Genomic DNA, 45,476 nt, shown 5'->3' on the forward strand with positions numbered 1-45,476 from the left:
ACTGTCGCGCCAGGTTCATGAACTGAACCATTTCTTCAACAGCATTCACATTACTGGCTTCCAGGTGTCCGGGCTTGACCTGCACCCCTGCGTCCTGATCGGCTTCCTCACCATCAATGCGCCGAAACAGGCCATCCGGCCCCTTGATGATCTCCCGGGGATCCGGGTTCACCAACTTAATCTGCCCCACAGCAACCGGCTGTACGGTAATGCCGCCTACCGGCACAATATTGATGGTGCCATCCCCACCTATTTCGATATGGCGGTATTGCGGTATTTCAATCGCCCCCCCAAGACTGGCGACAGGACGACCAGTGCCCGTTACCAATTGCCCCTCGTCATCGAGCCGCAAATGTCCCGCACGGGTATACGCTTCCTCGCCATTATCGTCGATCACCGAGATCCAGCCTTCACCAGAGATCGCTATATCCAGGTTACGACCAGTATGGATAGCGGGCCCTACCCCCATGGCACTGCTGGTACCCGTTGCCTTGGTCATGGCCCGGCTTGGATGGCCATCTCCCTGCAGCGGTACGGCCATGGAATGCACAAAATCCTTGCGGAACCCGCGAGTATTCAGGTTAGCCAGGTTATTGGCGTGCACCTGCTGTGCCCGCATAACACGGTTCACACCGGATACTGCGATAAAAAGGGACTTATCCATATCCTCCTAATCCTCCCTCCCCCAGCGCTATCATCAGATGATATTCATCAGTGTCTGGGTCAGGCTGTTGGATGTCTCAATGGTTTTGGCATTGGCCTGGTAATTTCGCTGCGCTTCAATAAGTCGTACCAACTCTATCGATAGATCAACATTGGAGAGTTCGAGTGCTCCAGCTTCAAGGGATCCCAGCGTACCGGTACCTGCCAAGCCATAAGCTGGATCGCCTGATTCATAACCAGCCCGCCACAGGCTGTCCCCAACCGGTTGCAGTCCTTGCTCATTGGTAAAGCCTGCCAGGATGATCTGTCCCTGATTCAACGTCTGACCATTGGAGTAAAGAGCCTGAAGCTGACCGGTCTCACTGACCTGAATGCCGGATAACTTACCCGGTGGAAAGCCGTTCTGAATGGCACCATTCACCGATGAAGCGATCCCCAGCTGGGTCATATCGGTCAGGTCAATGCTGAGGTTAAGGGCATCGGCACCATTGCCCAGTGTGGCCGCAGGAATCGTCTGCGTGTATGTGCCACTACCCGTGGCCACCTGACCGCTAGTGTCAAAGTTCAGGGGATCAGCTGTACCGACATCCACTCCATCCAACTGGTAATGAATACTCCACTGGTTGGCAATGGTCTGGTCTTTGGCAAAATAAAGGCCCAGCGTGTGCGGGTTACCCAAACTGTCATACACGTTGAAAGCCATTGTGGTGTTATAGCTGTTCGGATCAGACGAATTGAACGTCGCCACACTAGGAATAGCGCTACGGGAATCCAGGTTGATCAAGCCAATCAGTTCCGATGTCGCCTGGGCTGACATATCCGATGAATCAACTTGAAGATCGGTAATACTCCCTGACAGGATGTTACCTGCAGCATCGGAGGCAAACCCCTGCAAACGATGCCCCAGGTTATTCACCACATAGTTTTCCCGATCCAGGTCAAAATAACCGGCCCGGCTATAAAGGTATGAACCATTATCATTGACAACAAAAAAGCCGTTGCCCGTGATCGCCATATCAAGCACACCGTTGGTATAACTGAAGTTACCCTGTTGGAAACTCTGGGTAACGGACGCCACTTTGACCCCTGCGCCCGCGACAACCCTGGCATTACTGCCATCCAATGTTGAGGCATACACATCAGCGAATTCTGCCCGTGATGACTTGAACCCCACGGTATTGGAGTTGGCAATGTTATTACTGACCACTTCCAGATCCCGCTTTGCGGCCTTCATACCGCTCAAACCAATGCCGAATGACATGGCGTACCTCCTCTGTACTGACGTTACCGATAATTACTGCAACTGCAGTGTGACTAATCCGTTACTGTCCGATCCGGCTGACCTGTGAAACCGGCATGGCGCCAATGCCAGCCAGATTCAATTCAATTTCCTTGCCGCCCCCAGGAATCACGACACTGTCCACCTTAGTGCTCAGCGCTACCGGCACGGTTTCATTGTCTACGCCGTAGGTGGCGACCGCGGAGATGGAATAAATCCCTTTCGCCAAATCATCCGTAGTAAACGGCACTGTGCCGGAATACTGGGGTCCAAAATCCATGCTGGAGACGACCTGGCCGTTGGCGTCCTGAACAAACACCTGAAGCCTGTCAGTATTCACCGGTACCTGCACTTCACCGCTCATGGTACCGGTGTTGTCCAGTTCCATGATGTTCATGGGCACCGTCACCGTCTTGCCCACGAGATCAGTCGCCTGCATGGCCTGAGAATACTGCAGGGAACTAACCAGCCCGGTGATCTGGCTGTTGAGACTGTTCAGGTTCTCAACACTGGTGATCTGGGCCAGTTGCCCCACAAACTCACTGCTGCTTTGGGGGTTCAGCGGATCCTGGTTGTTGATCTCTGCCAGCAGCATCTCCAGGAACTCTTCCTGGCCCATCTGATTCGTACCAGTGACAGCGCCAGCACCGGTTGCGCCTGAGGTGGACGAGCTGCCTGACAGCCCGGGAATATTCAATGCCATGACAACCTCCTTATTGTCCCAGCGTCAGCAGACGTTGCTGCATTTTCTTGGCAGTCGCCATCAATTCGATACTGCTCTGGTAACTGCGCGAGGCAGACATCATGTCAGCCATTTCGCCAATCACATTGACCTTCGGAAAATAAACATAACCTTCCGCATCAGCTCCTGGATGATCGGGCATATAACGACGGTCTTCATCCGTGGCCTCGACTTCCAGAATTTCATTAACGGCGACCATCATCACCTGATGGTCTGGGCTATCCATGGACCGCCCCTGATCAACCAGCACCTGGGAAAAAACAGGTTTACGCACCTTGTACGCTTCTTCGGGTGTTGCCCCGGCGCTTTCAACGTTGGCCATGTTACTGGCTATGGTGTTTAACCGTATGGTCTGCGCTGTGGCAGCCGATCCGGCTATGGTGAATACATCACTCAGCGACATATCTGACCTCCCTGTCAGCGCCCGTTAATCGCCCTGTCAAGCCCTTTGAATTTCATATTGAGAAAGGTAAAGCTGGTCTGGAAATCCAGCGTATTACGGGCAAAAGCTGCCTGCTCAATCCCGAGTTCGACCGTATTGTCATCCGTTGTCTGCTGGTAGGGGATGCGATACATCATCCTGCCCTCTGCCGACTGAGAGGATAGCCCCATATGACGGGTATCCGGTGAAGACAGCGCAACCGCGTTTTCCAGCGTATGGTCAAAGGCAAAAACCACATCCCTGGCCTTGAACCCTGGCGTATCCACATTCGCCAGGTTACTTGCCAGAACCGTGCTGCGCTGGGCTCTGAATTGCAAAGCACTGGGATGAATACCAAGCCCTTTTTCAAAACTGATTCCCATGAAGACGTGTCCTGTCTTTTATTGTTATGGCATCAAGTATTTAATGGTTTGCCAGAAGCGTGCCAACTCGGCAACCAAGCGTAGAATTAACGTTGCCAACATTCACAACGCCCCACCAAGTCCGAGATAAGGCCTTCCCGTTCTTTCAGGAACGAACTTGCAGATACCACGCTGTCAGATATCTTGAAAAGATGGGCCGGATTTTCCGGAATGTATTTTCCGCCTGATCCGGTAAAGCGGAATCGCCTTTCCGGTCAGTGCCGGCACGAGGGACAGTGTATGAGAACATCGGTTAAGGCTTTGCCATTCATGACCGCCCTTATCCTGATGGCTCCCTTCGTACTCCACGCAGAAGAGGATGGCTCTGACACAGATGCGGCCTCGCAGATCGTTGATGCTGCAACAACCGCCCTCATGGAGAAAACAGCCGCCTACATTCGTGACCCCGTCACCAGTCTCCAGCAGGTCACCGTCACGCCGCCTAACGTGGAAACGCTGGGTACCTGCCTGCATACTCCTGACATTATTATTCCCGGCCAGAATCGCCTGCTGGTTGGCAATATCACGGTCAAAGCCGTATGTCGGGAACCCCGCTGGTCCATCCATGCCAAGGCCAATATCCGCATAGAACTGCCGGTGGTGAAAAGCGCCCGTACCATTGACCGCGACCAGACCATTCGGGCTGATGACCTGACCATTCAGCCAGTCAGTCTCAACCAGATACGCGGCCGCTATTTTGCCCAGAAACAGGAACTCACCGGGCAGATGGCCAGCCGGCGCATCACACCGGCACAGATCGTGAGGCCTGATATGGTAGAACCGCCCAGGGTCATCCGGAAAAATGATGATGTCGTAATAGAAGCCCGTATCAACGGTGTGACCGTTTCCATGAAGGGCATGGCCCTTGAAGGCGGTGCAATCGATGAAACCATTCAGGTGAGAAACAGCTCTTCCGGCAAGGTGATCAACGCAAGAGTCATCGCTTCAGGGAAAGTCAACACGGTCATTCCCTGATTATTCTTCTGCGGTTTCCTCAGTGACAGGGGGAGGCTGCAGTTCTGGAGGCAAACTGTTCGCATCAATCCCATCCTTGACCTGCTCCATCGCCTCTTCTGATATGGGTGATTCTTTTTCCTCGCCATCCTTGTCAATCGGCGAGAACAGCCTGCCCAGTTTTTTTTCCGTCTCAGGGTTCAGCAACAGCAGCTCAATTCGACGGTTGGCTCCAGACTCGGGGTTACCGGGGTGGATTGGCCTGTGATCCGACATGGCCGACACCATCATGAACCGCTCATCAGGAATACCGCCATAGGCCAGTGTTCGCTGAGCCACCTGCGCCCGGGCGCCAGACAGTTTCCAGTTACTGTGGAAATGGTTTTCGGAAAAAGACGCGGCATCCGTATGGCCACTCACCAGAATCTTGTTCTCCGTCTTGCCTAATACCTGCGCCATCATCAGCAGGAGGTCTTCATAGTACGGTGTCAGCCGACTGCTACCCCGACGAAACATATGCTTATCATCAAAATCGAGGATAACCAGCCGTAATCCTTCCGGCAGCACTTCCATATAGACAGGATCATCCTGCTGATACTGGGTTTTTTCACTGCCGAGCAGCATCCGGAGATCACCCATGATGTCATCAAAACTCAGTTTTTCTCCCTTGGGGGTTGGCTGGCTGTCACCAATCACATCGGGACCGGCTCTACCCTGCATACTGGGTCCCTTGCTGGAAATTTCCTTCACCGTGCTGGGAGAACCTGTGAGTTTGATCGGATGTGGGGACCCTGAATGCCGAAATGCACCGGGATCTTTGAAATAAGCAGTGATATTCTCAAGCTGTTCCTCGTCGGTCACACTAAGCAACCAGAGCACCATGAACAGGGCCATCATCGCCAGAGCCAGGTCTGCCATCGCCACCTTCCAGGAACCACCATGACCGCCACCACCACCATTGATGACCTTCTTGACGATGACAACCTTTCCCTTGGACGATGACACGGCAGCAGTTCCCTTTTAATCAGCCTTCGTTAACCACTTTTTCCATCTCAAAGAACGTGGGCTTGATATCATGGAACAATGTGCCTCGACCGGCATCCACTGCAAGTACCGGCGGCATACCATTGCGGTAACTGCTCAGGCAGACCTTGATACATTCAAGTGCCTTGATTTCATAGCTGACGGAATACCCAATTGCCTTTGAGATCGGGCCAACAAACCCATAACCGAACAGTACCCCCATGAAGGTTCCCACCAGTGCCGCCGCGATGTGGTTACCGATTTCCTGAGCCGGACCATCCAGTGAACCCATGGTGATAACGATCCCCAGTACCGCCGCCACAATGCCGAAACCCGGCAGGGCTTCAGCCACTTCGTGCAAGGCATGCCCGGGGTGCTCGGCTTCCTCGGCAAAGGTTTTGACCCCCTCATCCATCAGGGCATCAAAATCATGGGGCTCCAGGTTATCAGCGAGCGAAAGACGCACATAGTCACAGATAAAATGAACGAGGACATGCTTGCTCTGAATGGTCGGAAACTTGGCAAACAGGGCACTCTTTTCCGGATCTTCGATATGTTCTTCCAGAGCCTTTTTTCCACCCGGCTTACGGGCGGTTTTAAAGAGATCATGCATGAGGTGGAGCAGGTTCATGAACAGTTCAGCGTTATACCCTGAGCCGGTGAACACGTACTTGGAATGACGGCCGGTGTCCTTGACCACATGCATGGGGTTAGCAAGCACAAAAGCGCCGAATGCCGCCCCTCCGATGATCAGCACCTCAAACGGTTGAAACAGTGCCATCAATTTACCGTGGGACAGCACATAACCGACCCCGACCGACAAGATAACCGTCAAAATCCCTATAATCTTGGACATAATTTCAGGTACTCCGCCACGATTCCATATAACTTCGGAGCTTCAGCACTCCTTGACGATGCAACTGACAGACCCTGGATTCCGTGATGCCCAGAATCAGGGCTATCTCTTTCATATTCATTTCGTGTACGTAATAGAGGTTCAGCAATTGCTGTTCACGCTCCGGCATCTGCCCGATGGCATCCGCCAGTGCCTTGCCGCAGCTGGCTTTTAGGAAGTCCACATCGACAGGCGTATCCTCACGGCCAGGCTCACTGCTTTCCTCCAGGGACTCCAGACTCAGCAGACGGGCACCATGGGTGTTCATCAGCATGTGCTGATAGTCCTGTAATTCCATCTCGAGCTCTTCGGCAATATCCCTGTCTGTGGCAGGGCGCCCCAGTCTTGCTTCTACTGCGGCAATAGCCCGGGTGATCTTCTGGCTTTCCTCCCGGATCCTACGGGGTCGCCAGTCGCCCTCCCGAACCAGATCCACCATCGCACCCCGTATTCTTGGACGGGCAAAGTACTCAAACGCGACATTGGTGCTCTGGTCATATCGCCCTGCCGCCTCAAGAAGCCCAACCACGCCGGACTGGATCAAATCCTCCACCGGCGTACTGTGTCCCAAAGAGCCTGCCAGGTGATAAGCAATTTTCCTGACCAGCCCCATATGCTTGCGCACCAGCGCATTGACACCGGATTCCTGGATATTCCGGTATTTATTGACGGCCTCGGACTGATCCTCTGCTTTCATCGGCGGTTCACCGTCATCCCTGCTCACCGTGGCGTCCTTTCCCCCGTTACTGGATCACCAGGTTGGTTATGAGAATATCGTCAACGCCCGGGTCTTCGACGCCCTGTTCCTCGAACAGCTGGTTCAGACTGTTAAGCGCATGCTCTCCGATCTTGTCCGGTGCTTCGGGCTGAATCACATCGGTGTAGGGCAATCCGCTGAGCACCTCAATCAACCGGTGACGAATCATCGGGCTGTAATCCACCAGAATTTCGCGGGTTTTCTCGTCACGGATCTTGATCGACAGCTCAATCTGCATATACCGTGCGCGACGGTCGCCGGTCAGCGAGAGAACAAACGGGCTCAGGGGATAAAAAATCGGTTTGGGCGGGGGTTGTTTTTCTGCCACCGCAGGATCTCCTGACGCCGAGGCATTCTTCTGCATCATGAAAAACGCTGCCGCGCCACCGCCAATGCCCACCAGCATCAGCACAATCAGGATGATCAGTAACAGATTGGTCGACTTGCCAGAGGAGCCTTCCTGTTCCTTGCCGGCTTCTTCTTCACTCATGGATTGTCCCCTAACCCACTTATTTGCTTAGCGAAAATTCCGGCTCTCAGGCAAATACATCCAGGAGTCCGGCGGAGTACTGTTGCACGGTGACAGGCAATACCCCCTCATCACCGGAAACATCGGCGGAAAACAAGGGAACTGAAGCGGAAGACCCATACTCATGGGCAGGATGGCGGGGGTCTCGCCCCTGATCAGTGGAGACATCCACACTGACCAGGTTCAACTGCTGACTTTCCAGATGCTGACGCAGCCGGTCAGTCTGCTGAATGATCAACTCTCGCAGCCCGGGCTGACTGGCGGTGAACTGCACGGATACCTGATCGCCATCCACCGCCAATGCGATTTTCAGATGACCCAGTTCCGGGGGATCCATGCGAATCTGGGCCTGCTGCAAATCACGGTTGATCATCACCATGATGCGGTCACCCAGCTGCCCAGGGCCAGCAGGTTCCAGCTGGGCCTTGGCAGTAACGGGTTTCTCAACCACTGTCGGTGAAGCGGGTGCCTCAGCGGCAGACACGGCTCGCTCTGTGACCGAGCCCGCAGCGGTAACAGCTGTTTCTACAGGCCGCGCCTGTAGGGTTGTCTCTGCCAACGGTGCCGATGTTGCCCGCCCCACCCCCTGTTCAAGCTCTACCGTTCCTTCAGGTACCTGAACAGACGTCACCACCCGTGAAGGCTCCGGCATCAAGGGTAATGCCTCAGCATCTGCTGTTCCTTGAGGCCCAGTCGTAACCGGTTGTTCACCTTGCAAAAGAGGCTTCTGTAATTTCGTCGCGGTTATTGCATTGGAACCTGGCAGCATCACATCATCAGCCAAATCAGTACCCGCCAGAGAAGGTTCTTTCTGGGCCTGTGACTTGTTGGCCATCGTCTGTTGTTGGGAAAGAATTTCAGATATCAACGCCGGGAGACGTTCTGATACCTCAGCATGCTCTGCGACAGGCGTCTGAGCAGACTCTCCCGGGTTCGCTGTTGCAGCAACATCGGGTAATGCCTGTGCCAGCGGCGTCAGTCCACCCTCAGACTGCAGTAATGCCGGAAGCGTTGACAACTCACCTGGCGCAGCCTGCAGCTGTGTCAGAACTGGCGACGTCTCAGGCAAAACTGTTGCCGGTGTCGCTATATCTGTAGCCAGCTGGAGCTCACCGGATGCCAGACTGGCTTCAGTGGACATCATCCGGCTGAACAGGTCTGCAAACGTCAGCGTTTGTGTAGAGGATTCAGTGCCATTCACTGCCACCGGTGGCTGCTGCAGCGGCACCGGCATACTGATCGGCAGAAGGCTACTGTCCGTTACTGTCGAACCTTCCATAACGACTTAAAGCCCGATTTTCCCTAATTCATGGCCCGGGTATTCTGGTAAGACGAAATGGCCGCCTTTTTATCCCGGACATTACACAACTCTTCCCTGATCCGCGCTTTTCCTGCATCACTCTCAGAGAGAATCCTGCGGTATAACGCTTCCAGCGCCGTGAGCGCTCCCAGCACCGCCTCGGTTGGCTGCCCGCCAGACACGCCCTGTTCAGCAAGCGCCCTGGCCCGGGGTTCAATCGCCTTCAGCGCAATCCAGTCCGATGCCTGCCAGGCGGCCATCATTTCATCCCTGACGGCATCCAGCGCCTGTACCAGCTTGGTATCACTGAGCGGCTGCGGCATCACTGTCACCGGTTTTACCTTCGATGGAGTCCCAGGCCACCTTGATCTCCAGCATAAGACGCTGGACTTCCTCCAGCTTCTCCATGGAGCATTCCTGATTCGCGGCAATCAATTGCCGGATACAGTAGTTGTAAAGTGCACGGAGGTTAGCAGCCAGTTCGCCGCCCTTTTCTTCATCAATGGCCTCATCCAGCGCCAGCAGAATCTCAATGGCATGGGTAATGGATTTACCCTTTTCACTCATCTGCTTTCTTTCCAGAAAGCCCTTGGCCTTCTGCAGCGACATCATCAGGTTGGCAAACAACAGCTGAATCAAGCGATGGGGATCAGCAGTCAACGCCTGAGCCTGATTCTGTGCGGCGCGGTATGCATTGAGTCCTGCCGTATCGTTCGGCATGAAGGCCTCCTCCTTGTGGCAATCAATCTACTGCATTATTAATTGTTCTGGTTGTTATTGGTCGCATTGTTCAGGCTATTCAGCGCCTGTGTCAGATAACTGAGCGAGCTGTTGACCTGCCCCATGGTCTCTTCCATGGCCAGGAACTGGGCCTCCCAATAACTGCGAACCTGATCCATCTGGTCATCCAGGCTGAGGAAATCCGCATCAATATCACGAATATCATCCTCAAGACGATCCATCCGCTGCTTGATCAACCCTGTTGAACTGTCATATTTGTCGAGCGTTTCGGACAGGGTTGCCAGCAGGCCGTTGTCCCCGGCGAAAAAACTCTCCAGTTCATTGAAATTGTCGCCGACCGCTTCGACAAACTTGCTTTCGTTAATTTCAAGCGTGCCGTCTTTTGCCGTGATAATCCCCAGCTCAGCCAGGCTCAGCGTGCCCGAACCCGTGCTGTAAGACTCACCGATAGCGCTGCGCAATATGCCCGAGAGAATGCGAACCTGGGAGTCCCCCTGAAGCGCTGCCGCGCCAGCATCCTCCGAGTAACTGGTCACACTGTTTCGCGTGACAGCCAGATCGTTGTAAGCCGCCACAAAGCGTCGAATGGCATTGGATGCTGCCGACTCATTCTCAACAATACTGACGGTAACCGGTGATGCACTGACCGCTTTCAATTCCAGGGTCACACCATCAATCAGGTCTTCAATGGTGTTGTCACCATGGGTGACCTGGATGCTATCCGGGTTAGAGGGATCACCAATCGTCACCTCGGCATCAGCGGCCGTTTGAAGGTCACTTAAGCCAGTGGTGATGGTCTGGTCGCCGCCACCGATCGTGAGCCCGGAGATATCCAGCGTAATGGTATTGGCAGCCCCGGTATTATCACCGGTGATCAACAACCGCTGCTGGCTGCCGGTATTAATGAGGGAGGCACTGATACCAGGGTTATTCTCGGCACTGTTGATGGCATCACGAATTCCTTCCAGGGTATTGTTGCTGCCGTCCAGTGTCAGATCGAGATCCTCCCCGCCCACCGAGAGCCTGAGGGTGCCGGTGCCAAAGGTATCGGTGCTGTTGAATTCAGCGGTGGCCATCTGGTGGTTGGTTGCCAGAGCCGAGACAGTAAAGGAATAATTGCCGGTGGAAGCGGTTTCGGAGGGGGTTACGGCAAGCACATCGGTATCACTGACGGTCGCCTTGCGCTTGACCATGGCGGTGCCATCGGAAAGATCCGTGACAACCGTTTCAAACGCATTCAGTGCACCCTGCAACTGCCCAAGGGCGGATAACTCGAAGCTATCGACATTCCTTTGACGCTGCAGCTGGGTTTCTTTGGGCGCCCGTTGCGCCTGTACCAGCGTATCAATCAATGTCCGGGTATCAAGCCCCGAATTGATGCCATTAAGGGTAAACATGGCCTTCCCTGACCTCTGACTTCAATACCGCACTCATAAAAAAACTATAGGCAAGGGAATACGCCCCCTGCCTATAGATTTGTCGACCATACCGCGATTTACTGAAGCAGTGACAATACGCTCTGTGTCTGGGCGTTAGCCTGTGACAACATCGCTGTACCTGCCTGCTGCATCACCTGGTATTTCGCCAGGTTCGCCGTTTCCACCGCGAAGTCAGCATCCATGATCCGGCTTCTGGAAGCCGCAACGTTTTCACGGATGTTGCTCAGGTTGGAAATCGTGGTGCTCAGACGGTTCTGAACCGCACCGAGATCCGCACGCTGGTCATCCACGTCAGCGATGGCCGCATCGACAATAGCCACAGCCTGCTGGGCGCCGCTCGCGGTGGAGATATCCACCTTGGACATATTTTCCTGGCTGAACGTCTCAGAAGCAACACCGGTACTGGCTGTTGTATGGGCCGCAAAAACACCGCCTTTAGCATCACCTGTAACAACAATGTTATTGCCTTCGGTGATAACTGTCAGACCCGTCGCATTCGTCGTACCAGCTAATGCTGTTCTGATCTTGTCTGCCAGCGTGTCGATTGTGTCTGTGGCAACTGCATAAGCAACAGAGACTTCCTCATTGGCAAAGGTTGTGCCTGCACCATCAGCGTCGTAACCGAATGCCACTGTTTCAGTGTCGGCAATACCCGTAATATCAAATACGGCCATGCCACGTACGCCCAGATCAGTGGCGCCAGAAGCCGTCATGGTGATATCCAGTGTTTCACCGGCATTTGCACCAATCTGGAATTGCTGGGTACCGTAAGTACCATCCAGCAGAACCTGTCCACCGAACGTGGTCGTTTCTGAAATCCGGGTCATTTCAGCCTGAAGCGCTGTGACCTCTTTCTGCAGAGCCGCACGGTCAGCGGAGGAGTTGGAACCGTTGGCTGACTGGAGAGACAGCTCCCGGATCCGCTGAAGGATGTTGGTGGTTTCCTGCAGTGCACCTTCCGCCGTTTGCGCCAGGGAGATCCCGTTGTTGGCGTTGGCAATGGCGACTGTCAGCCCCTTGGCCTGTGAATTCAAACGGTTGGAGATCTGCAGACCGGCTGCGTCGTCCGCCGCACTGTTGATCTTCAAACCGGAGGACAGGCGCTGCATCGCCGTCTTCAGGCCATCCGATGTCGCCATCAGGTTGCGCTGGGCGTTCATCGAATACACGTTGGTATTTACTGTAAAGCTCATGTGTCTATGTCTCCATCTAATGGACTTACTTCCGATGGACTGCTCCCACAAGAAAGCAGCTTTGTCCCCCAGACCGGTTTTCACGGCCCGTCACTTACCTACTCGGAAATAAATCCAGAAACTTAAATGGCGCACAGGTATTTTTTTATTTTTAAAATCAGTCAGTTAAAACGTCAGACAAATGACTTTTTCAGCTATTTTCCCCGTAAACATTTGTTCACTGTCATTTAATGGTGGTCTTTTCTACATTGAATAAATGGGAATGCGATAAAAAGGCGGCGTGAAGTCAGCAATCGAAATAAACACCTTTTCCCGCCTATATAAAGGAAGCAACAAGAGATCAGGAAGGTCTTCACATGACACCGGAAATGGTTGTTGACCTGTTCAGGGACGCGCTTTACCAGATCGTGATTTTCGTTTCGGTCATTATTCTGCCCAGTCTATTGGTCGGTCTGCTGGTGAGTATCTTTCAGGCCGCAACGCAGATTAATGAACAAACCCTGAGCTTTTTACCGCGTCTGCTGGTGACACTGGTTACCGTCGCTCTCGCCGGCCACTGGCTGCTGCGGGAGTTCATGGAACTCTTCCGTCGGTTTTATGACATTATCCCGGAGATGATTTTCTGAGATGGAACTGACCACGGCACAGATCACCGCCTGGGTCGGCCAGTTCCTCTGGCCGCTGTTCCGTATTGGCGCCCTGCTTATGGTCATGCCGCTGATTGGCTCAGTGATGGTGCCGATGCGTATTCGATTAGTACTGGCGTTTTCCATCACATTTCTGATTGCCCCATTGCTACCAACCATGCCCATGGTAGAGCCCCTGTCGGGCGACAGCCTTCGTATTCTGCTGCAACAACTATTAATCGGTTTCATGGGCGGAATGTTGCTGCACATCTATTACGCGATTTTCGCCATGACCGGCCAGATGGTGTCACTGCAGATGGGCCTGGGTATGGCCATGATGTACGACCCCATCAATGGGGTCAGCATCCCGATTATCGGCCAGGTCTTCCAGATACTCACCAGCCTGATGTTCCTGGCCATGAACGGCCACCTGGTGGTGATTAATGTGCTGGTACACAGCTTCGAAGCCCTGCCGGTTGCCCCGATCGGCGCTGACATGCTGGATCTCAATACCCTGACCCGCCAGATGAGCTGGGCCACAGGCGCTGCCCTGATCATTGCCCTGCCGGCCATAACCGCCATGCTGCTGGTCAATATTGCCTTTGGTGTCATGAACCGGGCCGCGCCTCAGCTCAATGTTTTTTCCCTTGGTTTTCCCATGAGCATGATGGCTGGCGTGCTGGTGCTCATGATCACGGTGTCTGGTATCGCCGGTCTCTACCTTGAGCTCACCGGTGAGGCGCTCGAAGCGCTCGACATTCTTCTGCGAGGTGGCTGATGGCAGAGAATGAAGACAGTGGCCAGGAACGTACCGAAGAGCCCTCGGAGAAACGCCTTAAAGACGCCCGCGACAAAGGCGAAGCCCCCCGCTCACGAGAACTGGTCACGGTCGGATTATTCCTGGGCAGCTGTGTCGCCCTGCTGGTGTTCAGTGACCTGATCAGCCAGCGTTTTCTGGCCGTCTTTGCGGAAAATTTTTCCGTTGACCGTGCCAGTCTTCTGGATACCGGTGCCATGTCGTCTCGTCTGAAAGACAGCTTCATCACAATATTCGGCACCCTGTTACCCGTTTTTGGTCTGATGATACTGGCCATCATTGCCAGCTCACTTGGCCTGGGAGGTTGGTTATTCTCCGCCAAGCCCTTACAGCCACAATTATCGAGACTGAGCATCCTCAAGGGATTAAAACGGATGTTTTCGCGTCGCTCTCTCGTTGAACTGATTAAATCCATTCTGAAAGTGGTGCTGGTGACCGGCGCCCTTTATCTGATCATCAGCAATGTCATGAAAGATGTTCTGACGTTAAGCATGAAGCCCGTCGCCATGGCGATCCGTGAAAGTCTCAGTATTGTGACCTGGAGCCTGCTGGGGTTTGCCGCAGCACTGGCGATCATTGCCATCATTGACGTCCCCTTCCAGGTCAGCGAATACCGCCGCAAACTGAAAATGACCCGCCAGGAACTGAAGGATGAAAGCAAGGAAACGGAAGGGCGACCGGAAGTCAAAAGTCGTATACGTGACCTGCAACAGGAAGTGGCCACTCGCCGGATGATGCAGGAGATCCCAACAGCCGATGTCATCATCACCAACCCGACCCATTTTGCCGTCGCGTTGAAATACGACAAGAAACGTTCCGATGCTCCCTTCGTCGTGGCCAAGGGGGTTGATGAAATCGCCCAAACGATTATTGAGGCAGCCCAGCTTCACAAACGCCCGATTGTCCGCACCCCGGCCCTGACCCGTGTGATTTATTTCACGACCAAAATCAACCAGGAAGTGGCCTCGGACCTTTACCAGGCTGTCGCCCAGATTCTTGCGTACGTCTATCGCCTGCGGGAATTCAAGGCTGGCCGTGGACAGGAGCCGACACCATTACCGGACAACTTTGACTTACCTGAGCATTTACAGCAATACGCCAGCCGGGGAATGTCCGGTGGAGAAAACGACTAAAGGACTGATGCGTTACCATGGACAAGGGATTAGGTAATCTTCTGACACCACAGCAGCTGCTAAAGCTGGGAAAAGCGCAAATCGCCATCCCGTTAGCCGTGCTGGTGCTGATGGCAATGGTCACACTACCAGTGCCGCCTATCCTGCTGGATATGCTGTTCACCTTTAACATTGCCTTGTCGTTACTGGTATTGCTGGTCAGCATCTACGCTTTAAGGCCACTGGATTTTGCGGTATTTCCAACCATCCTGCTGGTTGCCACACTGATGCGACTGGCGCTCAATGTAGCTTCCACAAGGGTCGTTTTGCTGAAGGGGCACCAGGGTGGCGATGCTGCCGGAAAAGTAATCCAGTCATTTGGTGAAGTCGTTGTCGGTAACAATTACGTGGTCGGTATGGTGGTGTTTGCCATTCTGGTCATTATCAACTTTGTGGTTGTCACAAAAGGCGCTGGGCGTATCTCTGAAGTCTCCGCCCGTTTCACGTTGGATGCGTTACCCGGTAAACAGATGGCAATTGATGCTGATCTTAACGCCGGCCTCATTGATCAGAAGCAGGCGCTGGAGCGCCGCAGTCTGGTGACCCGTGAAGCCGACTTCTACGGCTCCATGGATGGTGCCAGCAAGTTCGTTCGTGGTGACGCCATGGCGGGTTTGCTGATTCTGGCCATCAACATTATTGGTGGCCTGCTGATCGGTACCCTGAAACACGACCTCAGCTTCAGTGATGCATTCACCATCTTTGCCCTGCTGACCATTGGTGATGGTCTGGTAGCGCAAATTCCTTCCCTGTTACTCTCAACAGCTGCCGCAATTATTGTGACCCGTGTTTCTGAATCTGCCGATGTCGGTGAGCAGATCAGTGAGCAGCTTTTTTCATCACCTCGAGCACTGTCTGTCACTGCGATCATCCTGATAACCATTGGTCTGGTGCCCGGCATGCCTCACCTTGCCTTTGTTGGACTGGGACTGGCGGTCGGCGGTATCGCTTACTGGTTATACCAACAACATCTGTCGGATGATGGGGAGGATAAAAAACCGGAGATTGAACCGGCCGAGCAACCTGACGCCAGTGACCAGCCGCTGTCCTGGGATGACGTCCCGGCAGTAGACCCACTCGGCCTTGAAGTTGGCTATCGACTGATTCCCATGGTCGATAAACAACAGGGTGGACAAATGCTCAACCAGATCAAAGGGATTCGAAAAACGCTTTCCGCCAAGCTCGGTTTCCTGATACCCAGCGTGCACATCCGCGACAACCTGTCTCTCAAGGCCAATACATACAACATTACCCTGATGGGCGTCAGTGTGGCGGAAGGTGAAGTGGAACCCGACAAGTATCTGGCCATCAACCCGGGTCAGGTATACGGCGACCTGGAAGGAAAGGCCGTCACAGATCCCGCTTATGGTCTTGATGCCATCTGGATTACCAGTGAAATGCAGGACCAGGGTGTCAGTCTTGGATACACCGTCGTTGATGCCTCTACAGTGGTTGCCACACACATCAGCAAGGTCGTGGAAGAACATGCCTATGAATTGCTCGGGCATGATGAAACGGAACAGTTGATTGAAAAGCTGACACAGCTTTCCCCGAAACTTGCTGAAGAACTCACACCCAAGAAACTATCGGTCAGCCAGCTACAACGTGTACTCAAAGAGTTGTTGATGGACAAGGTTCAGATATCTGATTTACGCACCATCGCCAACACATTGGTTGAAAATACAGATCAAACAACAGATGCACTACTACTGGCAGGCAAAGTGCGGGAAGCCTTGAAACGCAGCATTGTTCAAAACCTGCTTGGAACAGGCACAGAACTTCCTGTGGTTACTCTGGATGAAAAACTGGAACAACTCTTATTGAATGCCTATCAACAGGCACAGCAATCAGGGCAATACGCGCCGGATGCCATTCCACTTGAACCCAACTTAAACACCCAGTTACAAAGCAATCTCCCGGAAATAACACGACAGTTACAGTCTGAAGGGCGTCAACCTATCATGATTGTTTCACCGGTTTTGCGCCCCATGCTGGCCAAGTATGCCCGTGTCTGTACCAATGGTTTAAACGTGTTGTCGTTTAATGAAATACCTGACAACAGAGAAATCCTCATTGTCGGGAAGGTAGGCTAATATTGTCAGATACGGGTGATCGATTTATAGTCAGTTTATTCAGGTAGTCAGACTGCATAAAACAAAGACGGTTCATCGCGTCGCAGGAGGCACCGTGAAAACCTCGAAGTCCAGGGAAGCACTCGAGCAGCTCAGGAAGATTGATTGGGACAGTAAACGGATTCAAACAGATTCCGACTTTGCTGATATCAAGCATTTCGATCTGACCAATCCTGATTACAAAATTCTGGATATGCAGCCGACACTGGAAGTGTTGTATCGGCGCTTTGCCCAGCAGCTCCGTTTCAGCCTCTACAATCTTTTTCGTCATAAAGCGGAAGTGACATTTGGCTCCGTCGTTTCCATGAAATTCGGCACCTATTCCCTTGATACCAAAGAAGCAGCCAGCCTTCATGCCTTCAAGGTAACCACCCTGAAATTCAATGGATTCGTCAAAATTGATCGTTCCATGATTACAGCACTGATTGACCTGTTCTTTGGTGGCAGTGGTGACACCCTGACCTCAGAGGAAGAACGGGAAATGTCACCCACAGAAAAAAGGATGCTGCACCGTTTTCTGGATGCTTCCCTGGAAAACCTTCAGGAAGTCTGGGAAACCATTATCCCGTTCAAGATTCGGGAACTGGACACCAGCTCAACCCCTGTGTCGCATTTTTTCTACAACGATTCTGAGCTGATTATCATCAGCCGCTTTACCGTCAAGATTGCGGATATTGAGGGACAGATGGAAGTCGTACTCCCGTATCGGGCAATGGAACCGATTCGGGAAAAAATACATTCCTACAACAATACATCCCAGGATCCAAAGTGGAAAAACACGTTACAGGAAAACATTATGCTGGCTCCCGTGGATATGAGTGCCACGCTTTGCCAGGTGCCTTTGTCATTAAAGGAAGTGCTCGATCTTCAGGCTGGTGATGTCATTAAGGCGGACATTCCCCGGCAGGTCACGGTCAGGATAGCAGGCGTTCCCTGTCTGAAAGCGTCAGTCTGTACCATTGACAGCAACATGGCCTTAAAAATCATGCAACGAATCAGACAAAAAGAAAAAAGCGAATAACCCTCAGGCAAAGCAGTTCGCCCTCAGCGACATGAGTGAGAGCAAGGATGAGTGACGAAGAAAACAAGGATGAAACCACCAGCACCGAACCGGAAGGTGGCGCCAATGGCACCCCTGCAGCGAAATCCGATACCGTCAGTGTGGAGGACATCGTCGGTGATAATGGCAGTGATGAAGACGGCAGTGGTGATGATGCCAGGCCAGACCTTGGGCTTATTCTGGATATCCCGGTCACACTTTCACTGGAACTGGGTAGTACCACCATCAACCTCGGGGATCTGCTCAAACTGAACAAAGGTTCAGTAGTGGCTCTGGAAAAGGAAGCATCAGAACCGCTGGACGTAAAAGTCAACGGTACCCTGATTGCATTTGCAGAAGTCGTAGTCATCAATGACCGTTACGGCATCCGGCTGATTGATGTTGTCAGCGAATCCGAACGACTAAAGAAACTGTCCTGATAACGATGAATAATGCACGTTATCTGCTGACGCCCTTGCTGCCGTTGTTAACAGACATCGCGCAGGCAGCACAGGAAACCTCAAAAAGTGCAACCGGCTATCTGGTTCAGATTGGATTGCCACTCCTGCTGATCATCGGGATGATTGTCGGTTTCGGCTTGCTGGCAAAACGGTTCAATTTGCACAGTGTCAACAACAAAGGTCCGGTAAAAGTCCTCTCATCAACACCGGTATCCGGACAGGTCCGACTTTGTCTAATAGAGGCTGGCGATAAACAGTTACTGATCAGTGTATCCAACCAGCAAGCTAACTGCCTGCATGTGTTTGATTCACCGGTTGTGAATCACACCGAAAAAGAAACCCGGGATTTTGCCACCCTTTTTTCTCTCGCGATAAAACCTTCACAGCCACAAGCCAGAACAGGAGATGAACCGTGAACCGGACACGGTTACGGCTTTCTGCCAGCGTCGTGTGTTGTTTAATCACACTCATGCCTTTGAGCGGATGGGCTGATCCTCAGGGCATGTCCGTTCTGACCGTGACAGAAACCGGCGATAACAAGGAATACAGCGTCAGCCTGCAGGTTCTCCTGTTGATGACCGCCATCAGCTTCCTGCCAGCGGCATTGCTGATGTTAACCAGCTTTACGCGAATTATTGTGGTCCTGGCGATTCTCCGACAAGCATTGGGATTACAGCAAACACCGCCCAATCGCGTTTTGATCGGTATGGCGCTGGCTCTGACCCTGCTGATTATGATGCCGCTGTTTCAGGACATTTACGCATCGGCGATTACCCCTTATCTCAACGAACAGGTGACATTCCTGGAAGCTGTCAGACTAGCGGCCGCACCAATTCAGAGCTTTATGCTCAATAACACGCGCGAGACCGACCTTGAACAATTCCTGGCCATTGCCCGCGTGGAAAATCTGGCCAGCCCACAGGATGTCCCTTTTTCGGTACTGATTCCTTCTTTTATAACCAGTGAACTGAAAACAGCGTTTCAGATCGGCTTTATCCTGTTCATTCCCTTTCTGGTCATTGACCTGGTGGTTGCCAGCGTACTCATGGCCATGGGGATGATCATGCTGTCTCCCCAGATGATTTCTCTGCCGTTTAAACTGATGCTGTTCGTCCTGGTGGATGGATGGGCACTAACGATGGGAACGCTTGCCAACAGCTTTAACTGAAAATTGACGCTGACAATACCTGATCCACACTTCAAGCACTCACTGAAACAACTGATCTAACCTGTTAAATCTTATCGTTTTCATTACGCACCAATACCTAACATATGCTCACAGTTACCGAGTACCTCTCGAGTCATTCAGACTCTGACTTATCATGATCTCATAACAATGTCTTTGGATTCGTCAGATGATTGACTAAAAACCCTCTACGCTAACAGAGGATTGCACGGCAAAAAACACACTCTGCAACTGCAGAACAAGCATGAACATCCCCTTTTTCACCGCTGAATATCGCTGTTGCTGGTTTTCTTTTTTTAGGTCGTTTTATTTGACCCTCCACATGACTGCCCATATTCATCTAACAGAATTTGTCAAAATAGTTCCTACTGTACGACGATCAAAGATCTATTATATTAATCAGCGATTTACTATTTTTTTTTATTCTTGAGTTTTAAATCAGGTTGTTATTAAAGTTATAGTAAGCTGATAAGTTTTCCTGTTTGGTGATTACAAAAAACCACTCAAAAAGCCCCAAAAGGTAAAATCAGTAAAATCCGGAAATAAGCAAAAACAGGCAATCTGAGAGCCCTGAGAGGAAAAATCCCATTTAGGGGTAAAAAACAGGGCAAAGAAAATCGGGTCGTTCAAGGAAAATGGCAGGAGGCCTTCCATGAGCACAGACGTTATCTTGCGAATGATCGATGATAACGACAGGGATGAAATCTGGTATTGCGACCAGCTGCTGCTACTGGGTCAACTGATCGCCTGGGCCTGGCTTGAACAAAAACACATGCTGCCATCTTCCCTCTCGATTCTTGGTCTGCAACCGGCGATGGTCAGAGAAAAGCTTACCCAGCTGACGGCACTGGATGATCCCTCCTGCCATCCAGAGATATTTGGCTTTTCCTGCCTGCAGGGTATTCCGAAAGACAAGTTGGATACGCTGATCAGCAATCTGAATAAAGCCCTGCAGGCAGAACTCATCATTTACCCGGAAATACCGCACACACTGCAGCAACTGGTTAACCGCGCAGGAAACCAGACCCCGTTCTGGACAATTCCCGACGATATAGCCGAATTAATGGCGCTTTTACTGGCTCCTGAAAAAAACTCAGCCTGCTACTGTCCATTTAACGGCACTTTGTCGTTGGCACAGCAGCTCGCAGCGCAACAGCAGAATGTGTATACCGAGTTACCTCTGGCAAGCCCTTTGCCTTATATCACCAATCTTCTGGCAGATCAGGCCATTGAACACCGTGTCAGCCACCCTATTTTCAGCCCCTCCTGGTTGAAACCCGGTGCTTTAGTACAATTTGATTACTGCTTTGCCTGTCCGCCGTCAAAGCAACGGTACAATATCAAGCGTATCAACGATCTCTACGGTCGCTTTCCTGAGCAACCACTTTATGGCGATGTCATCCATATTCGTCATTTACTTGCCCAATGTCGTAAACAAGCGGTTGCCGTAGTGACTGAATCGATCCTGCAGAGAACGGCGGGTAAAGAGTGGCGTTTTAAAAAACAATTACTGGAAGAAGGTCTGATCAAGGCAGTCATCCGTCTGCCGCCCTCATCCCTTGCACCTTATCGGGATACGCCCTGTCTGATGGTTTTTGATAAACAACACCAACATCAGAACATCATGATTTTCGATGCCTCCACGGGCTATTTTCGCGCCCATAGCAAACGAAACCAGATTTATCCCCAACCCGATACACTTCGAAATATGGATGTCATTTGCCAGCAGATAGAAGAACAGGAGGTCACCGCTCATTCACGTCTGGTTTCGTATGATGAGCTGGTTGAAAATGACTATAACATGCAGGTTGATCGTTATCTTACGAATAAACCATCGAGACGATTAAACGCTGTTTCCAGTGAAACCGTGGCACTGTCAGAACTGGCAGACCTTATTCGTGGACAGTCTGTTAAATCTGACAATATGCTCAATGGCGATCAGTTTCTCGAAGTCATGGTTTCAGATATCAGTACAGCAGGTGTTGTTGAACAGGCAGGTAAACCTGTCATCGTGAATGAACATAGGGAACGCGCGATTCAGCAGCGCCTAAAGCCGGGCGATATTTTGCTGGTTATCAAAGGGCATACCGGCAAAGTGGGTCTGGTGCCAACCATTTGTGGCAATAACTGGATTGCCAGCCAGTCCTTCCAGATCATACGACTTAAAAAAGGTACCTGGATTAAAGACCCAGTGGTTTTGTTCCAGTACCTCAGCTCCTCCGCTGGTCAGGCAATCCTTCAGCAACTGCGTTCAGGGGCTTCAGTACCCTTGCTGCAAACCCGCGACATCAAGAAATTACCTATTCCCAAAATGTCCGATGAACAGCAGGAGATGGCGCAACATCACTGGGAAGAAATTCGCAGCATTCATGCGGAAATACGCTTTCTGCAAGACAAGGCACTCACATTTCGGCGTAAAATCTGGCATCACTGAATACTGTTGACAAGGTACTCCATCACCGGATGCTTCTTGACCGTCATCGATAAGGCTGGCGGTTGAAAAACCGGTTCCACAAGATCCCCACGTGCCAATAATTGTTCAACCACATCCCTATAAGGCAGAGACATCTTACCCAGCAGCAATCGCGCAAGGCTCTGTCCGGACGCATGGCACTTCAGCAGGTCCCTCAAACCACTGAGATAGACATAGTCTTTCGTAAAACCACCGCCCCGAAAGACGCGCGTCGTCACGGTAAAAGCCACGCCGGGGTCTGTTCTAAAGTCCGTCTGTAACCGCTGCACAACATAGGAAAAGTCATGTCCCTTGACCAGCCAATGCACTGCCATCACCCTGAGAGCCAGGTCTTTCAGCCGGGTAATGCTCAAATTGCCCGACAGGTATTCACACAAAATGGCAAGCCCTTCCTGGGAGTGGGTATTGCCCGGCAAGCCTAATCGCAATGTACTGATAGGTTGCATACGAGCGTTCAGCGTCGTGCACATATGTACGCCGAGTTCATGGTGAATTAATGCCTGCACCTCCCTTTCCGTAAACAGGGCATGGCTGTTGACGACCAGCTGGTTACGGCTGTTATTCACCATTGCCCGTGCCACCAGGGTATCAGACAAGGCGACACTGCATGTCAGTTCCATGGCCTCAACGGCCTCTTCAAACATTGCCAGAGAGGCCTGGGCGGTGATTGTCCGCGGTTCAGCTTCCACCTCTGTTAATTCGGGTGCAAACAGGAGAAACCTTGCGCTTTCGACATCGGATGCCTGAGGCTCTCCATAGTAGCGCAGGGATTCATAGAGGAAACGAGGCGTACCCAGTGCACTGAGCATATCCACCTTGTTAGCGTAGCTGTCAATAATCGCGCAATAGAGCTTACGAAGCAGCGAATCATCAATATCTGCGACCGGCAACCGGTACAATGCCTGCCGGAAAGCATAGGGATCAATAGCCAGTTGCCGGTAATGGAATTCCGGGGTATAGCGAGACTTCAGGCGTTCAAAACGCTTACGCTCCCGTTTAAGGTTCAGGGGATTCACGTACTGCAGGGCATCCGTGCACTTCGCCATGTCAAAGAGCGCCTGATCGATCTCCCAGGCCACGGGATGTCGCTGCCGGAAGCGTTTTATCACATCAGGGCACGCTTGATTTTGTTGCTTTGGCATGTCGTATATTCCTGATTTCCCTCCGCTCCACCAGATATCACTTTATGAGCGGACGCTACAACGGATTGTTGTCCAGAATCCCGACATTGTCGATAACGCCCTGCTGCAGTGATACAAACTTTTCATGGCAGACCGACATTCGATACATAACGGGGATGACAGTCCACCGTCATCCCTTTTATGCTGATAGCTACTTCAATGCTGAAAGGAGTTCGGCATGCCATTGGAATCCCTGATCGACCTGTCACCGTTCACATGGCAAGGCCTCCTGACAGCTATCGCCTGTGGCTCCCTGATCGGCCTTGAACGGCAGTCGCGGGGAAAACCCGTTGGCATCCGGACCTCGGCGCTGATCACACTGGGCACCTATGTTTTCATTGTGATATCCATCTCACTGAATAACGACATCACGGATCCCTCCCGAATCATCGGGCAGGTCATCACCGGTATCGGCTTCCTCGGCGCCGGTGTCATGCTGGCTCGCGACGGTGCAGTGCAGGGGGTAACATCTGCGGCAACCATCTGGGTACTCGCGGGAATCGGCATCTGCATTGCCACGGGGCATTGGCTGGCAGCCCTGAAAATTGCATTGATCACGGTTGCCATCCTGCGCGGCGTCGACCTGCTCGAAAGTGCTTTCCAGACATTACGCCGAGGCGTCCATACCCGCTACCAGGCACGCAAACGGCCACCGCCAGATGCAGAATAGGCGTGTTCTCTGTCAGCCAGCCATCGATCCCTTTTTTGGTCGGGGCGGGTTAACCGTGTGACCCAATCGGAACTAATCTGCTCACATTCTCTCAAATGAAATGTCCGATTCCTTTCTGTTATGGGTAGGTGTTGCAAAGAACGTTATGTGCATTGATTCACTGAAGAGCCAGCCTTCCCGGTTACGAATCTTCAAACTGGTTTTACTGATAACCCCGATTTTACTGATTGCCGCCACCACCTCCGCCAATCCGGCATGGGGTACGGCTTACCAGCAACTGCAGAAAACACTCATACCCGGCAGCGACACCGCCCCGCCAAAAGACAGTACCCCTATCGGTCAGGGTGACGCCCTGGCCATTGTCGAAAACCAGGCCGAACTCCAGCAGCTGATTGACAGCCTGCAGCAGGCGCTTGCCGGATTCAAGGCACCCGAACGCAAAAGCGACAACCTCGGGTTAAGAAAATTGTCCCCCAGTGCACTCCAGGCACTACTCCAGCAACAACAGCAGAACATCCAGACACTCCGCCATGACATCGACCAGAATGAACGCCGTCTGCTCATGCATGCCAGCGAACGAATTCGACTCCAGCAGACATTGGCGGACATTCGGGAAAAGTGGCACAACCGGCTGACCGTCCCTATCCGCCTGGAAACATTGCCGGACGAAGACCAGGGGCTGCTGCTCAGGGAAAAACAGCTGGAAGAACGCATCAACCTGATCACACTCAACGCCCGTCGCCTCAACCTGGAATTACAGCTTGCCCGCCTCACGCTGGCCCAGGCCGTTCAAACACATACTGCGCTTGAGCAAACCCTGGCCATAAAAGGCAACGCGCTTACAAACCATCAAGATCCCTACCCGGAGGCTTCCGAACACTATCTGGACGAAACGGAACAGCTGCTGCGTGACGAGCTGTCACAAACACGACGGGACCTGATCGACGTACGCGAGCTTGCCTATGAGCTACACACCCAGATCAGGGACCTGGGTAATATCAGCGAAGCCTATGACCTTCTCGTCAGTCAGCGGGATCGATTGCTGCAGCAACGAAATCACAGCGGATCCAACCTGAAACATACCCTGCGGCTGAAGCGAAGCCTGCTGGCAGAACAGCTGAAACAGCCCGCCGCCACTGAGCCGGAAAGACTGTCAGTCCGCCTGACGCAGGAACAGCGGCTGAACCGGCTGGACATGATGATCCCTCTCGCCGATGAGCTCCAGCTCCTTGAGCAGGAATTACACAATCTTCATGGCAGCCTGTTGAAAGCGCTGGAACAACAACGCATGTGGATGGCCGTTTCACCGCCCCTGACACCGACTGAAATACCCAGCCTGCTCAAGACATTCTATCTTGAAGGGAAAACACTGCTTGATGCCCTGCTCAGCGTCCCCTTCCGCCTGGACAGGCTGGTATGGTTGTCGTCCTCGCTGCTACCCGCCTGTTTACTGGCCTTCTATTTGATTCGCCGCAGTCGCCGACAGGTCAACATTTACCAGAAAAACGATGTAAGCCTTTCTGTACAGGCGTTTCTCCGTCTGACCGGCCTGCTGTTCCTGCGCTGCCTGCCCGTTCCGCTCTGGCTCTTGCTGACCAGCCTCTCGCTACAGGAAGGCCCCCCCCTGTCACTGGCTATCAGCGACATCCTGCCAACATTTGCTGCTGCATCGCTGGGATGGTTATTGATCTGCACGTTCATGGAAAAGAAAGTGCAATCACTGATCGGTCCGGAAGATGCTGTCCAGCCAATGGCCACCCCACCGGTGCGCCTGCTGGCAATTGCCTCCCTAGCAGGCCTGTTCATCGGTGGTTTTACCAACCATTTTTTTACGGATCCCTTTGATGACCGTATCCTGCAAACCATCATGGTCGCCTGCGGCTGTCTGCAGTTACTGGGCTTCTGGCTGCTGGCCGGTCTTATCCGTAACCCGTTTGGCTATGACTGGTTCAGCCCTGTCCTCAGAATCATCCTTCCCGGTCTCAGCCTGCTGCTCCTGATACTCGCCCTGACCGGCTATAACCTGGCCGCCTGGACGCTGTTTCTCCACCAGCAAATTCTGCTGATTCTGTTCGGGCTATTGTTTATTGCCTATGAACTGACACTCTACCTGCTCTATATCCGCACCCGCCGTATCATGCTGCAACAGGCGCTCCACAGGCGCCGGGAAACCGATGGCGCCATTGAACCGGAAGATGCCCTGGCGCATTCCCGTTCCACCATTCTCCAGACCCGGGAACAGAACCTGCGGATTCTGCAACTCAGCTTTCTGCTTGCCCTCATCGGCATCGTCGCCTGGATCATTGAGGATTGCAGCGACTTGATGACACCGCTCGGCGATATTCAGCTCTGGCCGTTCAGTCATATGGATGCAGGACTGACACTGGCACTGGGCGCAACACTCAAGGCACTGGTCATATTCGCCATACTGATTATTCTCACGCGCAATTTGCCCGGCTTACTTCGCCTTAGCCTGCCAACGCGCTTCATCCAGTCGCCCTCGAGCGCCTATGCCCTGACCCGTATTGTCAGCTACCTGATCTGGTTCATCGGGATTGTCACCATGGTCAGTACACTGGGTATTGGCTGGGAAAAACTGCAGTGGCCTATTCTTGCCGCCAGCGTCGGCATAGGCTTTGGCCTGCAGGAAATTGTCGGAAACTTTTTTTCCGGCCTGATTATCCTGTTTGAGAAGCCCTTCCGGGTCGGTGACACGGTGACCGTCAATGAGATCCACGGTACGGTCAGGGAAATTCGCATTCGTGCGACAGTCATTGAGGATTTTGACCGGAAAGAGCTGATTATTCCCAATAAAGCCCTGGTAACCGGACAGGTAACCAACTGGTCACTGTCAACCAGCATACTGCGCATACAACTCTGGTACGGTGTCGCCCATGGCAGTGATAACGACCTGGTCTATCAACTGCTGTCACGCGCGGCAGAAGAGTCAACACGGGTACTCAAGGAACCTGCACCGGAGGTCTATTTCATTGAATACAATGAATATGCTGAAAAGTACGAGCTGAGGGTCTTCGTTAATCATGTGGACGACCGCTTTCCGGCCAAAAACCAAGTCAATAACCGTGTGAAAGTATTATTCAGGGAACAGGGAATCCAGATAGCCCATCTTCAGCAGGATATCTTTATTCAGCCATGGTCTGTCGAACAAAGAGGAAAAAAAGACGGTGGTACAAATTGACCCGGAAAAGAAAAAGGACCGTGCTTCCCTGCGCGATACTCCTTATCCCTGATGAGCTTCCTTACCCCACACATCCTGTGTGCCTCATCCATGGGTTCATACTAACCCCGTCAAATAAACGACAGTAATACGCAAAATGCTCAATGTGCTGTAGGAGATATCTCACGTATTCAGAGATATCAGGCCACAGAGCTGGCGACGGTTCATGTATTGTGGTGTACCTGCGCATGTCGGCACAGCATGTCAAAAGCAACAGACGCTTTTACCCTTAGGATATACTGACAGTTTTTCGTGAATCAGCAGACAAAAACCTGACAAAAACGACCACTCATTCTTCAAAAAAGGCCGGTTATCTACCTACCCATCGACGTACACCGCCAGTTCAGAAAAATAGTCATTACAAACACAGCAAACAGGGCAGCCGGAAAGGAACACCATCTGGTTAGCTGCCGGGTTCATGGAAAACCCAATAATACTAACAAACCGTGACTAACCCGTGCGCGATAACAAGAACACAAGACACCACAAGTCCAGGGGCTTCAGCCTCGTTGAGCTGATGATCACACTGGCGGTTTTGAGCATCCTGCTGGGTATTGCTGCGCCGTCGTTTAATGATTTCCTGTTAAGTGAGCAGGTCTCCAGCACCGGTATGGAACTTGCCGGTACCGTTCAGTACGCGCGCAGTGAAGCAGTAAAACGCAATGCCGCCATTATCATCCGACCACTTGGCAATTTGCCGGGAAACTGGCGTACCGGCTGGGAGGTGGCTGTCGTTGGCGGGGATACATTGAAGCAGTATCCAGCCCCCGATGACGATGTCACAATCACGACCACTTATGACGCAAGAACAACCTCAGCTCTGATTTACGAAGGGAATGGCACCACCCGTAACGCGACCAGCTCATTCCTGGTATCAGCCAATGACCTTTCTACCACCGGCGATCGCGCCCGATGTCTAACCCTCTCAGCAACCGGTCGCCTTACCACACAAAGAATCAACCCCGGGGAAGGATGCTGAAACCATGTCGATACCCTTCTGCAATACCAGCATTAACAGACACCGTGGCGTCGGCATGGTTGAAGTGCTGATCACCATCGTGATCATGACCATCGGCCTGCTGGGCATGGCGGCATTGCAGATTACGGCGGTGCGCGGTAACCAGGATGGGGTGCAGCGCTCTCATGCCACCTGGTTGGTACAGGATCTTGCGGAACGTATCCGGGGCAACACCACCGCTTACCAGGACGACATGGCCGGTACTGCCCGTTATGTCACCTCAGCCAATGCACCCGACTGCACCAACCGGCCCGCCACAGTCTGTGCTGACTACTACAACCCATTGCCATCCCCCGGTGTAAAGGTAAACGCTGTCGCCTGTACACCCGCACAAATGGCCGCCTGGGATTTATGGGAAACCAGCTGCCCACGCCCTTTTAACGGATTTGCATCCGGCAGCCCCGACTACCTGAACAGTGGACGAGTGACCTCTGCATTGGTCAATGGCAATTACACATTAACCGTTGACTGGTTGTGCCGTAACTGCGAGAACAATGGCCAGCGTCTCAGTACCTCTTTACTGATAAGGCCCTAATTATGCAGACAACAGCCCCCACACAAAAAAAATCATTTCATCGCCAGCAGGGACTGTCTGTGGTTGAACTGTTGATTGCCAGTACGCTCAGCCTACTGTTGTTATTGGGTGTCAGCCAGATTGTGATATCGAACAAGGAAACGTTCGGGGTTAACGAGTCCCTGGGTTATATCATGGAAAACGGCCGGTTCAGCCTGGGCTTCATCGCCAACAGTATTCGCATGGCGGGTCATACAGAGAGCGATGTTAACGCGCCACGTCACTTCCCGGCACCTGACTGCAATATTCCAACAACATCTGATGCAGCCTGCAACGCAGCCGGCACGGGTAATGCGGCAGACCGTCTGGCGGTACAGTACTGGCCGGTGACCGGCACCTCCGGCACAGCGACAGACTGCACAGGCAACGATGTGACCAATCAGCAAATCACCGAAGTCTTTACGATTGAACCAGCCGATGCGGCGAATGGTAATCCATACCCCTCCCTGGCCTGCCGCGCTTACAGCCATACAAACAGTGCATGGACCGGCACCACACAGCGCCTGGTAGACGGCATTGATAACCTGCAACTGCTCTACGGTGTGGATACGAACAACAACGGCAGTATCAACCAGTACGTTTCCGCTGACCGGGTAAATACCAATGCCTGGGATAATGTTCGTGCTGTGCGTATCGCGTTACTGGCCAGCGCCATGGCCAGTACAGATAACCCGCAACAACAATTCCTTCTGCTGGATGCGCCAACGATCACCACCAACGACGGCATTACACGGCAGTTGTTTACAACTACCGTAACGGTCAAGAACTGAACATCATGAAACACAAACAAGACCGGAAAAGACTCAAAACCACGACGCTCAACATGCAGCAGGGTATCGCCATGCTGAGCGCACTGATATTCCTCACCATCCTCACGATTGCCGGCATCACGGCGGCTCGGATGGCCACACTGGAAGAACGAATGGCCAGCAATGCCCAGTTCCAGGGCCAGGCCTTTCAGGTGACCCTGAGCGAACTGGAAACCCAGGTGGATGAAGTCAACAGTGGCAACCGGGAACTGGAAATGAACAGTGCCCGGGCAACCTGCAATGCGGTTATGCCGACAGCTGTCGCCTTTGCGGGTGCTAATCCCAATTCATCCCTGCGCTACATGGGTGAACGGCCGGTTGAAAACGCCAGCCTGAAAGATTTTTCCTATTACCTGTTTGAACTGAATTCCAATACAAGCATGAACAGTGGTGCTACCTCGAACCAGTCCATGGGGACCCGGTTCATGGCTGGCAATTTCTTCTTTGATGTGGTGAATGCACCGGATTGCACCTGACCGGGAATAAGGCATAACAATGATAAAACACTATCTGAACCGGTTACTGGGGATTTGGCTTCTCGCCACTGCCGTAATTGCAAACAGTGCTGTGGCAGAGACTGTGGATCTGTCACCTTACGACACCTATGAAGAAGCAACAATCTACCTCTCCTGGTATGACGAGAAGCGCGCTGAAGGCAGCCTTTTAGTATTGCCCTGCAAGAGCTGCTCTTCCAAACGCTTTTCTGTGGATGATTCCATAGACATTTATCAGGGAAATCGACTGATTTCTTTCGCGACACTAACCCCCAATCGCGCCTACATCTCCAACCTGACTATTGACCGGAAATCACAGTCGCTGCTGACGATCCGTCTGCCGTTGCAGGATGAACTGCCATGATGATCAAAACCATGTATAAGAAACTGGCCTACGCATTCGGCGCTTTTATTTACATGACGGCTTCACTGCAGGGCGTTCAGGCAGATGACACGGAAGTTTATGTGGGTCAGAAGCTGGTTGCCGGCTCTGTGATCCGACCGAACGTACTGTTCATCATCGACACGTCGGGTTCAATGGATACGAGGGTCGACGGGAATTATTGTACAAAAGCGGATTACGACTTTAATTCCAATGCCTGCTCACGAGTAACAACTAAGACTTGTATTAGGTGGCGCAATGGTCGATGCAGGGAATATGCCTATGAGTACAGTTATGTCAAAACCCGGATCCAGGTTGTGCGGGAAGTCACCCAAAACCTGCTAGATGATCTGATAGCCTCAAACAAACCTGTCAATGTCGGCTTGATGCGTTTTGATAGCAACTCAGATGGAGGTTTTATTGATGTAGCCATCGACAAGATCGAGGACACCAAGTCATCAATTAAAAACACTTTAGATAGCTATTATGCTCAAGGAGGAACCCCACTATCCATGTCTCTCTATGAAGCTGCCAGATACTACATGGGGCAAGATATTGAATATGGAAGTGATGCCAGTGGATGCTATATCGATTATTCAGGTTACGTCCGTTGCACTAATCGTGAGACAGATGCCAGCGCTCTTTTAACACCTACAAAGTATAAATCCCCTATCAATCATTCTTGTCAAAGTAATAATGTAATCCTGTTGACTGATGGAGTGCCCTACAATGATTATGGAGCCAATAAGACAATAAGAAACTGGGCAGCAAACAATACAAATAAAAAGACCTGTGGAGATACTAACAACTACGACGATAATAATGACAGTGGCGACTGCCTAGATGAACTAGCTGAGTTTCTTTTCTCAACCGATGGAGACATCATTGATAAGCTTGATAGCAATGATGATGGAAACACTGATGAAATCCTATTTACTAAAAACGACTCAGTTAAGACCTACACCGTCGGTTTTGCCACAGATCAGCAACTGTTAAGAGAAACGGCGCTGAGCGGCACAGGCGATGCCAAGAATTACTTTACCACCAATAACACCTCAGGTCTGGTCTCCGCTCTTCAGGAAATCATCCAGGATATTCTGTCTCAGGATGCCAACTTCGCCGCACCTGGCGTCGCCGTCAACGCCTACAACAAATTGACGCACAAAAACGAACTGTATTATTCCATGTTCAAGCCGGAAACCGGTGCAGCCTGGACCGGTAACCTCAAACGATACGCCCTTGAAGAAATCTGTCATGACAGTAATGACAACACGGTCGACTGTAACAGCGACACCGTCAGCGGTAGTGAAACCTTGATTGTGGACAGTTCTGGCCAACCAGCGACGGATATGGATCCTTCCAGTGAAACGGCAGGCTTCTTTAAAAAGGATGCCCGCAGTTGGTGGTCGACCGTTGACGATGGCGGCAATGTTGCACTCGGCGGCGCTGCCGAACAGATTACCCCTGCCAACCGGACACTGCTGACCTATACAGCTACACCGCCAGGCCCGCGCGCCAATGCACTGAGCGACAAGAAATCCCTGAGTCCACTCAGTACCGCTACCGTGAACAACACCCTGCTCGGTATTGGTATAGAACCCAGCGATAGTAGCTACACACTCAATGAAACGACACTGGTTGCGTTTGCTGAAGGTCGGCAAGTGACCGTACAAAAAAGTGGTGAAGCAGACAAATCCACTCAGATGGTCATGGCTGATGTACTGCACAGTCAGCCTCTCGTCATTCCCTACCGGGTAGAGGAAACCCAGGATGGCGATATTCTGAAAGACAGCGAGGGGAACCCCATCACCGGCAGCGATGGACTGGCTATTCGGGATGTCAATGTCACCCAGGCCGATTACCTGTTTTACGGCGACAACATGGGCTTCCTCCGCGCCGTCAACACACAGACCGGTGCAGAGAAGTTTGCCTTTATGCCCGGCGAGCTGCTGCCCAATATCAAGCACTATTTCAAGAACCTCCAGGGTAGCGAGGAAAAGCGCTACGGTATTGATGGCCCCATCAACGCCTGGGTTCAATACACCTACCAGGAAGATGCTGCGGGTGACCTGATTGATACTGTCGGTATCCGTCGCAGCATCACGGGTACGGTTGAAGCCGGCAGCAACGGTATTCCCGATCTGCAGACAGCAACCCGCGTGATCCTTTACTTCGGTATGCGTCGGGGTGGCCACAATTACTACGCCATGGATGTGACGGATATCGACCAGCCCAAACTGCTGTGGGCAATTCGTGGCCTGACAGTGGACAAAAAGGGTAACCGCCTGGATCGTTACGGACGTTCTCTGGATGCCAGCAACCGCGTAATCAACTATGCGAACGGTGACCTCGCCGCCAGCGCAATCACCTCTACGCCGCTTGCGCCCGACAGTGGTTTTGAAAAACTCGGCCAGAGCTGGTCACGGCCAGTACTGGCCAAGGTGCCCGTTGGCAAGGATGCAGATGGCAAACCGGTCAACAAGCAGGCACTGATCTTCACCGCTGGCTATGATCCGAACCAAGATAACGACGATGACAATCTGCCCGTCAGCGATCATCTAGGCAACGCTATCTATGTAGTGGATGCGGAGACCGGCCAACTGATCTGGTCTGCCGGTGGCCCTAATACATCGCACTACACCAGCCGTTTTAATGATCTCGACGGTGATAACAGTAATGATCTGGATACCAATGGGGATAACTATAACGACAGCCTGAACCTGAAGATTGCAGACATGACCAACGGCATGCCCGGTGACGTCGTCGCTGTGGATGTGGACGGTGATGGCGTCATTAATACCCTGTTTGCCGCTGATACCCGCGCCCAGGTCTTCCGGATTGATTTTAATCGCAACAAAGACACCACCGCACAAAACTGCGTGACCAACTGCCTGGCAAGTTATGCCAGCGGCGGTCGCATTGCCAGCCTCGGTGGCAGCGATGCAGCCAGCAACCGTCGTTTTTACGGCACACCGGATGTGAGTATCTACAGTGAACGGGGCGAAGAGCCTTTCTATGCCGTCGCCCTCGGCAGTGGCTGGCGAGCTCATCCGCTGAACACCGATACCCGTGACCGCTTCTACGTGTTCAAGGATTACAACGTACTGACGACACCCACCAGCTACACCTACGCCAGCAGTGGTACCAGTGTGATCACTGAATCACATTTGGCGGATATCACCGGAACAACACTGTCCGATGCCGAATGGGCAGAACTGAACCGGGAGCTCGAATGTATCCAGCATGGTGAAACGGCTGGCCGTAACTGCAGCGGTTTCACCCAGGCGGATGGCAGTGTGGCAGATTATGCCAACGACAATATTGATGCGCTCGTCAACGCATCTAAAAAAGCACAGGAAGTCCTGGATGCCTACCGCGATGCCTGGGGCGTGACCGTCTTGATGGATCAACGACTGGCACTTCAGGAACAGCTTGATGCTCTCCAGAAAACTCTGGACACACAGGCAGAACAGCTCGCCTATAACCAGTCTGTGTTTGACGATATCGCCAGTCAGGCACAGCTTCAGGAGCAAGTTGTCGCTGTTCAGGATATATTTGAAGACTACAGTTTATTATCTACTGAAATAGAAACGGTGATTGAGCCTACTTATCAGGCTGCGGAAACCAACTACAACAATGCACAACAAGCAGTAGCTGACTATGAACAGGTAGTCATCGAGAAAGAGCAGCAGTTGAAGAATACACAATCAGCGGTTGCAGCAAAGAAAGAGATTGATCGCCTAGAACCTACTATCGATGAAATTAAAGCTGATCTGACAATTCTAGAGCCATACCTTCAACCATCCGAACAAGCTCAGTATGAAACCAAACTTCAAGAGTTGTTTTGGAACTTGTATGCCCAACAATATTATTATTACTGGGAATACAATGATGCTGGTTCGAATGTAACCGCTGAAGAGCTGGAACAGCGTAAAAACCTTTATCATTCGTATCTTGAAACTTCGGGTTACATTGCTCTTGAGCCCTTTCTCAACAAGAGTACACCTGCCAATACTGCTGTATTAACTATGAAGATTGGCTCTCGCAATCAGTGGCATAATCTCTTTTATTTATCCACCTCGCAAGGCTCCCCTAGTTACGCAGATATTAGTGTCAAAACTGACCAATTAGTGGCAGACAAAACATCATATGACCAAGCTCAACAGACACTGATTGATCTAAATATCACTTATGATGACGTAGAAACGGTACATGCTACAGCAACTCAAGAATACACAGCTGCATCGAATCAGCTATCTGATTTGCAAAACACTCAAAGTGAAAAACTTGCGGAAAAAGATGAGGCTCTTAGCAATTACAACAATGCATTACAAGAGAAAGCTGACTATGAAAGCGCCATCAATGATCCCGACGGTCTACTAACCCAATACGCTCGCTTGGAAGCCTTTCAGACTGAACTCGCGCAAAGCTGGACGGCGATCACAGAAAAACAGGCCGCCATCAATGAAGCCCGCCTGAATGGCGACGATACCTCTGCGCTTGAGGCTGAACTGGCCACACTGGAAGCTTCCTACTACGGCATCCCCGACGATCTTGATACCCCGGATGTGGATGAAAGTACCACCGGACAGGTTGCTCAACGCGATGCATTGAATGACCTGACCAGTGAAATTAAAACACTGGAACAGGAAATCGCAGACCTGAAAGCAGCCGGTCAAGACAGCAGTGCCAAGGAAATCGCACTGCTGGAGAAACAGGCGGAATGGCAAACCAGTGTATTGGCACTCAATACAGTCACTGCAGGCACTTTAGCTGATGCAATTGCCGCTGATGAAGATAGTCCGTTTCAGAGTCTCAATGATTCGGTTGCTGAGTTGGAAAGCACCATTAACAATCTGAAGACTGAGCTTGATGCCATGCAGCAGCAAAAGCTGGCGATCCAGTCGGAGCAGTCGGCGCTTGAACAGGCGATTACCTGGCAGGCAGAGGAAGCCAGCCCAGACTCAGTCTTGGAAACTTATCTCGACGCAAACGCCCTCAGCCAACTGAAAGCCGCCGACCCAAACAACAACCTGACGATGGCAGAAGCTCTCGCGTTTCTGGATGCCCTGAATGGCGGTAGCAGCAATGATCCTGATCTGGACTGGGTCTATAGCGCAGCCACCAGCCAACAAACCGATATTTTGACGGCATTGCTCGGCGGTCTTTTCACTGAAGCTACCAGTCATGGTGATGCAGACGGCAATGGCACACTTTCACTGGCAGAAGCCCTTTCGTATATCAGCAACAAACTGGCCCTGGATCCTGATAACAGCAGTCTGCAGTCTGTCTATGACACCTTATACGGTGTCGACCAGGGACGTCTGGCTCTGACTGCACTGAATGACGCGGCCCAAACCTCTGCCGCCCTGCAAGCCGCCTTTTTACTGGAACATGATCCCGGCGACAACGGGATACTCGAAGCCTCAGATATTCTGACAGCTGATCAGCTGGCAGCGGCACTGGCGGCCGATGAAAACGGTGTACTGACGGTCGAAGAAGCGTTTGCCTGGCTGGTCGATGAAGCGGAAAAGACAGCAGCCATTCGAACTGCGGCTTTACAGCAGCGCCTTGACGCGTTGATCCTGGCACTGGAACCCGGCGATACCTATACCCTGACGTCGGATTACTTCAACAACAAGGATGGCTGGTATCTCTCACTGGGAGCAACTGAAAAGGTGCTGTCTAACTCAGTTACCATCAATGGCGCGGTCTTTTTCAATACCTACAATACCACGACAAACAGCACGGTGATGAGTTGCGGACCGGATGTGGGTCAGGCCAACGCTTATGCACTGAACCTGCTGGACGGCACCGCCGTTTATCAGGATGAAGATGGCAACCCGATCCGCTCCGTGGCACTGCTGCGCGGCGGTATCGCACCTGCGCCGGTTATCACCATCAACAACAACGGCGTGAACCTCACGATCGGTACCGAAGGTAACCCCTTCACCGGCAACCGTCGTGGGGATCAGGGTAATATCACCCCCATCAATGGCGACCCGTTGAGCCAGCTGGAAGTGATGGAGTCTACCTACTGGAGAGAAAATAAATGATCAAAGCGTCGTCAGGTTTTTCCCTGCTGGAATTGATGATTGTGGTAGCGATAGTCGGCATCATTGCCGCTATTGCCTACCCGGCCTATACCGAACAGGCCGCCAGGGGACGACAGAGTGACGGCCAAGCCATGCTGATGGAAGTGATGCAGGCCCAGGAACGTTTCTATTCACAGAACCAGACCTACACCACCGACCTGACAGCACTCGGCTATGCCGTTGCCAACCCGGAATCCCAGGGAGACTTTTATGCCATTGCAGCGGCCGCCTGCCCCGGCAGCGCCGTGGCCCAATGCGTTCTTTTAACAGCTACAGCGCAGGGTGCTCAGAGAGGACAACCTAACCTGACGTATAACAGCGTCAGCGGCCCATCCTGGTAAAAAGGATTACCTGCCCAGCCGACGGGGCTGTTCCAGTAACTGACAGAGAATCCACGCCACGAGGAAGGTGGCTACGCCGGGTACCAGCCAACCAACACCACTGCTAAACAACGGTAACCGCCTGAACGTCATCAGCAACCATTCGGGCAATAGCCCGATGGTGCTGAAACTGTCCGAGGTGCTGATGACAAAGATCACCGCTACGGTAACCACCACCGTGGTTCGGGGAATCGGCATAAAACTGCGAGCGATGGAAAACAGCACCAGCGCAATAGACACCGGATACAGGGCAACCACGACGGGTAATGACAGTGAGATCAACGTCTCCAGCCCGACATTCGCCACCACGGCCGACAAGGATGCCAGAAGAACAATCCAGAACTGGTAGGATGCCCGCTGGAATTGGTGATGGAAATAGTCACCACAGGCAGTCGTCACACCAATAGCCGTCGTCAGGCACGCCAGGACAATGACCGCTGTCAGCGCCAATAGTCCGCCAGAACCCAGCAAATGATAGACATATGCACTGAGAATCTGCGCGCCATTTGTTGCTCCGGGCGCAACCGTCCGGCTGGTTGCCCCGAGGTAAAACAGCCCAAAATACACCAGGCAAAGAAACACACCAGCGATCACAGAGGCAATAACGGTATATTTGACCACATCCTCACGGCGTTTTACGCCAAGCCCCTTCACAGATGACGCAATCACAATACCAAAGGCCAGTGCCCCGAGGGTATCCATAGTCAGGTATCCCTGGATCATGCCCTCAATGACCGGATGCGATGTGTAGTCATTCCAGGGCATTCCCGGCGCTTCATGGGGGGTGAGCAACATACACAGGTAGATGGCCAACAATAACCCGGCCAGCAAGGGCGTTAATATACGCCCGACAATCGTGACCAGTTTGCCCGGGAAGATCGACAGCCAGATCACAATGGAAAAGAAAATGATGGAAAATGCCGTCAGGTACCAGGGCTCAACCTGACCAAACCAGGGCGAAATACCGGTCTCAAAGGCGACCACGGCGGTCCTGGGTACCGCAAAAGCAGGCCCAATAATCACATAGACAGCCACCCAGAACAGCATACCGATACGGGGAGGCAGGTCACGGGTCAGGGCGTTGGGGCTGCCCTGAAGGGCAATGGCAATAATCGCGAGAAGGGATAATCCAACATCTATGGCAAGGAAACCAATCAGCGCCCACCAGAGGTTTTCCCCGGCCTGCTGGCCTGCCATGGGGGGAAACACCAGGTTTCCGGCACCCAGGAAAAACGCGAATGTCATCAATGCCACGGCGAGAATATCATTCTTCTGCATAGGGTCTCCCTGTTTGGGGAAATACGCTGGAATAATGCGATCAAACTGCAGATAACAACTTCGACTGTGATTAACTCAAGCTATTGCAATATAGACAGCTATAACGGTATTTCCCGAAAAAAAATCCTATCCCCTCTATTTTTTCGACGCATTATTGTGCAAAAAGTTGCAAAAAAACTGGTTTAAGTAACCTTTGGTTGTTAACACGTGACGGCATTCCCACGGGTATCGGTGGATAAGTCAGCACAAATCTCTACACATAAAAAAGCCCCCATCAACACATGATGAGGGCTTAATGTTATCTCTTAGCAATGAGGTTTACAGACTTAGCCCCGGCGCCAGATTAGCAGGCATCGTGACCTGCTCTGTCTCAAGACTGGCCACCGGATATGAACAGTAATCAGCCGCATAATAGGCACTGGCCCGGTGGTTGCCACTGGCGCCAATGCCGCCAAAAGGTGCCGCACTACTGGCGCCTGTCAGTTGTTTGTTCCAGTTCACAATGCCGGCACGGATGCGGCTGTAAAAACGATCAAACTTGTCACGATTGTCGCTCAACAGCCCGGCGGAGAGTCCGAAACGGGTACGGTTGGCCAGCGCGATCGCCTCATCAAAACTGTCATAGCGAATCAGCTGCAATAGAGGACCGAAGTACTCTTCATCCGGTAGTTCTTCAATGGTGGTCACATCAATTAAGCCCGGTGATAACAGTCCCGTGCCTTCTTCCAGCTTACGGACTTCCGTCAACACCTTGCCACCCAGCGCTACCAGACTCGCCTGTGCGGTGAGAATACCGTCTGCCGCCTGCTCCGAAATCAGCGATCCCATAAACGGCTGTGGATCATCATGCTGGCGTCCGACCTGAATCTTGCCAATCGCAGCTACCAGCGCATCAACAAACCGGTCTCCGGTTTCGCCTTTCGGCACATACAGACGACGGGCACAGGTGCAACGCTGGCCTGCAGTAATATAGGCCGACTGAATCGTGTCGTGTACGGCAGCACGCTGGTCGGCGACTTCATCCACAATCAGTGGATTATTGCCGCCCATTTCCAGCGCCAGGATCTTGCCGGGATGGCCGCCAAACTGCTGATGAATCAGCTCGCCGGTTCGGGAACTGCCGGTGAAGAACAGGCCATCAATATCGGGGTGCTGTGCCAGCGCCATACCGGTCTCTTTTTCGCCCTGTACCAGGTTGAGCACACCGGCAGGCAGGCCGGCTTCTTCCCATAAGGCGACCATTTTCTCGGCAACGGCCGGCGTCAGTTCACTGGGCTTGAATACGATGGTATTGCCAGCCAGCAAAGCAGGCACAATATGTCCATTCGGCAGATGGCCGGGGAAGTTGTAAGGACCAAATACCGCAACAACACCGTGAGGTTTGTGCCGTACAAACGCCTTGGCGCCGGGAGCCTCGTTTTCACGAATACCGGTCCGGTCATGATAAGCCGTCACCGAAATACCGATCTTACCCTTCATGGCGCCGACTTCCGTTCGGCTTTCCCAGATCGGTTTACCGGTTTCATTGGCGATCGTCTGCGCCAGTAATTCACCATCACGGTCTAGCAATTCGCCATAGCGCTTAACGATCGCTTCACGACCGGCAAACCCCAAATCGGCCCATGTAAGGGTCGCAGCACGCGCAGCATCAACCGCATCAGCAACCTGACCTGCATCTGCCGCATACCCTTCCCAGACGGCGCTGCCTTCCGCCGGGTTCAGTGAGGCAAATGCCTGCCCATTGCCTTCCAGCCAGCAACCGTTAATAAAGAGAGAAGCTGTCATAAATACTCCCTGATATGCGTAAAAATTAAACCGCCCGGTGTGGCAACAGGTGAACCACCCGCAAGGTGTCGCCTTCATCAACCCGTAATGCGTCGGCTTGTTCGCCGGTCACACATACGATGTTATTGCCGCAGAAAGCCACCTTGCTCATGGCGCAGCGGTAGTCGTGGAATTTGGTATTGGCCAACAGCCAGGGCTCACCATGAGGTTCGCGCTCATCATCGACGTGGACTTTGAAGTAGCGGCTTTCACGCACCAGGCGGATATCCTGTATACGCGCTTCCATCAGTGGACCGGCATCAAAGATCGCCACACAACCGCTGTAACGCATGCCTTCACTTTCCAGCAGTTTGCGTGCGGGTGTGGTGGCATCATGGGTCAGGCCAACCACCTGCTGTGCCTCTTCCGGCAACAGGTTGAGATAAATGGGATGGCGGGGCATCAGCTCGGCAACAAACACCTTGCTGCGTGCCGTCGCCTGATCGGCATGGGCAAAATCCACAGAGAAGAAATGACGGCCCAGCGCCTCCCAGAAGGGTGAAACCCCATTCTCATCGCTGTAGCCCCGCATCTCGGCAATCACCCCTTCAGAGAACCGGCGCGGGAACTCCGCCATAAACAGAAAGCGGGACTTGGACAACAGGTGTCCGTTACGGCTGTGGCGATACTCAGGCAACAGGAACAGGGTACACAGTTCCGAATAGCCGGTATGGTCATTACACAGGGTCAGCGTTTCGACCTTGTTGTAGACGCCCAGCTCCCGGGATGAATGCACCTGGGTATTGACCCGGTAGTTGTACCATGGATCACTCATGCCAACGGCGGATTCGATGGCGCAGATACCTGCCACCTTGCCGTTGGTCGTATCTTCCAGGACAAACAGGTAGAGCGCTTCCTCCAGCGCCACCGGTGAATCAAAGCTCTCCAAGGCCCACTGCAGCTTGGCCAGCACACGCTCTTCATCCGGCTGCAGCGAGGTAAACCCGACCCCTGTCTTGTGAGCCATATCCCAGAGGGCATCCCAGTCACTTGCCTTGATCGGCCGAATTACCATCATAGAGATTACCTCACTCCTGACCTTTGTTATCCGGGAACCTGACCGGTTCCTCTATCTGTCATTATCATTACGCTAATACCACCATCAGAGACATACGGCACAAGCTGTTCAGTGTTCCGGTGTCACGGTAAAAACGCGGTTCACAGTTGGGTTGCGGTTGCAACCTGGGAAAACGAAACCTTCCTGGCAGGATCATAGGCCCCGGGAAGTGGGGCCTGGCGCCTGGTTAACGTCCGGTGACGTTAGTACTTTCAAAAATCTTGTCTGCCGATGCCGCCACAAACCCCTGGTAGAGGGTTCCGTCCGGCAAGGGGTAGCGCAGGGCAAACTCATAAAAACAGCTGGGGATTTCCACGGTGCGATCACTGAAGTCGACAGCAATGCGATTCGCCATGGTCGATGACTGTTCCAGGAACACGTCCGGTGAGCCTTTGATCAGACCACCACTGTCATTCAGGGAAAAGCCTTCATCCAGCAGCAACTGGTTCAATGCCTCAAGGCAGTCGTGTGACTGCAGGTGATTCACCGACACAGTAAAGTGGTTGGGTCGGTAACCAAAGGCCGACATCCAGGCGGCGTATTCACTTTCCCCCAGCAACTGGCTGTAGGTTGCAAAGGGAATGTCCCAATGCCGGCCGGAATAACAGAAAATATCCTTGCCCAGGTCCCGGGCATCCACCTGATCGACCAGGCTGTTAATAATTGCCTGAGCCTCCTCCGACAATTCTTCTACCAGCAATTCACTGATAAAAACTTTCGGCAATTCAGGATCTTCATGTTCAAAATGCTTGGCAACCAGTTTCTTGGTATCGAACCGGTAGTCGCCTTTCGGCTGGTAACCGGCCTCAAGAAACGGGCGCGCAATCTTGTCGAGGCAAACCTTGTCATTGTTGAAGGTGCGCAAGGCAATATGGTCATTGATGACCACACCATTATTCAAACCCGCAAACAGGTCATGAATTCTGCGGGCATCCGGATTCAGGGTCAGGTAATCCTCCCACATGGCGTTAAGTAACGAATCAATCCTGCGCTCAGTCATGACAATGGTCTCCTGTTCTTTTGAGGGTGCCAGCACATTGCTTATTGTTATCGGCCGCCACCTGCAACACCGGATCACCGGCAGATACCCGCAGGGCATCCGCCTGCCCCGCACTCAGCGACACCTTGCCGGCGTCAGCCGTCGCCTGCAGGCAACGAAAATCCAGCAACCCGGCATTACAGACCAGGTGCGTTGCTTCAGTATCATGGGTGTCCGTAATGTCCGCTTCAGCCATGTCAGCTTCGCGCAATGTCCGCAGCTGGCCCAGCCTTGCCTCCAGCTGTGGACCGGCATCGAAGATATCCACATGGTCTGCAAACTCAAAGCCTTCATCTTCCAGCAAACGCAGGACATCGCGCCGTTCTGGATGGACACATCCAATGGCGCCGCGGGCTTCCTCACTGAGCAACGGCATGTAAACCGGATACTTCGGCATCATGTCCGCAATAAAGCTACGCGCCTTGATACCTGCCAGATAAACGGCCCGATCCAACGCCATACTGAAGAAATGTCGTCCCAGGCATTCCCAGAACGGTGACCGCCCCTGCTGGTCACGCACCCCCTGCAGTTCCACCATGATCCGGGAACCAAACCAGGCGCGATGAACCGCAATAAACAGCAAACGTGCACGGCTCAACAGTTCCAGTTTTTCAAACGTACGGTGCTCAGGCGTCAGGTACAGTGAACACAGGTTCGCTGACCCGGTATATTCGTGACAAAGCCGGAGCGCCTCCACCCGGCTGTGCATCTGCAGCTCATCCGAGGCATGTACAATGTCGTCTATGCGGTAACTGTAGAACGGATACCGGAGGCCGACCGCCGCATTGATGCCGGCCACGCCACAGATCTCACCGGTTTCCGTATCCTCCAGGACGAAATGGCAGCTTTCGGTCGACAGCTGCCGGGTATCCGACAGGGTTCGCCGGGTGATGGCAATGATTTCCGCCAGGTGGTCCCGGTTAGCAGGCAGGGTCGACATGGAACCACCGGCCATCACCGCCAGCCGCTCCAGGTTATGCAGATCGCCAAAGACTACAGGACGCACCAACAGCATAGATTTACTCCGGCCGGTTGACGGCTTTCAGCCAGCGAATATCCTCACTGGCCGCCAGTTTCATCAGCATCAACGCACTCAGCTTGGCGCGGGGTACCAGGCTGTCGACCAGCAGGTATTCATCCGCACTGTGGATCTTGCCACCCTGGACGCCCAGGGTATCAATATTCGGAATGCCCGCCGCGGCCAGATTGTTGCCGTCACAGCACCCCCCCGTCGGCAACCATTCAATGTGCATGTTCAGCTCTGCACCACATTCACGAGCCAGGGCTAACAGGCGCTCATTGGCCGGCGTCAGAATCTTGGGTTTACGGCCAAAGCCTCCGTGCAGCGCCAGACTCATGCCATCCCGCGCATTGATCGCTGCCACAATGGGCTCAATCTGGCTGAAGCACCAGGCTTCATCTTCAGGTTGCTCAATACGGATGTTGAACCGGAAGACACAGGTATCAGGCACCACATTAACAGCACCGCCCCCGTGGATATAACCCGGGTTAATGGTGACCCCTTCACGCTGCCCATTCAGATCATCCAGTGCGCTGACAAAGTCACTCATGGCACGAATGGCGTTACGGCCCAGATGATGTTCACGCCCGGCATGGGCGGCACGCCCCTGGCAGACCACCGCAAAATTACCGCTGCCTTTACGTTGCCCCGCAAGATTGCCATCCGGAAAACTGGGTTCGTAAATCATGCCCAGATCACAGCGGGAGGCAGCTTCGCGGATCAATGCCGCCGAACCGGGCGAACCAATTTCTTCATCCGGATTAAACAGGATTTCCCAGCCTATCTTTCCTGCCCAGGGGCTGCGCTCGAGTGTTTCGAGCGCGCGGATCATCACCAGCAGACCGCCCTTGAGATCGGTGACGCCAGGACCATTCAGTGTATTGTCATCCAGCCAACGGACGGACTGGAACGGATGATCCACCGCAAAGACCGTATCCATATGGCCACAGAAAAACACCCGCAGCGGCGCATCCGGATGTTTGCTGATTCTCAGCGCTTTGCCCAGCTCATGATGAATCACTTCACCGGCGTCGTTGACCTGCTCCCAGGGGGCAACGTCGATGACTTCCTGTGTTCCGCCTAACGCCTGGGTCAGACCTTCGAGTACATGACGTACACGATTGACGCCCTCTGTATTAAGGGTGCCGGAATTGATTTCTGCCAGCCGGATGGTCTCCGCCAGCATGCTCTCCTGCTGGCCATCAAGCCACTCCAGCCAGGGGGTAAACTGCGATTGACTGTTCATGGAATTCACTGTCGGCTGTTGATTATGATTGTGACCGGACCGTGGATTTCTGGTTCTTGTGACAGGTGTTGCCTGTGTCCGGGTCGGTTGGTGCAGCGCGATATTCTCTTTGTTACCTGCATTCTACGGAGGGGAGAGCTACGGGTTCTGTTGTTATTGCGACAGCTAGTTTCGCAATAAAGACATTTGGTAGGGATTTCCACGTAGCCACACCCAGAACGCGACATCTGGCTAGCCACTAAATTGCCTGATATGTCATATGGAACTAACAGAATTTGTTACCAATACCTTTTCACATTAATTGTCAAACTCATGGTGGAGCAATCATCCAGAATTTAAAAAGGACTTTTTCAATGCAAATTGAGCACAAAAGAGACAGACATTTTATGGATTTCCTGCGTGCTCACTTGCCAAGCACACTGGAATCGCCCGCTACAAAGCCCACCTTTGCCGCTAACGTTAAGGTAGACATTGTTGATAATCAGACTCTCAGCACACCATTATCTCCCGCGCCTTCCAGTAATGTAGCATCGAAAACCATCAGCGATTTTGAACAGGTATTGCAACTGCTTGATGAAAACAGGTATGACCAGATCAGATTGAAGCAAGAGGAAGAGGAGCATGTTGATTCACTGAAATCCCCCCGATTTCAGCACTACGGCTATGACGGAAATACATACGTTAGTGATGAAGGTGTTGTTGACACCGAAGGAAAAGGGGTCAAATGTGCACGCCATTTCGCAAAAGGAGAAAAAGTCGGTGACTACGAAGGTGAACTTGTATACAGAATCCCTGACCACCTTGATCATTCACGACCTAAAAAATACCTGATTACCACTGTGGCTCAGCCAGCTTGAGAAGCCTTGCTGGCATGGGGCAGGTTCGCGCAGCCATGTAACCCAGCCT

The 45,476-nt window shown here is 52.6% G+C and carries 41 protein-coding genes (1 of these 41 only partly in view); 20 read left to right on the forward strand and 21 right to left on the reverse strand.

All coding sequences use genetic code 11. The annotated features are described in order from the left end of the window. From ABD892_RS09840 to flgB, 5 genes are all read right to left on the reverse strand, one after another. Nucleotides 1-664, reverse strand: partial view of a flagellar basal body rod protein FlgF gene (locus tag ABD892_RS09840; RefSeq protein ID WP_345195431.1) — the 5' portion only. 77 nt of this gene lie to the left of the window's left edge; the window shows 664 of its 741 coding nt (coding positions 1-664); the start codon lies at nt 662-664; the stop codon falls past the left edge of the window. Between the two features lie 33 nt (nt 665-697). Next, entirely contained in the window at nt 698-1,924 is a 1,227-nt protein-coding gene (flgE, locus tag ABD892_RS09845; RefSeq protein WP_345195432.1) for a flagellar hook protein FlgE, read from the reverse strand. A 61-nt stretch (nt 1,925-1,985) separates the two neighbouring features. Continuing rightward, a complete protein-coding gene (locus ABD892_RS09850; RefSeq protein ID WP_345195434.1) occupies nt 1,986-2,645 on the reverse strand; it encodes a flagellar hook assembly protein FlgD in 660 nt (219 codons plus the stop codon). Between the two features lie 10 nt (nt 2,646-2,655). After that, nucleotides 2,656-3,087 (reverse strand): flagellar basal body rod protein FlgC, encoded by a 432-nt coding sequence (gene flgC, locus ABD892_RS09855; protein ID WP_345195435.1) that lies wholly within the window; start codon nt 3,085-3,087, stop codon nt 2,656-2,658. 14 nt (nt 3,088-3,101) lie between these two features. Continuing rightward, nucleotides 3,102-3,488, reverse strand: coding sequence for a flagellar basal body rod protein FlgB (gene flgB, locus ABD892_RS09860; RefSeq protein ID WP_345195436.1), 387 nt, complete (start codon nt 3,486-3,488; stop codon nt 3,102-3,104). 279 nt (nt 3,489-3,767) lie between these two features. Here flgB and flgA point away from each other — a divergent pair, with 279 nt between their 5' ends. Beyond that, entirely contained in the window at nt 3,768-4,502 is a 735-nt protein-coding gene (flgA, locus tag ABD892_RS09865; protein WP_345195438.1) for a flagellar basal body P-ring formation chaperone FlgA, read from the forward strand. Here the strand turns inward: flgA and ABD892_RS09870 are convergent, their stop codons facing one another. From ABD892_RS09870 to ABD892_RS09910, 9 genes are all read right to left on the reverse strand, one after another. Beyond that, nucleotides 4,503-5,486, reverse strand: a complete 984-nt coding sequence (locus tag ABD892_RS09870; RefSeq protein ID WP_345195439.1) for a flagellar motor protein MotB — start codon at nt 5,484-5,486, stop codon at nt 4,503-4,505. Between the two features lie 19 nt (nt 5,487-5,505). Then, complete coding sequence (motA, locus tag ABD892_RS09875) at nt 5,506-6,360, reverse strand: flagellar motor stator protein MotA (RefSeq protein WP_345195441.1); 855 nt, start codon at nt 6,358-6,360, stop codon at nt 5,506-5,508. Between the two features lie 4 nt (nt 6,361-6,364). After that, a complete protein-coding gene (fliA, locus tag ABD892_RS09880) occupies nt 6,365-7,123 on the reverse strand; it encodes an RNA polymerase sigma factor FliA (RefSeq protein ID WP_345195442.1) in 759 nt (252 codons plus the stop codon). 19 nt (nt 7,124-7,142) lie between these two features. Beyond that, nucleotides 7,143-7,646 (reverse strand): flagellar basal body-associated FliL family protein, encoded by a 504-nt coding sequence (locus ABD892_RS09885; RefSeq protein WP_345195443.1) that lies wholly within the window; start codon nt 7,644-7,646, stop codon nt 7,143-7,145. 46 nt (nt 7,647-7,692) lie between these two features. Continuing rightward, entirely contained in the window at nt 7,693-8,964 is a 1,272-nt protein-coding gene (locus tag ABD892_RS09890) for a flagellar hook-length control protein FliK (RefSeq protein WP_345195444.1), read from the reverse strand. A gap of 23 nt (nt 8,965-8,987) precedes the next feature. Continuing rightward, nucleotides 8,988-9,308, reverse strand: coding sequence for a hypothetical protein (locus ABD892_RS09895; RefSeq protein ID WP_345195445.1), 321 nt, complete (start codon nt 9,306-9,308; stop codon nt 8,988-8,990). Then, nucleotides 9,289-9,705 (reverse strand): flagellar export chaperone FliS, encoded by a 417-nt coding sequence (fliS, locus tag ABD892_RS09900; protein ID WP_345195447.1) that lies wholly within the window; start codon nt 9,703-9,705, stop codon nt 9,289-9,291. The genes ABD892_RS09895 and fliS overlap by 20 nt, the downstream gene beginning before the upstream one ends. 38 nt (nt 9,706-9,743) lie before the next feature. Next, a complete protein-coding gene (gene fliD, locus ABD892_RS09905; RefSeq protein WP_345195448.1) occupies nt 9,744-11,123 on the reverse strand; it encodes a flagellar filament capping protein FliD in 1,380 nt (459 codons plus the stop codon). A 98-nt stretch (nt 11,124-11,221) separates the two neighbouring features. Further along, nucleotides 11,222-12,358: a flagellin gene (locus ABD892_RS09910; protein ID WP_345195449.1), complete on the reverse strand. Its 1,137-nt coding sequence runs from the start codon at nt 12,356-12,358 to the stop codon at nt 11,222-11,224. Between the two features lie 356 nt (nt 12,359-12,714). On the opposite strand from ABD892_RS09910, the gene fliQ reads away from it, so the two are divergent. The 9 genes from fliQ (at nt 12,715) to ABD892_RS09955 (ending at nt 22,225) form a co-directional block, all read left to right on the forward strand. Beyond that, nucleotides 12,715-12,984: a flagellar biosynthesis protein FliQ gene (fliQ, locus tag ABD892_RS09915; protein ID WP_345195451.1), complete on the forward strand. Its 270-nt coding sequence runs from the start codon at nt 12,715-12,717 to the stop codon at nt 12,982-12,984. A 1-nt stretch (nt 12,985) separates the two neighbouring features. Beyond that, entirely contained in the window at nt 12,986-13,762 is a 777-nt protein-coding gene (gene fliR / locus ABD892_RS09920) for a flagellar biosynthetic protein FliR (protein ID WP_345195452.1), read from the forward strand. Continuing rightward, nucleotides 13,762-14,934, forward strand: coding sequence for a flagellar biosynthesis protein FlhB (gene flhB / locus ABD892_RS09925; protein ID WP_345195453.1), 1,173 nt, complete (start codon nt 13,762-13,764; stop codon nt 14,932-14,934). The genes fliR and flhB overlap by 1 nt, the downstream gene beginning before the upstream one ends. Nucleotides 14,935-14,951: 17 nt before the next feature. Beyond that, a complete protein-coding gene (gene flhA / locus ABD892_RS09930) occupies nt 14,952-17,066 on the forward strand; it encodes a flagellar biosynthesis protein FlhA (RefSeq protein ID WP_345195455.1) in 2,115 nt (704 codons plus the stop codon). A gap of 94 nt (nt 17,067-17,160) precedes the next feature. Next, nucleotides 17,161-18,126: a flagellar motor switch protein FliM gene (locus tag ABD892_RS09935; protein ID WP_345195457.1), complete on the forward strand. Its 966-nt coding sequence runs from the start codon at nt 17,161-17,163 to the stop codon at nt 18,124-18,126. A 47-nt stretch (nt 18,127-18,173) separates the two neighbouring features. Further along, nucleotides 18,174-18,584: a flagellar motor switch protein FliN gene (gene fliN / locus ABD892_RS09940; protein ID WP_345195458.1), complete on the forward strand. Its 411-nt coding sequence runs from the start codon at nt 18,174-18,176 to the stop codon at nt 18,582-18,584. 5 nt (nt 18,585-18,589) lie between these two features. Next, nucleotides 18,590-19,021: a FliO/MopB family protein gene (locus ABD892_RS09945; protein WP_345195460.1), complete on the forward strand. Its 432-nt coding sequence runs from the start codon at nt 18,590-18,592 to the stop codon at nt 19,019-19,021. Between the two features lie 53 nt (nt 19,022-19,074). Further along, the gene (fliP, locus tag ABD892_RS09950) at nt 19,075-19,773 is read left to right on the forward strand and encodes a flagellar type III secretion system pore protein FliP (protein WP_425559223.1); all 699 of its coding nucleotides are present in this window, start codon (nt 19,075-19,077) and stop codon (nt 19,771-19,773) included. A 670-nt stretch (nt 19,774-20,443) separates the two neighbouring features. Continuing rightward, the gene (locus ABD892_RS09955) at nt 20,444-22,225 is read left to right on the forward strand and encodes a type I restriction-modification system subunit M/S (RefSeq protein WP_345195461.1); all 1,782 of its coding nucleotides are present in this window, start codon (nt 20,444-20,446) and stop codon (nt 22,223-22,225) included. On the opposite strand, the gene ABD892_RS09960 is transcribed toward ABD892_RS09955, so the two are convergent. Next, a complete protein-coding gene (locus ABD892_RS09960; protein WP_345195462.1) occupies nt 22,219-23,406 on the reverse strand; it encodes a flavohemoglobin expression-modulating QEGLA motif protein in 1,188 nt (395 codons plus the stop codon). The two genes, ABD892_RS09955 and ABD892_RS09960, sit on opposite strands and share 7 nt — an antisense overlap. Before the next feature lie 217 nt (nt 23,407-23,623). On the opposite strand from ABD892_RS09960, the gene ABD892_RS09965 reads away from it, so the two are divergent. The 9 genes from ABD892_RS09965 to ABD892_RS10005 all read left to right on the forward strand — a co-directional run bounded on the left by ABD892_RS09965 (nt 23,624) and on the right by ABD892_RS10005 (nt 37,066). Beyond that, entirely contained in the window at nt 23,624-24,115 is a 492-nt protein-coding gene (locus tag ABD892_RS09965) for an MgtC/SapB family protein (protein ID WP_345195463.1), read from the forward strand. A gap of 145 nt (nt 24,116-24,260) precedes the next feature. Then, on the forward strand, nt 24,261-27,314 hold the full coding sequence (locus ABD892_RS09970; RefSeq protein WP_345195465.1) for a mechanosensitive ion channel domain-containing protein: 3,054 nt from the start codon (nt 24,261-24,263) through the stop codon (nt 27,312-27,314). 496 nt (nt 27,315-27,810) lie between these two features. After that, complete coding sequence (locus ABD892_RS09975; RefSeq protein WP_345195466.1) at nt 27,811-28,332, forward strand: GspH/FimT family pseudopilin; 522 nt, start codon at nt 27,811-27,813, stop codon at nt 28,330-28,332. A gap of 4 nt (nt 28,333-28,336) precedes the next feature. Beyond that, entirely contained in the window at nt 28,337-28,906 is a 570-nt protein-coding gene (pilV, locus tag ABD892_RS09980; RefSeq protein ID WP_345195467.1) for a type IV pilus modification protein PilV, read from the forward strand. Between the two features lie 2 nt (nt 28,907-28,908). Continuing rightward, nucleotides 28,909-29,715, forward strand: a complete 807-nt coding sequence (locus tag ABD892_RS09985) for a PilW family protein (protein WP_345195468.1) — start codon at nt 28,909-28,911, stop codon at nt 29,713-29,715. A 5-nt stretch (nt 29,716-29,720) separates the two neighbouring features. Next, nucleotides 29,721-30,230, forward strand: a complete 510-nt coding sequence (locus ABD892_RS09990; RefSeq protein ID WP_345195470.1) for a pilus assembly PilX family protein — start codon at nt 29,721-29,723, stop codon at nt 30,228-30,230. A 19-nt stretch (nt 30,231-30,249) separates the two neighbouring features. Continuing rightward, a complete protein-coding gene (locus tag ABD892_RS09995) occupies nt 30,250-30,612 on the forward strand; it encodes a hypothetical protein (RefSeq protein ID WP_345195471.1) in 363 nt (120 codons plus the stop codon). Beyond that, on the forward strand, nt 30,609-36,686 hold the full coding sequence (locus ABD892_RS10000; protein WP_345195472.1) for a hypothetical protein: 6,078 nt from the start codon (nt 30,609-30,611) through the stop codon (nt 36,684-36,686). The genes ABD892_RS09995 and ABD892_RS10000 overlap by 4 nt, the downstream gene beginning before the upstream one ends. Further along, complete coding sequence (locus ABD892_RS10005) at nt 36,683-37,066, forward strand: type IV pilin protein (RefSeq protein WP_345195474.1); 384 nt, start codon at nt 36,683-36,685, stop codon at nt 37,064-37,066. Before ABD892_RS10000 ends, ABD892_RS10005 begins: the two co-directional genes overlap by 4 nt. Nucleotides 37,067-37,072: 6 nt before the next feature. Here the strand turns inward: ABD892_RS10005 and brnQ are convergent, their stop codons facing one another. From brnQ to ABD892_RS10035, 6 genes are all read right to left on the reverse strand, one after another. Then, the gene (brnQ, locus tag ABD892_RS10010; protein ID WP_345195475.1) at nt 37,073-38,383 is read right to left on the reverse strand and encodes a branched-chain amino acid transport system II carrier protein; all 1,311 of its coding nucleotides are present in this window, start codon (nt 38,381-38,383) and stop codon (nt 37,073-37,075) included. 318 nt (nt 38,384-38,701) lie between these two features. Continuing rightward, a complete protein-coding gene (gene astD, locus ABD892_RS10015) occupies nt 38,702-40,168 on the reverse strand; it encodes a succinylglutamate-semialdehyde dehydrogenase (RefSeq protein WP_345195477.1) in 1,467 nt (488 codons plus the stop codon). Between the two features lie 25 nt (nt 40,169-40,193). Next, nucleotides 40,194-41,225 (reverse strand): arginine N-succinyltransferase, encoded by a 1,032-nt coding sequence (gene astA / locus ABD892_RS10020; RefSeq protein WP_345195478.1) that lies wholly within the window; start codon nt 41,223-41,225, stop codon nt 40,194-40,196. Between the two features lie 226 nt (nt 41,226-41,451). Further along, a complete protein-coding gene (locus ABD892_RS10025; protein ID WP_345195480.1) occupies nt 41,452-42,264 on the reverse strand; it encodes a DUF1338 domain-containing protein in 813 nt (270 codons plus the stop codon). Further along, a complete protein-coding gene (locus tag ABD892_RS10030) occupies nt 42,257-43,318 on the reverse strand; it encodes an arginine N-succinyltransferase (protein ID WP_345195481.1) in 1,062 nt (353 codons plus the stop codon). The genes ABD892_RS10025 and ABD892_RS10030 overlap by 8 nt, the downstream gene beginning before the upstream one ends. Nucleotides 43,319-43,322: 4 nt before the next feature. After that, nucleotides 43,323-44,570, reverse strand: coding sequence for a hydrolase (locus ABD892_RS10035; protein WP_345195482.1), 1,248 nt, complete (start codon nt 44,568-44,570; stop codon nt 43,323-43,325). A gap of 353 nt (nt 44,571-44,923) precedes the next feature. Between ABD892_RS10035 and ABD892_RS10040 the strand changes: the two genes are divergently transcribed. Beyond that, a complete protein-coding gene (locus ABD892_RS10040) occupies nt 44,924-45,427 on the forward strand; it encodes an SET domain-containing protein (RefSeq protein ID WP_345195483.1) in 504 nt (167 codons plus the stop codon). The last annotated feature ends 49 nt before the right edge of the window (nt 45,428-45,476 follow it).

Origin of the sequence: Kistimonas scapharcae (genome assembly GCF_039540975.1) — a bacterium.
In the GTDB taxonomy this organism is placed as follows: Bacteria; Pseudomonadota; Gammaproteobacteria; order Pseudomonadales; family Endozoicomonadaceae; genus Kistimonas; species Kistimonas scapharcae.

Excerpts from the sequence above, each read along its gene's own strand:
- flgA (WP_345195438.1), top strand. The coding sequence starts at position 3,768 with ATGAGAACATCGGTTAAGGCTTTGCCATTCATGACCGCCCTTATCCTG.
- astD (WP_345195477.1), bottom strand. The coding sequence starts at position 40,168 with ATGACAGCTTCTCTCTTTATTAACGGTTGCTGGCTGGAAGGCAATGGG.
- ABD892_RS10040 (WP_345195483.1), top strand. The coding sequence starts at position 44,924 with ATGCAAATTGAGCACAAAAGAGACAGACATTTTATGGATTTCCTGCGT.
- ABD892_RS10000 (WP_345195472.1), top strand. The coding sequence starts at position 30,609 with ATGATGATCAAAACCATGTATAAGAAACTGGCCTACGCATTCGGCGCT.
- astA (WP_345195478.1), bottom strand. The coding sequence starts at position 41,225 with ATGATGGTAATTCGGCCGATCAAGGCAAGTGACTGGGATGCCCTCTGG.
- ABD892_RS10005 (WP_345195474.1), top strand. The coding sequence starts at position 36,683 with ATGATCAAAGCGTCGTCAGGTTTTTCCCTGCTGGAATTGATGATTGTG.
- fliD (WP_345195448.1), bottom strand. The coding sequence starts at position 11,123 with ATGTTTACCCTTAATGGCATCAATTCGGGGCTTGATACCCGGACATTG.
- flgE (WP_345195432.1), bottom strand. The coding sequence starts at position 1,924 with ATGTCATTCGGCATTGGTTTGAGCGGTATGAAGGCCGCAAAGCGGGAT.
- ABD892_RS10035 (WP_345195482.1), bottom strand. The coding sequence starts at position 44,570 with ATGAACAGTCAATCGCAGTTTACCCCCTGGCTGGAGTGGCTTGATGGC.
- fliP (WP_425559223.1), top strand. The coding sequence starts at position 19,075 with ATGCCTTTGAGCGGATGGGCTGATCCTCAGGGCATGTCCGTTCTGACC.
- ABD892_RS10025 (WP_345195480.1), bottom strand. The coding sequence starts at position 42,264 with ATGACTGAGCGCAGGATTGATTCGTTACTTAACGCCATGTGGGAGGAT.
- ABD892_RS09850 (WP_345195434.1), bottom strand. The coding sequence starts at position 2,645 with ATGGCATTGAATATTCCCGGGCTGTCAGGCAGCTCGTCCACCTCAGGC.
- brnQ (WP_345195475.1), bottom strand. The coding sequence starts at position 38,383 with ATGCAGAAGAATGATATTCTCGCCGTGGCATTGATGACATTCGCGTTT.
- flhA (WP_345195455.1), top strand. The coding sequence starts at position 14,952 with ATGGACAAGGGATTAGGTAATCTTCTGACACCACAGCAGCTGCTAAAG.
- ABD892_RS09970 (WP_345195465.1), top strand. The coding sequence starts at position 24,261 with ATGTGCATTGATTCACTGAAGAGCCAGCCTTCCCGGTTACGAATCTTC.
- motA (WP_345195441.1), bottom strand. The coding sequence starts at position 6,360 with ATGTCCAAGATTATAGGGATTTTGACGGTTATCTTGTCGGTCGGGGTC.
- ABD892_RS09945 (WP_345195460.1), top strand. The coding sequence starts at position 18,590 with ATGAATAATGCACGTTATCTGCTGACGCCCTTGCTGCCGTTGTTAACA.
- ABD892_RS09895 (WP_345195445.1), bottom strand. The coding sequence starts at position 9,308 with ATGCCGCAGCCGCTCAGTGATACCAAGCTGGTACAGGCGCTGGATGCC.
- ABD892_RS09990 (WP_345195470.1), top strand. The coding sequence starts at position 29,721 with ATGAAACACAAACAAGACCGGAAAAGACTCAAAACCACGACGCTCAAC.
- ABD892_RS09960 (WP_345195462.1), bottom strand. The coding sequence starts at position 23,406 with ATGCCAAAGCAACAAAATCAAGCGTGCCCTGATGTGATAAAACGCTTC.
- fliR (WP_345195452.1), top strand. The coding sequence starts at position 12,986 with ATGGAACTGACCACGGCACAGATCACCGCCTGGGTCGGCCAGTTCCTC.
- fliN (WP_345195458.1), top strand. The coding sequence starts at position 18,174 with ATGAGTGACGAAGAAAACAAGGATGAAACCACCAGCACCGAACCGGAA.
- ABD892_RS09985 (WP_345195468.1), top strand. The coding sequence starts at position 28,909 with ATGCAGACAACAGCCCCCACACAAAAAAAATCATTTCATCGCCAGCAG.
- ABD892_RS10030 (WP_345195481.1), bottom strand. The coding sequence starts at position 43,318 with ATGCTGTTGGTGCGTCCTGTAGTCTTTGGCGATCTGCATAACCTGGAG.
- flgC (WP_345195435.1), bottom strand. The coding sequence starts at position 3,087 with ATGTCGCTGAGTGATGTATTCACCATAGCCGGATCGGCTGCCACAGCG.
- fliS (WP_345195447.1), bottom strand. The coding sequence starts at position 9,705 with ATGCCGAACGATACGGCAGGACTCAATGCATACCGCGCCGCACAGAAT.
- ABD892_RS09955 (WP_345195461.1), top strand. The coding sequence starts at position 20,444 with ATGAGCACAGACGTTATCTTGCGAATGATCGATGATAACGACAGGGAT.
- ABD892_RS09965 (WP_345195463.1), top strand. The coding sequence starts at position 23,624 with ATGCCATTGGAATCCCTGATCGACCTGTCACCGTTCACATGGCAAGGC.
- pilV (WP_345195467.1), top strand. The coding sequence starts at position 28,337 with ATGTCGATACCCTTCTGCAATACCAGCATTAACAGACACCGTGGCGTC.
- ABD892_RS09890 (WP_345195444.1), bottom strand. The coding sequence starts at position 8,964 with ATGGAAGGTTCGACAGTAACGGACAGTAGCCTTCTGCCGATCAGTATG.
- ABD892_RS09995 (WP_345195471.1), top strand. The coding sequence starts at position 30,250 with ATGATAAAACACTATCTGAACCGGTTACTGGGGATTTGGCTTCTCGCC.
- fliQ (WP_345195451.1), top strand. The coding sequence starts at position 12,715 with ATGACACCGGAAATGGTTGTTGACCTGTTCAGGGACGCGCTTTACCAG.
- ABD892_RS09885 (WP_345195443.1), bottom strand. The coding sequence starts at position 7,646 with ATGAGTGAAGAAGAAGCCGGCAAGGAACAGGAAGGCTCCTCTGGCAAG.
- flhB (WP_345195453.1), top strand. The coding sequence starts at position 13,762 with ATGGCAGAGAATGAAGACAGTGGCCAGGAACGTACCGAAGAGCCCTCG.
- flgB (WP_345195436.1), bottom strand. The coding sequence starts at position 3,488 with ATGGGAATCAGTTTTGAAAAAGGGCTTGGTATTCATCCCAGTGCTTTG.
- ABD892_RS09910 (WP_345195449.1), bottom strand. The coding sequence starts at position 12,358 with ATGAGCTTTACAGTAAATACCAACGTGTATTCGATGAACGCCCAGCGC.